General features: G+C 67.1%; 45 protein-coding genes and 2 pseudogenes (1 of these 47 running past the window's edge). 20 read left to right on the plus strand and 27 right to left on the minus strand.

The genetic code is table 11. The features are described from left to right. Positions 1-129: 129 nt before the first annotated feature. Positions 130-396, plus strand: a pseudogene (locus ACO2RV_RS21260) (thermonuclease family protein); the annotation flags it as partial. 4 nt (positions 397-400) lie between these two features. Here the strand turns inward: ACO2RV_RS21260 and ACO2RV_RS21265 are convergent. Further along, the gene (locus ACO2RV_RS21265; RefSeq protein WP_423296240.1) at positions 401-1,039 is read right to left on the minus strand and encodes a recombinase family protein; all 639 of its coding nucleotides are present in this window, start codon (positions 1,037-1,039) and stop codon (positions 401-403) included. Between the two features lie 1,595 nt (positions 1,040-2,634). On the opposite strand from ACO2RV_RS21265, the gene ACO2RV_RS21270 reads away from it, so the two are divergent. Continuing rightward, positions 2,635-3,681 (plus strand): class I SAM-dependent methyltransferase, encoded by a 1,047-nt coding sequence (locus tag ACO2RV_RS21270; RefSeq protein WP_423296241.1) that lies wholly within the window; start codon positions 2,635-2,637, stop codon positions 3,679-3,681. Between the two features lie 67 nt (positions 3,682-3,748). Here ACO2RV_RS21270 and ACO2RV_RS21275 read toward each other — a convergent pair whose 3' ends face one another. The 3 genes from ACO2RV_RS21275 to cobT are packed head-to-tail and all read right to left on the minus strand — an operon-like array spanning position 3,749 to position 6,051. Then, positions 3,749-4,459, minus strand: coding sequence for a uracil-DNA glycosylase family protein (locus ACO2RV_RS21275; protein ID WP_423296242.1), 711 nt, complete (start codon positions 4,457-4,459; stop codon positions 3,749-3,751). A gap of 41 nt (positions 4,460-4,500) precedes the next feature. Next, the gene (locus tag ACO2RV_RS21280; protein ID WP_423296243.1) at positions 4,501-5,010 is read right to left on the minus strand and encodes a thermonuclease family protein; all 510 of its coding nucleotides are present in this window, start codon (positions 5,008-5,010) and stop codon (positions 4,501-4,503) included. Between the two features lie 18 nt (positions 5,011-5,028). Beyond that, entirely contained in the window at positions 5,029-6,051 is a 1,023-nt protein-coding gene (cobT, locus tag ACO2RV_RS21285) for a nicotinate-nucleotide--dimethylbenzimidazole phosphoribosyltransferase (RefSeq protein WP_423296244.1), read from the minus strand. 75 nt (positions 6,052-6,126) lie between these two features. Here cobT and bluB point away from each other — a divergent pair, with 75 nt between their 5' ends. From bluB to ACO2RV_RS21305, 4 genes are read left to right on the plus strand one after another with little or no spacing between them, the layout of a single operon-like run. Continuing rightward, positions 6,127-6,828 carry a 5,6-dimethylbenzimidazole synthase gene (gene bluB / locus ACO2RV_RS21290; protein WP_423296245.1) on the plus strand — a complete coding sequence of 234 codons (702 nt, stop codon included), beginning with the start codon at positions 6,127-6,129 and terminating at the stop codon, positions 6,826-6,828. Positions 6,829-6,846: 18 nt separating this feature from the next. Continuing rightward, on the plus strand, positions 6,847-7,632 hold the full coding sequence (gene cobS / locus ACO2RV_RS21295) for an adenosylcobinamide-GDP ribazoletransferase (RefSeq protein WP_423296246.1): 786 nt from the start codon (positions 6,847-6,849) through the stop codon (positions 7,630-7,632). Positions 7,633-7,646: 14 nt separating this feature from the next. Beyond that, positions 7,647-7,829 carry a DUF1289 domain-containing protein gene (locus ACO2RV_RS21300; RefSeq protein ID WP_423296247.1) on the plus strand — a complete coding sequence of 61 codons (183 nt, stop codon included), beginning with the start codon at positions 7,647-7,649 and terminating at the stop codon, positions 7,827-7,829. Continuing rightward, entirely contained in the window at positions 7,826-8,554 is a 729-nt protein-coding gene (locus ACO2RV_RS21305; protein WP_423296248.1) for a retropepsin-like aspartic protease family protein, read from the plus strand. The genes ACO2RV_RS21300 and ACO2RV_RS21305 overlap by 4 nt, the downstream gene beginning before the upstream one ends. A 54-nt stretch (positions 8,555-8,608) precedes the next feature. On the opposite strand, the gene ACO2RV_RS21310 is transcribed toward ACO2RV_RS21305, so the two are convergent. The 3 genes from ACO2RV_RS21310 to ACO2RV_RS21320 form a co-directional block, all read right to left on the minus strand. Next, complete coding sequence (locus tag ACO2RV_RS21310) at positions 8,609-9,445, minus strand: sulfite exporter TauE/SafE family protein (protein ID WP_423296249.1); 837 nt, start codon at positions 9,443-9,445, stop codon at positions 8,609-8,611. Then, positions 9,445-10,458 carry a tRNA dihydrouridine(20/20a) synthase DusA gene (dusA, locus tag ACO2RV_RS21315; RefSeq protein WP_423296250.1) on the minus strand — a complete coding sequence of 338 codons (1,014 nt, stop codon included), beginning with the start codon at positions 10,456-10,458 and terminating at the stop codon, positions 9,445-9,447. The genes ACO2RV_RS21310 and dusA overlap by 1 nt, the downstream gene beginning before the upstream one ends. 176 nt (positions 10,459-10,634) lie before the next feature. Continuing rightward, the gene (locus ACO2RV_RS21320) at positions 10,635-11,081 is read right to left on the minus strand and encodes a hypothetical protein (protein WP_423296251.1); all 447 of its coding nucleotides are present in this window, start codon (positions 11,079-11,081) and stop codon (positions 10,635-10,637) included. Positions 11,082-11,399: 318 nt separating this feature from the next. On the opposite strand from ACO2RV_RS21320, the gene ACO2RV_RS21325 reads away from it, so the two are divergent. Then, positions 11,400-12,539, plus strand: coding sequence for an FAD-dependent oxidoreductase (locus ACO2RV_RS21325; protein WP_423296252.1), 1,140 nt, complete (start codon positions 11,400-11,402; stop codon positions 12,537-12,539). Between the two features lie 192 nt (positions 12,540-12,731). On the opposite strand, the gene ACO2RV_RS21330 is transcribed toward ACO2RV_RS21325, so the two are convergent. The 4 genes from ACO2RV_RS21330 to mdoH form a co-directional block, all read right to left on the minus strand. Continuing rightward, positions 12,732-14,312 carry a DHA2 family efflux MFS transporter permease subunit gene (locus ACO2RV_RS21330; protein WP_423296253.1) on the minus strand — a complete coding sequence of 527 codons (1,581 nt, stop codon included), beginning with the start codon at positions 14,310-14,312 and terminating at the stop codon, positions 12,732-12,734. Further along, complete coding sequence (locus ACO2RV_RS21335; RefSeq protein WP_423296254.1) at positions 14,309-14,812, minus strand: isoprenylcysteine carboxyl methyltransferase family protein; 504 nt, start codon at positions 14,810-14,812, stop codon at positions 14,309-14,311. The genes ACO2RV_RS21330 and ACO2RV_RS21335 overlap by 4 nt, the downstream gene beginning before the upstream one ends. Positions 14,813-14,825: 13 nt before the next feature. Beyond that, complete coding sequence (locus tag ACO2RV_RS21340) at positions 14,826-15,887, minus strand: type III polyketide synthase (protein ID WP_423296255.1); 1,062 nt, start codon at positions 15,885-15,887, stop codon at positions 14,826-14,828. A gap of 559 nt (positions 15,888-16,446) precedes the next feature. After that, entirely contained in the window at positions 16,447-18,279 is a 1,833-nt protein-coding gene (mdoH, locus tag ACO2RV_RS21345) for a glucans biosynthesis glucosyltransferase MdoH (protein ID WP_423296256.1), read from the minus strand. Positions 18,280-18,428: 149 nt separating this feature from the next. Here mdoH and ACO2RV_RS21350 point away from each other — a divergent pair, with 149 nt between their 5' ends. The 4 genes from ACO2RV_RS21350 to ACO2RV_RS21365 are packed head-to-tail and all read left to right on the plus strand — an operon-like array spanning position 18,429 to position 21,716. Then, entirely contained in the window at positions 18,429-19,415 is a 987-nt protein-coding gene (locus ACO2RV_RS21350) for a zinc-dependent alcohol dehydrogenase (RefSeq protein WP_423296257.1), read from the plus strand. Between the two features lie 9 nt (positions 19,416-19,424). After that, on the plus strand, positions 19,425-19,826 hold the full coding sequence (locus ACO2RV_RS21355) for a 6-pyruvoyl trahydropterin synthase family protein (RefSeq protein WP_423296258.1): 402 nt from the start codon (positions 19,425-19,427) through the stop codon (positions 19,824-19,826). A 10-nt stretch (positions 19,827-19,836) separates the two neighbouring features. Further along, positions 19,837-20,883: a glycosyltransferase family 4 protein gene (locus ACO2RV_RS21360; protein ID WP_423296259.1), complete on the plus strand. Its 1,047-nt coding sequence runs from the start codon at positions 19,837-19,839 to the stop codon at positions 20,881-20,883. Continuing rightward, positions 20,880-21,716: a class I SAM-dependent methyltransferase gene (locus ACO2RV_RS21365; RefSeq protein ID WP_423296260.1), complete on the plus strand. Its 837-nt coding sequence runs from the start codon at positions 20,880-20,882 to the stop codon at positions 21,714-21,716. Before ACO2RV_RS21360 ends, ACO2RV_RS21365 begins: the two co-directional genes overlap by 4 nt. Before the next feature lie 20 nt (positions 21,717-21,736). Here ACO2RV_RS21365 and ACO2RV_RS21370 read toward each other — a convergent pair whose 3' ends face one another. The 3 genes from ACO2RV_RS21370 to ACO2RV_RS21380 all read right to left on the minus strand — a co-directional run bounded on the left by ACO2RV_RS21370 (position 21,737) and on the right by ACO2RV_RS21380 (position 24,142). After that, positions 21,737-22,312, minus strand: a complete 576-nt coding sequence (locus ACO2RV_RS21370; protein ID WP_423296261.1) for a cytochrome b — start codon at positions 22,310-22,312, stop codon at positions 21,737-21,739. Further along, a complete protein-coding gene (locus ACO2RV_RS21375) occupies positions 22,296-23,024 on the minus strand; it encodes a RibD family protein (RefSeq protein WP_423296262.1) in 729 nt (242 codons plus the stop codon). Before ACO2RV_RS21375 ends, ACO2RV_RS21370 begins: the two co-directional genes overlap by 17 nt. A 221-nt stretch (positions 23,025-23,245) precedes the next feature. Then, the gene (locus ACO2RV_RS21380) at positions 23,246-24,142 is read right to left on the minus strand and encodes a LysR family transcriptional regulator (RefSeq protein WP_423296263.1); all 897 of its coding nucleotides are present in this window, start codon (positions 24,140-24,142) and stop codon (positions 23,246-23,248) included. 104 nt (positions 24,143-24,246) lie between these two features. Here ACO2RV_RS21380 and ACO2RV_RS21385 point away from each other — a divergent pair, with 104 nt between their 5' ends. Next, positions 24,247-25,281, plus strand: coding sequence for an aldo/keto reductase (locus ACO2RV_RS21385; RefSeq protein WP_423296264.1), 1,035 nt, complete (start codon positions 24,247-24,249; stop codon positions 25,279-25,281). 52 nt (positions 25,282-25,333) lie between these two features. Here ACO2RV_RS21385 and ACO2RV_RS21390 read toward each other — a convergent pair whose 3' ends face one another. The 5 genes from ACO2RV_RS21390 to ACO2RV_RS21410 all read right to left on the minus strand — a co-directional run bounded on the left by ACO2RV_RS21390 (position 25,334) and on the right by ACO2RV_RS21410 (position 30,498). Beyond that, positions 25,334-27,841, minus strand: coding sequence for a hypothetical protein (locus ACO2RV_RS21390; RefSeq protein WP_423296265.1), 2,508 nt, complete (start codon positions 27,839-27,841; stop codon positions 25,334-25,336). 119 nt (positions 27,842-27,960) lie between these two features. Then, complete coding sequence (locus ACO2RV_RS21395; RefSeq protein WP_423296266.1) at positions 27,961-28,464, minus strand: DoxX family protein; 504 nt, start codon at positions 28,462-28,464, stop codon at positions 27,961-27,963. Next, positions 28,461-29,231 (minus strand): putative DNA-binding domain-containing protein, encoded by a 771-nt coding sequence (locus ACO2RV_RS21400; protein ID WP_423296267.1) that lies wholly within the window; start codon positions 29,229-29,231, stop codon positions 28,461-28,463. The genes ACO2RV_RS21395 and ACO2RV_RS21400 overlap by 4 nt, the downstream gene beginning before the upstream one ends. A 2-nt stretch (positions 29,232-29,233) precedes the next feature. Next, positions 29,234-30,118, minus strand: coding sequence for a DUF692 domain-containing protein (locus tag ACO2RV_RS21405; protein ID WP_423296268.1), 885 nt, complete (start codon positions 30,116-30,118; stop codon positions 29,234-29,236). Between the two features lie 92 nt (positions 30,119-30,210). Continuing rightward, positions 30,211-30,498: a DUF2282 domain-containing protein gene (locus ACO2RV_RS21410; protein WP_423296269.1), complete on the minus strand. Its 288-nt coding sequence runs from the start codon at positions 30,496-30,498 to the stop codon at positions 30,211-30,213. Positions 30,499-30,684: 186 nt separating this feature from the next. Between ACO2RV_RS21410 and ACO2RV_RS21415 the strand changes: the two genes are divergently transcribed. After that, positions 30,685-31,221 carry a sigma-70 family RNA polymerase sigma factor gene (locus ACO2RV_RS21415; RefSeq protein WP_423296270.1) on the plus strand — a complete coding sequence of 179 codons (537 nt, stop codon included), beginning with the start codon at positions 30,685-30,687 and terminating at the stop codon, positions 31,219-31,221. 1 nt (position 31,222) lies between these two features. Then, positions 31,223-31,861, plus strand: coding sequence for an NrsF family protein (locus ACO2RV_RS21420; protein ID WP_423296271.1), 639 nt, complete (start codon positions 31,223-31,225; stop codon positions 31,859-31,861). Positions 31,862-31,883: 22 nt separating this feature from the next. Here the strand turns inward: ACO2RV_RS21420 and ACO2RV_RS21425 are convergent, their stop codons facing one another. Next, positions 31,884-32,321 (minus strand): Lrp/AsnC family transcriptional regulator, encoded by a 438-nt coding sequence (locus ACO2RV_RS21425; protein ID WP_423296272.1) that lies wholly within the window; start codon positions 32,319-32,321, stop codon positions 31,884-31,886. 124 nt (positions 32,322-32,445) lie between these two features. Between ACO2RV_RS21425 and rocF the strand changes: the two genes are divergently transcribed. Then, positions 32,446-33,369: an arginase gene (gene rocF, locus ACO2RV_RS21430; protein WP_423296273.1), complete on the plus strand. Its 924-nt coding sequence runs from the start codon at positions 32,446-32,448 to the stop codon at positions 33,367-33,369. 2 nt (positions 33,370-33,371) lie between these two features. Next, positions 33,372-34,439 (plus strand): ornithine cyclodeaminase, encoded by a 1,068-nt coding sequence (locus tag ACO2RV_RS21435; RefSeq protein WP_423296274.1) that lies wholly within the window; start codon positions 33,372-33,374, stop codon positions 34,437-34,439. A 6-nt stretch (positions 34,440-34,445) separates the two neighbouring features. On the opposite strand, the gene ACO2RV_RS21440 is transcribed toward ACO2RV_RS21435, so the two are convergent. The 6 genes from ACO2RV_RS21440 to ACO2RV_RS21465 form a co-directional block, all read right to left on the minus strand. Further along, positions 34,446-35,849, minus strand: a complete 1,404-nt coding sequence (locus tag ACO2RV_RS21440; RefSeq protein ID WP_423296275.1) for a glycosyltransferase family 4 protein — start codon at positions 35,847-35,849, stop codon at positions 34,446-34,448. Next, positions 35,833-36,906 carry a polysaccharide pyruvyl transferase family protein gene (locus ACO2RV_RS21445; protein ID WP_423296276.1) on the minus strand — a complete coding sequence of 358 codons (1,074 nt, stop codon included), beginning with the start codon at positions 36,904-36,906 and terminating at the stop codon, positions 35,833-35,835. Before ACO2RV_RS21445 ends, ACO2RV_RS21440 begins: the two co-directional genes overlap by 17 nt. 23 nt (positions 36,907-36,929) lie before the next feature. Further along, a complete protein-coding gene (locus ACO2RV_RS21450) occupies positions 36,930-38,378 on the minus strand; it encodes a mannose-1-phosphate guanylyltransferase/mannose-6-phosphate isomerase (protein WP_423296277.1) in 1,449 nt (482 codons plus the stop codon). A 208-nt stretch (positions 38,379-38,586) separates the two neighbouring features. Further along, positions 38,587-39,432: an SDR family NAD(P)-dependent oxidoreductase gene (locus tag ACO2RV_RS21455; RefSeq protein WP_423296278.1), complete on the minus strand. Its 846-nt coding sequence runs from the start codon at positions 39,430-39,432 to the stop codon at positions 38,587-38,589. Beyond that, positions 39,429-40,679, minus strand: a complete 1,251-nt coding sequence (locus ACO2RV_RS21460) for a capsule biosynthesis protein (RefSeq protein WP_423296279.1) — start codon at positions 40,677-40,679, stop codon at positions 39,429-39,431. The genes ACO2RV_RS21455 and ACO2RV_RS21460 overlap by 4 nt, the downstream gene beginning before the upstream one ends. 77 nt (positions 40,680-40,756) lie before the next feature. Next, entirely contained in the window at positions 40,757-42,961 is a 2,205-nt protein-coding gene (locus ACO2RV_RS21465) for a polysaccharide pyruvyl transferase family protein (RefSeq protein ID WP_423296280.1), read from the minus strand. A gap of 845 nt (positions 42,962-43,806) precedes the next feature. On the opposite strand from ACO2RV_RS21465, the gene ACO2RV_RS21470 reads away from it, so the two are divergent. The 4 genes from ACO2RV_RS21470 to ACO2RV_RS21485 all read left to right on the plus strand — a co-directional run bounded on the left by ACO2RV_RS21470 (position 43,807) and on the right by ACO2RV_RS21485 (position 56,394). Next, positions 43,807-46,155 (plus strand): glycosyltransferase, encoded by a 2,349-nt coding sequence (locus tag ACO2RV_RS21470; RefSeq protein WP_423296281.1) that lies wholly within the window; start codon positions 43,807-43,809, stop codon positions 46,153-46,155. A 99-nt stretch (positions 46,156-46,254) separates the two neighbouring features. Beyond that, entirely contained in the window at positions 46,255-53,565 is a 7,311-nt protein-coding gene (locus ACO2RV_RS21475; protein WP_423296282.1) for an SDR family NAD(P)-dependent oxidoreductase, read from the plus strand. Then, entirely contained in the window at positions 53,562-54,953 is a 1,392-nt protein-coding gene (locus ACO2RV_RS21480; protein ID WP_423296283.1) for an aminotransferase class I/II-fold pyridoxal phosphate-dependent enzyme, read from the plus strand. Before ACO2RV_RS21475 ends, ACO2RV_RS21480 begins: the two co-directional genes overlap by 4 nt. 1 nt (position 54,954) lies before the next feature. Continuing rightward, positions 54,955-56,394, plus strand: a complete 1,440-nt coding sequence (locus ACO2RV_RS21485; RefSeq protein WP_423296284.1) for a glycosyltransferase family 4 protein — start codon at positions 54,955-54,957, stop codon at positions 56,392-56,394. Between the two features lie 41 nt (positions 56,395-56,435). Here ACO2RV_RS21485 and ACO2RV_RS21490 read toward each other — a convergent pair. Then, positions 56,436-57,671: pseudogene (locus ACO2RV_RS21490) on the minus strand (LTA synthase family protein) (its annotated part continues 111 nt past the right edge of the window); the annotation flags it as partial.

Here is a 57,671-nt window from a genome sequence, read left to right on the forward strand (position 1 = left end):
CCGACCCGGAGCCGGCGCGGCTGCGCAACACAAGCCAGCTCCGCCGCGCCGCCTCCTCACCGCCTCAGCCCCTCAAGGGGTCAAGATTGGACGCCGATCGGGGGGCAATATTGCGCGCCGTTTGACAGCCCTCGGTGTACTGACGAAAAGACGCTGGGAGAACGAGCAACGATACGGCTCATGGAACTGGTGAATGCCGGCCCATTTAGCATGGTGGCGTGGAAGCGCAGGGATGAGGATCGGTACGGCCGAAAGCTCCGGGTGCTGATGCGGCACGGTCGTTCGCTGGGGAGCGCGCTGGTGTCGGAGGGATTGGCGCGGCCGTGGACGGGCAAGCGAAAGCCATGGTGCGGCTCCATGCCAGCGACGATGAACGGCCGTCAGGAGTCATCCTAGGCGCCTATAGCCCCCAAGCCTCCAACGCCTTCATCTGCTCGGCCGGATGATCCTTGATCCGATAGACCGTCTGGCGGGTGACGCCGGTAAGCTTGGCGATCTCGCTTGCACCAGCACCTTGTGCCAGCAACTCGCGTACATGGTTGAACTGTTCGCGAGCGAAGCCGGGCTTGCGACCTCGGTACTTAGTGGCGCCCCCAATGGTCTTGGCATGCGCAATGCCGGCCCGCTGTGCTTCCTTCGTAGCCTCTGACTGCGCTTGCGCCGTCGCGGCCATGAAAGCGATCAGGGCGTCACGGACAGCCATCTGCACCGGATCGGTCGTGGCGCCGTCAAAGGTCATGCCGTTGATGACGGTCTTCACGACTACTCCACGCCGCATGAACTCGCGGATAGTGTCAGTCACATCGGCATAGTTCCTGCCGAGGCGATCAACCCAACGCACCACGAGAACGTCTCCCCGCCGTAGAATGTCGAACAAGCGTCGACCTTCCGGCCGCTCTCTGAGTGGAACGGAGATACCTGACACACCTTCATCCGCGACAACCCTATCGAGCTTGAAACCTGCGGCTTCAGCCTGAGTTTGCTGATGAGCGAGCGTCTGATCGGCCGTGGAGACACGAGCATAAAGTATGACGGACATGGTCACCTCGTCTGTCCATAAGGATCATGTCCTTTCAATATCGTGTCCGTTGACTGATATCAACCCTAGTAGACACCGCTCTCCGCACCATCCACACTGACCGTTAGAGCATACCCGTACGTACATTTTGCTCATCACACGGCATGACGGCCACCTTGACAAGCCATAACCCTCGGCAGTGAACAGACCAAAACCGTACAGATACTATCCGTATCTATCAGCACTCCCTGATGGAACCGCCTCTATATGCGCTGATATTGGTAGTATAAATCAGTATATATTACCCGGAGATACACAAGAAGGGCTCTGTATCCTACCCCCCCCCTTACCCCCCAGAGCACACCTGTATCCTCGGGACTGTAAGGGAGATTGGCACCTCTTGTCTGTACCTCAGGCTTGCATTACCCGTCGACACACTAAGCGGTTCTTGTAGAGCCTACCCCGTTTTATTCCGCTTATGAAGGATCGCGGCCCTATCGGCACCCCGGCAAGTACGCAACAGCATTGGCCCCGTTCTGCACATGAAGGACTGTGGTCGCCTACTGCTTCGAACCGAACGGCGTAGAAGCCAAGACGGATCGCCGATGCCAGGCCAGCGGCGTTCTAATCACTGCAGGGACCGTCCAGTACGGGGGAGCAGCGGCACTTAACCATGTAAGATACCCGCACGAAAAAATTTGCCGGATTTTCAGTCCGACCTATGGTGCTGCATTCTATGGCAGGGATTCATAGCGCGGCACTGCGCCTCCCGCTCCGATGCGGCTCATTGTCAGGAACATACCTCATCGCGAGGAAGCCGCCTCCCGCCGACCACCTCTCGCCGAGTCTACGGCGCATCCGGCCCATGGCGCGGACATCAAGCCCTAAGAATCGTCGCTGACGGCCATTCGCCCGCTCATTCGAAGGCAGCCTGCCTGCCGAGCAGAAAGCCAGCCTACGGCCATTTATGCCGATCCGGTCGAAAAGGGCCTGAAATCAGGAGATTCCGGCGACGGACGCCAACCTTCTTCCGCACTCTACCTCCGTACGCCCCCTTGCCGTAGCTCCCGAAATCAGGCCTAATCTGCGCTCACGGAAGTGAGACATAATCGTCACCCCTCATCGTAGATAGTGCTTTGTAGTCAATGACTTAGAGGATCGGCGGGCCGCCCTGCATCGCCCACCATCGCTTTCCTGCAATTGGTTGATCATGCAGTCGAGGTCGGGTACTTGTTTGTGCTCGCAACCTGAAGAGATGCCTCGTGATCTCGAAAATCGATACCCGCACCGATTTTCGATGCCCGACATGCGGCGGACCGGCGAAGAAACAGTCGTATTTCAGCGCACTTTATGACAGCCTGATTAGACAAAGATCACATCAGAATATATTTTGCCAGAAGTGCGGCGAGAAATATTATATATATTTCCATGTCCCTATATTAGTAAGCGGAACATGGGTAAAAGAAAGACACGAACTGCCGTCACACGAATTCGCAAAACAAATTGCATCTATTAGATCGGAAACATCTATTTCTATCCTGAGATCATTGAGACGCGCCTTTGCGCTTCAATTTCAATTTTCTCATCCCGTCATGCAATCGGAATCGAGCCAATTCTTGGACCGCCTTCGCTCGAGCGGTTATGCGATTGATGACCCCTACCCGATCGCAAGCCACGACCTGCCGCAGGAACTGTATTCGAATGTCATTGAGCTGATACAGCTTCAGGCAGAGCCGCTTTGCACGCCGCCGCAAGTTGCCGTCGGCGCACTCTCTGCGTTCAATCTGCGTATGTTCAACGCCGGCGAAACCACTCTCACGTCGAAAGGCAACGCGCCCTATCGGCTTGCCTGCAAGATTTCACCGATCAACGGAGAAACAGCCCCCGAAGGAGAGCGGACCGATCTCCTCATTGACCTCCCGCCAGGCCGCGGGATCACACAGCCACTGCGCTTCAGGACGCCGGATCATCCAGGTCGCTACCGCCTTGGCGTTTATGCGCTGATCGAAAATGTCACGTGGCTGAATGAATTGTGTTCCTTCGAAATCGACGTTGTCGAAGAAACAGATACTGAGGCAGGTTTCGCCTGGAATCATACCGACGTCACACGCGATTACGGCTCAGATCACTTGTACGCGCTGGATCTGATACGGGAGTGGGTTGACCTTGATGGCGCTACACAACCGAAAATTCTCGAAGTTGGTGGCAATATGGCGCCGATGGTCGAGAGACTGGGTGTCAGGGCGTACAATCTGGACGTCGATCCCTATGGTTTGATGGCCGGAAGCATTTTCGCCGGCAAGGATCACCATGTCACCAATATCGTTGGCGACGGCATGAACCTGCCGTTCCCGGATGGTTTCTTTGACGCCATCATGATGTTCGCGACGTTTCATCATTTTCCCGATCCGGTCGCCTTGCTGCGCCATCTGAAAACCAAGCTTGCCAAGAACGGGCAGATATTTCTGATGTGTGAACCGGTGGGGCACGCATTTGCGGAAAGCAATTACGAAGCTTATGTCCGAGAACTAGAGCACGGCGCCTACGAACAGGCCTTCCTGCCGTGGGAATACGAAGCCATGATCCGCGAGGCCGGACTGGTTGTTTCGAACAATGTCACGGATGTCGGCTCGGCGAAAATCGCGTTACGCTCGCCCAGCTAGGCCAGTTTCGCCACTCGCCAGATTCAATCGTGCACCCGACCGTTCCTGATTGCCCCGGCGCGACCGGCTATCGAGGAGGAGCACCCTCAATGGCCGGTCGGGTCGGCTCCATAGCGCGATCGCCCACCATCGCCCTCCCCAATATCTGCCTTACCTCCTGCCTCAGGACAGGCAGCAGTTCCGCCTCGAACCAGGGGTGGCGCTTCAGCCAGCCGGTGTTGCGCCAGGAAGGGTGCGGCAGCGGCAGCACGCGCGTCTGCCCGGATGCCGCCCAGATTTCGCGCCAGCGCGCCACTCGCTCGGTGAGCCCGCCGCCGGCGAAGCGCTCAAGTCCTAGCCGCCGCAAGTGGTAGGCCTGCGAGGTCGCCCCCACCGCCACCACGAGATCGAAGGGCGCGCGCGCGGCGAAGAGCCGGTCGTGCCAGAGCCTGGCGCATTCCCGTCGCGGCGGCAGGTCGCCGCCCTTGGCGTCCTGTCCGGGAAAGCAGAAGCCCATGGCGGCAACGGCGATCTTCTCGCCGTCGTAGAAAGTCTCGCGGTCGATCCCGAGCCACGACCTCAGCCGGTCGCCCGAAGCATCGTTGAACGACATGCCGGAGGCATGCACCTTGGTGCCCGGCGCCTGCCCGGCGATGAGGATGCGCGCCCGTGGTCCGACATGCAGCACCGGACGTGGCTCATGCGGCAGCGGCCGGCCGAGCGGGTGCTCCACGCAGGCGCGGCAGGCGCGGATTTCGGTCAGCAGCGCGTCGAGAATGTCGGGGGAAGCGGAGGACATGCGTCTCTAGATAGGTGCTGTCGCGCCGGCGGCAAAGCCGTTCACGAGGGCGGGCGGGGATGCGCCGCACGCCAATCCGCCGGCAGATCGAACGGGCCCGACCAGATGCCGCGTCCGCCAGCACGCGCCGCGCGCTGCTCGCTGCCGTAGCCGAAGCCCGTAGCCACCGCCCAGCCTTCCTCGACCAGCAAGGAACCCACATCGCGTCCACCCGCCTCGCAGACCGAGACGGCGCGGCCGTAGCGGTCCTCGTCCACCGGGCGACAGCTGACCTTGGCGGAGGCGACGATCGCCGCCAGCGCCGCGCGGGCCTTTTCCCCGCACGGCCATATCTTGCCGGGCGCGCCGCAGGATTGGTGCAGTTCCGGCGCGTCGATGCCGTCCAGCCGCACGCGCTCGCCGCCGATCTCCAGGCTGTCGCCGTCGGCAACCCGAACCGCGCCGGTCAGCGCCGGCACAAGACGCTCGGCGACCAGCGCGGCGGCGACGAGCGCCAGCGCCACGATGATCGAGCGGAAGGTGCTCGGTCGCCAGCCAGGGCGCCGGACCAATCGCGGACGGCGCACCGATCAGGCGTCCGAAACGCCAGCTTCGGCAAAGGTCGCCATGCCGGCATGACAGGCGAGCGCCGACTTGACGACGCCGATGGCAAGCGCCGCGCCGGAGCCTTCCCCGAGCCGCATGCCGAGATCGAGCAGCGGGCGCAGGCCAAGGCGCTCCAGCACGGCGCGATGGGCCGGCTCGGCGGACACATGACCCGCGAGGCAATGGTCGAGCGCGGCCGGGTCCATCGCTTTCAGCACTGCGGCAGCGGCAGTGACCACATAGCCATCAAGCACCACCGGCACGCGCTGCAGCCGCGCAGCGAGAATGGCGCCGGCCATCGCCGCCACTTCGCGCCCGCCGAGCTTGCGCAGCACTTCCAGCGGGTCGTCGAGATGGCCCTTGGACCGGGCCACCGCGTCGCGCACCGCCGTGACCTTGCGGATCAGCGTCTCGCCGGTGGAGCCGGTGCCGGGGCCGACCCAGTCCTCCGCTTCGCCGCCATAGAGACCGTGGAAGATGGCGGCGGCGACCGTGGTGTTGCCGATGCCCATCTCGCCGAGGCAGAGCAGGTCGGGCTCGCCGGCCAGCGCTTCCATGCCAAAGGCCATGGTGGCGGCGCACTCTGCCTCGGTCAGCGCGTCTTCTTCGACGATGTCGGGGGTCGGCAGGTCGAGCGCGAGATCGAAGACCCGAAGGCCCGCGCCGAACACGCCGCAGATCTGGTTCACCGCCGCCTTGCCGGCGGTGAAGGTGGCGACCATCTGCTTGGTCACGTCCGGAGGGTAAGGCGAGACGCCCCGTCCGGCCACGCCGTGGGTGGCCGCGAACACCGCGACGGTCGGCCGGTTCACCGCCGGAATCTCCCGCCCCTGCCAGCCGGCGATGTGGATGGCGATCTCCTCCAGCCGGCCGAGCGCGCCCGGCGGTTTCACCAGCTGGTTCTGCCGCTCGGCGGCAGCCATACGGGCCGCTTCGTCCGGCCCGGGCATCTGGGCGACGAGGTTGCGGATGTCGTCGAAGGGCAGTCCGGTGGCGGAGCGCAGCATGGAAGCCTCGTGCATGAGACCCGAGGATCGCGGAAAGTGTCGCATCGGGCGCGGCGGCGGGGTAGACCCTCGCTCATGCGCGCGCAACCCCCAAATCCGGCGAGGCTCGCCACCGTGGCTCCAGAGGTGGCGCCCGACGGCTGTCCGCCGATCTTCGGCGCGGACTTCCTCGGCGATCTCGACACACTGTTCCTCTGGCGGCGCGACGTCCGCCATTTCCGCCGCGACGCGCTGGAGCCGGGCGCGCTCGACGCCCTGCTCTGCCTTGCCGCGCGGGCGCCGAGCGTCGGCCTGAGCCAGCCCTGGCGCTTCGTGCGGGTGAACGAGCCCGCCCGCCGCGCGACGGTGCGATCGATATTCGAGGCCTGCAATGCCGAGGCGCTTTCGCTCCAGCCGAACGAGCGCGCCGGGCTCTATGCACGGCTCAAGCTCGCCGGGCTCGACGATGCCCCCGAACAGCTCGCCATCTTCATCGAGCCCGAGCCGGAGGCGGGCCATGGGCTCGGGCGCGCCACCATGCCGGAGGCGGTCGCCTATTCCGCTGTCATGGCGATCCACACGCTGTGGCTCGCGGCCGCCGCGCGCGGCCTCGGCGTCGGCTGGGTGTCGATCCTCGACCCGAAGGCGGTGAATGCGGCGCTCGATGTGCCGGCGCACTGGCGGCTGGTGGGCTATCTGTGCATAGGCTATCCGAGCGCACCCTCCGACGTGCCCGAGCTGGAACGCGCCGGCTGGGAGCATCGCCGGCCGGTCGCCGACGTCCTCATCGAGCGCTGAACCGCAGCGAGACACGCGATGCCCATCCCCGTGCTTTCCGACGTGCCGGCGGCGCTGCGCTTCCTGTCCCGCCTGCCGGTGCCTGCCTTGCCCTTCGAGCACGACGCCGCCCCACCGGACATCGACCGGCTGGCGCCGGCCTTCCCGCTCGCCGGCGTCGTCATCGCGCTGACGGGGGTCGTCACCTTCATCGTCGGGCAGTTGCTGTTCGGGGACGTCCTCGCCAGCACGCTGACCGTTGCAGTGCTGATCCTGGTGACCGGCGGCTTTCACGAGGATGGCCTCGCCGACACCGCGGACGCTCTCGGCGGCTGGAGCGTGGAGCGGCGACTGGAGATCATGAAGGACAGCCGCATCGGCAGTTTCGGCGTGCTGGCGTTGATCGTCGGCTTCGCGCTACGGGTCGGTGCGGTGCAGACGCTGGCGGCCTATGGGACATGGTCCGTGGCTGGCGCATTGATCGCCGCCGGCGCGCTGTCGCGCCTCGCCGGCCCGGCCATGCTCGCCGCCCTGCCCCCTGCCCGCGCCTCCGGCCTGTCCCATGGCGCCGGCCGTCCCTCGGCGGCCGCTATGCGGCGTGCCGCGACCATCGCCATCGTGATCGCCGCCTTTGCAGTTTTCCCCAGCCTCGGACCGCTTGCCTTGTCGAGTGGAGTTCTCCTTGGACTGGCTTGCTTTTCCGGCCTTGTCCGCCTTGCCAATGTCCAATTCGGCGGGCAGACCGGGGATGTCGCCGGCGCCGCCATACTGGCGGTCGAGATTGCCTTCCTCATCGGTCTGCTTATCTTCGCGCGGCATCCCTAGGCGTACCGATTCCGATGCCGACCATTGTCTCCAGCCCCTGCGTCTCGATCTGCACGCTCGATGCGGCGGGGCGGCGCTGCCTCGGCTGCGACCGCACCCTCGAGGAGATCGCCGCCTGGGGCACCATGAGCGAAGCCGCGCGTCGCGCCGTCATCGCCCGGCTCGCCGCGCGCCGAATTTCGGAGGCCGCGCAATGAACGCCGACCGCCTCATGTGGATCGTGGTCATCGGCCTCGCCGGCGGCGTGGGCCTGCTCGTCTGGGCCTCCCATGCCGGTTCGGTCGCCGGTCTCGATGTCGGCGACCTCGCCTATCTCGTCGGCTACAGCGCCTTCGCGCTGGTGCTTGGCGCCAGCGTCTTCGCCACCTTCACCGGGCGGCTCGGCGAAGCGCTGCGCGCCGCCGCCCTGTGGCTGGTCATCTTCGGCGTGCTGGCGGTAGGTTACACCTACCGTTTCGAACTCCACGCCGTCGCCTATCGCGTGCTGGCCGAGTTGGCGCCCGGCTATGCCGTGCCGCTCGCCCGCGATGGCGGGCCGGCGGTCGAGGTGGCGCGGGCGCGTGACGGCGATTTCAACGTGCGCGTGGAGATCAACGGCAACCGCATCCCGATGCTCGTCGATACCGGGGCCTCCAGCGTCGTGCTGACGCCGGAGGATGCCGTCGCGGCCGGCCTGCCGCTGGAATTCCTGCGCTACGACATTCCCATCGACACCGCGAATGGACGCGGCCGCGCCGCCGCCGTCGTGCTCGACCGGGTGGAAATCGCCGGCAACATCACCGAGCGCAACGTTCCCGCGCTCATCGCCAGCCCCGGCTCGCTCAAGCACAGCCTGCTCGGCATGACCTTCCTCTCGCGCCTCGCCAGCTTCGAGATACGCGGCGAGAAGCTGGTGATGCGGGCGAAGGTCGTCGACGAATAGCCCCGAGCGATCGCAGACGGGCCTTGCGGGCCCCTGCCGCTTGTCTCGAACGCGCTAGCGCCAGATCAGCGCCGCCACGAAGCGCAGGCCGATCACCAGCAGATAGAGGCCGAAGCCGACCTCCAGCTGCCGCTTGGTGAAACCGTGCGCCAGGCGCGCGCCGAGCGGCGCCGCCAGGGTCGCCACCCCGCCGACCAGCACCAGGCCCGGCAGCGAGACGAAGCCGAGCGAGAGTGGCGGCAGTTCCGCCAGATGCGGCAGGCCGCTGACGACATAGCCGAGGGTTCCCGGCACGGCGATCAGCGCGCCGAGCCCGGCGGAGGTCGCGATGGCGGTATGGATCGGCACGCGATAGAGCGTCAGCACCACGGTCGCGATGCCGCCGCCACTGATGCCCACAAGCGGCGCGAAGGCGCCGATGCCGAAGCCGTAGGCCCGCATAGCCGTCGTGCCCGGCAGATGGTCGGCCAGTACCCAGCTGTCCCGGCCGAACAGGAGCTTCGCCGACATCAGCGCGGCAAACAGCACGAAGGCGATCTTCAGCACGACATCCGGGGAGATGGCGGCCAGCGCCGCGCCGGCAATGGCACCGAGCACGATGGGGATCGCCCATTGCCGCAGCACGCCGTCATCCACCTTGGTCCGCGCCTTGTGGGCGAAATAGGAGCGCAGCGCCGTGGGCACGATGATGGCAAGCGCGGTGCCGACCGAGAGGTGCATGCGCTCGGCGTCGCTGACCCCGACCGCGCCGAACACCTCGTAGAGCACCGGCACGATGATCGCGCCGCCACCGATGCCGAACAGGCCGGCGAGGACGCCGGTCGCCAATCCCGCCGCCAGCAGCACCACGGCGAGCCAGGCCAGATAATCCCAGGGAAGTGCTTGCAACATCAGGCCACCAGCGAACGCCGCTCCTCTGCGCGACGCACTTCATCCACGGCGGCGCGCAGCACTTCTATGCCGGCTTCCGGCTTGACGCCATCGATAGCGAGGCGGCGGCGAAAGGCCCGCGCACCGGGACGGCCGGTGAACAGGCCGAGCATGTGGCGGGTGATGTCGTGCAGGCGCCCGCCGCCGGCGACATGCGCTGCAATGTAGGGTTCGAATGCCTCCACCGCCGCGAAACCGTCCGCATACGGGTTGGGCGCCCCGAAGAACAGCGCGTCGACATCGAGCAACAGTTCCGGGTTCTGATAGGCCGCGCGGCCGAGCATGACGCCGTCGACATGCGCGAGCTGCGCCGCGGCATCCTCCAGCGTGTTGAGCCCGCCATTGATGCTGACCGGCACATCGGCAAAATCCTGCGACAGGCGCTGCTTCAGGCGGCGGACGCGGTCATAGTCGAGCGGGGGAATGTCCCGGTTCTCCTTGGGCGAGAGCCCTTGCAGCCACGCCTTGCGGGCATGGACGACGAGCGCATCAGCCCCTGCGGCCAGCACCGCGTCGGCCAGCGCATCGAGGGCTTCTTCCGGGTCTTGATCATCGACGCCGATGCGGCACTTCACCGTGACCGGGATGGCCACCTCGGCCTTCATCGCCGCCACGCAACTGGCGACAAGCGCGGGATCGCGCATCAGGCAGGCGCCGAAATTGCCGCCCTGCACGCGATCCGAGGGACAGCCGACATTGAGGTTGATCTCGTCATAGCCCCAATCGGCGCAGATGCGCGCAGCCCTGGCGAGCGCCTCCGGCTCCGACCCGCCGAGCTGCACCGCCACCGGATGCTCCATCGGGGAGAATCCCAGCAGCCGCTCGCGGTCGCCGAAGATCACCGCATTGGCGGTCACCATCTCGGTATAGAGCAGCGCCTGCGCCGAGAGGGTGCGATGGAACGCCCGGCAATGCCGGTCGGACCAATCCATCATAGGGGCTACGGAAAATCTATGTGACTGATATCTCGGCATTATTTCGTAGCTTCAGGGCGTTGGGTCGCAGCGCGCGCATTCGATTTTACGCCACGATACGCCAGTTTCCGATTTTTCGACGCGGGAGTGCACACGGAGCGCACACGGATGGCTACCCCTCACTAAACTAAAATCCGGCTCCTGGAGAGCCCGGATGCATCGGAAGGGGCCGTACGTCAACGAGACGCGAAGCGCTTCCGCGATCTCGTCACGCTCCATCGCCAGGACATGGCCGAGGTGGGGATCAGGATCGGCCATTCCAAGGACTGTGGAAGCCATTCGGCGGCAGATTCGTATCCGCGTGCCGCTGCTGCGGTCCAAATCATGGTAGAGCGCGTCCAGTTCTTCTTCCGTCGTCCAATCGATGGAGTTGTGATGCGAGGTGCCGGCATGGCATCGGCCTCGTTGCGGCTGAGGCCGATCTCAGCGACCACTTCGACATCGCCGTCGGCAAAGCGGTGGCCGGACTGCCGCGCCACGCGCAGCAATGCGTTCTCGAAGCAGGCCGCATAGCCGCCCGCGAAAAGCGGCTCGGGGTTGGCGGCTCCGCCCATGCCGCCCAGTTCCTTCGGGATGGCGAGCTGGAGGTCGAGGATTCCATCCTCGCCCTGGATCATCGCCATGGATCTCGCCGTTCTGGCAATGTTGATCGCGAGGCCGGCTATTGTTCTTTTTCTGCCGACAGTCGTCGGCTGATCAAGATATCGGCGATGGCAGACTGTCTGCTTCAGGGCAGTAAAGACGCGATAACTGCCATCGCCGATATCTTGACCAACCAAAAACGTCGAGCTACTGACGGGCGTCGCGAAAAACGGCTGTCAAGATGAGTATCGACTCTCGGACACCGCACATAAGCCGACCGTGAGCGAGTACGGTCGTCCAGCGTCTCCAACCATTGGTCAGCGTCTTGAACGCTGATGCAACATGTGGAGCGCAAACGCGTGAGTAAGACTATCGGCATTATCGGCGCTGGCCTTGGCGGCCTGACACTCGCCCGCGTACTGCAATTGAACGGGATTGAGGCGACCATCTTCGAGGCAGAGCCGTCACCTCGGGCAAGACCGCAAGGCGGCCTGCTTGATATCCATGAACACAACGGTCAGCCCGCTCTCAAAGCCGCCGGCCTCTACCAGGAGTTCCTGAAACTCATTCGACCCGCCGAGGATGCCAAGCGGGTCGTCGACAAGGACGGCGCTATCCTTCTCGACATGCCGGGAAATCCCTCGTCCCCGAGGCCGGAGGTCAACAGGGGGGAGCTTCGTGCCATGCTTCTCGGCTCGCTGCCGAAGATGGCGATCCGATGGGGTCGAAAGGCGATGTCCATTGCAGCGGTCGGAAACCGGCGCGAGGTCGTGTTTGCCGACGGCAGCGCATTCACGGCCGATCTCATCGTCGGTGCCGATGGCGCTTGGTCGAGGGTGCGGCCAGTTCTGACTGGCGCACAGCCGCTCTACTCCGGCACGTGCCTCATTGAAATCGCACATCCCGCTGGCGACAGAGATGTTGACGGGCTCGCGGCACTGATCGGCACAGGCACGCTCATGGCTGTCGCGCCGGGCCGGGGCATCATCGCGCATCGTCACGCCGATGGAAGTATCTCCGGTTATGTGGCGCTGAACAGACCAGAGGAATGGATCAGGTCCATCGACTTCAGCGAGGCTCATATCGGCCGGGAAGTCCTTGCAGCGCAATTTGAAGGCTGGGCACGACATCTCGTCGACTTCATTACCCGGAGCGCGCTGGATCGTCCGACGCTCCGCCCCATCTATGCAATGCCTGTCGCGAACGAGTGGTCGCGGATACCAGGGCTGACGCTGGTCGGCGATGCGGCGCACCTGATGTCCCCGTTCGCAGGCGAAGGCGCTAACCTCGCCATGTACGACGGCGCCGAACTTGCTCGGGCGATCATTGGCCATCCAAGCGACATGGAGGCGGCTCTGGGCGCATACGAGCGCGCGCTATTCGAGCGAACGCGCGGGGTTGCGGAAATGTCGGCGCGGAACTTGGAGCTGTTCTTCGGAGAAACCGCGCCGCACAGCGTGGTGAGCCTGTTCAGGAATCTCGTCTCACCTCAAATATAGCTGCCAAACAACCGCAGGGAGCGAGCATTGGCGCCGCCGCGGCTTGACCAAGGTCGGTTGCAGTCATCGCCGATCTTCAAAGTATGTTGGGCTGCGGCATAATTTGAAGTTTCCGTGCCGCTTGGCGGGCGTACCGCTATCGGCAGCAGTATCGCGCCATGGAGGGCGATCGGCGAGGCCGGCGCGGCGCCGTCAGTTGCCTTCGCTCCTGGACGTATCGCGGTGATCGGAGCGAGACGGCGCCAGCAGGACTAAGGCGCAGCCCACGATCATCGCGCAGGCGAGCATAAGCCATGCCTCATTGATGGATTGGACCAATGCGGCCTTTTCGACCAGGGGCCGCACGAACGCCTCGATGGCTGGGTCCAGCGGCATCTTGGCCGCTCCGCTCAACGCATCGGCCGGCAGGCCCACAAGATCGGCTGCGGACCTGTCGCCGGCCAGCAGCCGCTGCTTCAGAGCTTCGGCGTGCACCGGCACGCGCCCGAACATCACCGTATCGATCAGCGCAATGCCGATGGCGCCACCCAGATTGCGCATCAGATTGAACAGGCCGCTGGCGTCGGGTACCGCTTCCGGCGGCAAAGCTCCCAGAGCAAGACGGGTTGGTGGAAGCAGGCAAAGCATGATCGCGCCGCCACGCACGATCTGCGGCCAGAACATGCCGTCGAAATCGGTTTCCCGAGTTGCGAACGCGCTCATGCCGAGGCCCACGCCGAACAGTGCAAATCCGAAAATGGTGAGCAGGCGCGCGCTGCTGCGTCGCTCCAGCGTCACGGCAATGGGCGAAGTGACGAGTTGCGTTACGCCGGTCACCAGCATCACCGTGCCGATGGCCAGAGGCCCATGCCCGCGCACGAAGGCCAGGAATACTGGCATCAGATAGACCGATCCATACAGTCCCATGCCGAGAATGAAGCTGAGCGCGCAGCCAACGGCAAAGCCTCGGTCGCGAAAGGTCCGCAGTTGGACGATGGGAGCGCTGCTGCCCAGCATGCGCCGCACGAACAGGGCGCCGGCGGACAAGCTGGCGGCAAGCAGAGCGAGAACCGGCACCGCCAGCCATCCGCGCTGGGGCGCCTCTTTCAACCCGATCTGCAGACAGGCAAGGCAAACCGCCAGCAGCGCGAGGCCGGCAACATCCAGCATACGCAGCAGCGCGCGGTCACCGGCGTCGCGCGACAGCAGGACCAGCCCGAGCCCGCCGGCGACGACGCCAGGAGCGACGTTGACCAGGAACAGCCAGTGCCACGATGCGGTCTCGGTAATCCATCCGCCGACGATCGGCCCGACCGTCGGCGCCAACACGGCGAGCATGCCGGCAAGGGTGGTGGCAAAGCCTTGAAGCCGGAACGGAAACAGCAGGAACACCGCCGAGAACACCAGCGGGATGAGCATGCCGCCAAAAAAGCCCTGCACCACCCGCGCCGCGACAAGCGATGCAAACCCAGCGCTCGCGGCGCAGCCGAGCGAAGCCAGCGTGAAGGCGCTTACGGCGAGAGTGAACAGCCACCGCATGCCGAGCGCGCGGGTCAACAGTCCGGTCAGCGGAATCGCGACGACTTCGGCAATGAGATAGGCCGTTTGGATCCAGCTCATCAGCTCGGCGGGAATGCCGAGCGCATCGCGGATCGCCGGCAGCGACGTCGCGACCACCTGTATGTCCAGCACGGCCATGAACATGCCGAGGCACATGGCGGCAAAGCCGACCCATATCCGCACCGGCACTCGCTCGGAGGGTGCCGATGCAAGCGAGGCGACCACCGCGCTCATGCCCGCACCCGGTCCGGGCCGATGCCCAGAGCCGCATTCTCGGCGCGGATGCGGACGTAAAGCACGATCGCATTCAGCACGGAAAACACCACGGCATACCAGACCAATCCGAACATCAGCGGCAGCAGGGCGATCTCACCGGCAACGACGACATAGTTCGGATGCGTCAGGAAGCGGTAGGGGCCTCTCCGCACGAGAGGGGCCCGAGGCAGAACGATAATGCGCGTGGTCCAGCGCCGACCCAGAGAGGCGAGGACCCAAATCCGCAGGCCTTGCAGCAGGACATACGCCACAAGCAGCGGAAGGATCACCGGCTGCCTCGGCGCCAGCCACCATAGGCCCGCGAGCCAAAGCGCGTGGAGCATAACCATGTAGCGATAGTGCCCGGGGGCTGCCTCTCGGGCACCTCGAGACAACAGTCGCGCGGTGTTGCGGCTTGACAGCACAAGTTCACCGAGCCGCTGCGCCGTGACAAAACCAAGGATGATGAGGGCTTCCATCGCTCGACCCCGCTCATGCTGCTTGGGCGAGGGATACGCAGGAGGCGGTGAATCCCGGCCCCATCGTCACCAGCGTGGCGCGGTCGGGCAAGCCCTGGGCGATCACCCGGTCAAGAATGAACAGCACGGTCGGCGCGGACATGTTGCCGAAATCGGCCAGTACGCCGCGCTCATGATCAAGCGCCCCTTGATCAAGGCTGAAAGCGCGCTCGATCGCCGCCACGACCTTGGTTCCGCCGGGATGGCAGACGAACCGGCCGATGTCTTCGGTAGCCAGGCCCATGCGCCCCAGTATGCCGGTGACGGCGGGTTTGAGATTGGTCGCGGCGAAGGATGGAACATTGGGCTCCAGAATGACCCCGAAGCCGACCGGATCCATGCTCCAGCCCATGATACCGAGTGTGTCCGGCCAAAGCTGCTCGCCGGCTCCCTCAATGAGCGCAAGCCCCTGCTCCCCGGTGCGCAGCACGCAGGCGGCGGCACCATCGCCAAACAGGGCGGTAGAAATCAGATGGGCCTTGTCGGGACGGTCCAGACGAAAGGCGAGAGAGCTCAATTCGACCGTCACCATCAGCACCGTCGAGCCCGGCCTCGCCTGCGCGAGCCGCGAGGCGATGGCCAGCCCGGTGACACCGCCGGCACAGCCGAGTCCGAACACGGGAACGCGCTCTATGTCGGCGCGAAAGCCCATGCGGGCATGAACCACCGCATCCAGACTTGGCGTCGCTATCCCGCTGGTCGAGACAAAGACCACGGTGTCGACATCGCCAGCGGAACAGCCTGCGGCGGCAAGCGCCTTGTTTGCGACCTCAACGAAGAGGTCCGCACCGACTTCCATGTAGACAGCCGTACGCTCCGGCCAGCCACGGGGTTCGAGGTACCACTCGAGCGGGCGCGCGGCGTGACGCTTGCCGATGCCGGTGCTGGCAAATATCCCGGCCATCGTCTCGGATTTGCGGAAAATGTCAGAGAAGAACCGATGCATGGTCGTAGCGACATCGGGTTGCATCAGCACATGCTCGGGAACCGCAGTGGCGAGGGAGAGGAGGCCGGGCAACCGGCCCTCGCTGGCCACGGGGAGCGGCGGGTCGGCACTGTGGGGATATGGCGAAGAAGGTAGTGACTTTGTCGCTGTGAGCATGATTTCAATCTCGTTACGTGCCCCAGCCCCATTACTTTACTACGTTCGAATATACATATTATAGGTGAATTATATTTTTGATTATCATGAAAAAGCAAACTATACACATTTTTACATGAAATAACAACAAGAATATTACTATTTCTATTTGGATGTAGTGTATCAATTATATTAAATTTTTAAATAGCCCGTTTGGTTACGGCACATATACAAACGTATCATCTGTCGATATAGGGATTTATTACGCTACGTAATAACAGGAATGTCAGATCCGGATCGCGGATATTTTTCTTATACATGCCAGCCTTATCAACAATTCGCCGCAAGAACGTGCATGACGGCGCAGGACCGCGCCACGCACGTTCTGCGCGGGCGCCCGACCGACGCGGCATGAGGGTATCGGCGCGGCGACGGGAGCGGACACCTCAACAAGAAATGGTCGCCCCCCGGCCCGGCGCAGGGACGTCCCGGGCCGTTCAGGTCGTTCGCCAGATCAGACCCGAGTGGAAGCTTTCAAGGCTTTATGCTCGGCCTCGAGCGACATCAGGCATGGCGGGGGCACGACTTCTTCCGGCGTCGCGCAGAGACCCGACCGGATCAGCCAGCGGCCCAGCGCCGGCTCCGCGGTGAAGACGGCGAACGGCACCGCGCCGAGGAGCCCGACCAGCACCGGCAGCGCCCAGATCAGCGCCGACGGCGCAAAGGTGTAAAGGACACCGCCGATCAGCGCTCCGAAGACAAACTGCGGCCACAGCCCGCGCAAGGCGGTGCGCCACGATAGCCGCCCGGCGTCGCGCGCCTGTGCCTCCCACGTCACGGTTCGCCCGAAGGCAAGGCCAACCATGAAGATCGCGATCCGGAACGCGACCACCGGTCCGAGCAGCACCGAGAACAGAAATTCCAGCAGCGCCCCGCCGAGCAGCCTGCCGGTGCCGCCATAACGCTGCCGCTCTCCCGGCCGAAACAGCACGTCGAGCAGGCCGGCGAGTTTGGGCGTGAGGCTCATCAGGAAGGTGAGGACGAACAGCGCCAGTCCGAGTCCGGCAGGAAACGCCTCGTCGGTCCGCTCGACATCGAACACCTTGAGCGCCGCGAGGATCATGAACAGCACCCAGGCGAACGCGCCGACATACATCAGGATCGCCCAGGCGATCTGGAAGCGGCTCATCGGCTTGAGGCCGGGCATGGCGAGCAGGCGCCAATACTGCATGTTGCCCTGGCACCAGCGCAGGTCGCGCCGCGTGAATTCGGTCAGGTGCGGCGGGTTCTCCTCATAGCTGTCGGTCTCCTCCGGCAGCACGCGCACCTCGTATCCGGCGCGGCGCATCAGCACCGCCTCGATCTGGTCGTGCGAGAGCACATGGCCGGCGAGCGGGCCGCGGCCGGGCAGCATCGGCAGGGCGCAATGCGCTTTGAAGGGCGCGATGCGGATCACCGCATTATGCCCCCAATAGGGGCCGCAATCCCCGGCCCACCACGAGGCGCCCATCGTGTAGGAACGCATGCCGTGCCGCATGCCGAACTGGAAGATGCGCGCGAAAGCCGAACGGGACGGCATGCCCACCACCAGGCTCTGCAAGATGCCGAGCCTGGCGTTCGCCTGCATGACCCGCACCATGCGCAGGATGGTGGCCGCGCCGAGGAAGCTGTCGGCATCGAGCACCAGCATCAGTTCGTGGTCATCGCCCCAGCGTTCGAGAAAATCGCGGATATTGCCGGCCTTGAAGCCGGCATTGTCGCTCCGGCGGCGATAGTGGAGCCGCGGCGAGGCGCCGAGTTCCTCACGCCACGCCCGAAAGAGGTCTTCCTCGGTTGCGGCGATGTCCGCGTGGGTCGTATCGGAGAGAATGAACCAGTCGAACCGGCCACCGGCGCCGCCGCGATCGAGCTCCGCACGCATGGAGCGCAGACGGGCAAAGGCACGCTCGGGATCCTCGTTACGCAGCGCCATGATCACCGCGACGCGCGCGTCGATCGGCGCCTCGTCTGACGCCCTTCCGGCAAAGGGATAGACCGATTGCCGGGCGTCGCCGGGGCCATGCAGCAGCCACAGGCCGATCACCGCGTTCCAGAAGCCGAGGATGGTCCAGGGCGTCGAGAGGCAGAAGGCGAGGAGCAGGAGCCCGTCCAGCAGCGTGAAGCCGCCATGGGCGAGGAGCCAGGCGAAGAGCGCGACGAATGCGGCATAAGTCCCCGCATTGAGCGTCAGCACGAGCACCCGTCGGCGGCGAAGCACGCGCGTGGACTGCACGCCGGTCGGCACACGCCCTTCCACGGCATCGGCGGCCGTGAAGACGCCGTCCGCGACCTTCTCATCCAAGCTCATGCCGTCGTCCCACCCAGTCCGCCCATGCACTCGGGACGCCTGTTCCGATTTGTACGCCGGCGAGCCTTATGAGGTTCACCATTTTGTGGACCAAAGGACAGCCTGCTGCTGTTAAGAAGATCGTGAAGCGGCAAAGGACGCGATCAACAATGCCGGAACCGTGTCACAGGCCGACGCGACAGCTCTGGTGCGTGGAGCCGGGACGCTATGAGTTGAGGCATGTCCCGCTCGGCGAACCGCCGGCGGACCTGCTGACCATACGAACGATCATCTCCGGCATCAGCCGCGGCACCGAGCGCCTCGTCCTCCAAGGCGGCATTCCCGCCAGCGAGCATCAAAGAATGCGTGCGCCGCTCCAGAAGGGCGCGTTTCCGTTCCCGGTGCAGTATGGCTATCAGAGCGTCGGCCTCGTGGAGGCCGGGCCCGAGGAATGGATCGGCCGTACCGTCTTCGCGCTGCATCCGCATCAGGACCTCTATGCCCTGCCGGTTGCGGCGGCGATGGCGGTTCCCGACGGCATTCCTCCAGAGCGCGCCACGTTGGCCGCCAATATGGAGACCGCCCTCAACGCCATGTGGGATGCCGGCGCCGGCCCCGGCGATCGCATCACGGTTGTCGGCGGCGGCGTGGTTGGCCTGCTGCTGACGGCACTCGCCACCGCATTGCCGGGCGCGGAGGTGACGCTGGTGGATGTGAGGCCGGAACGCGCGGCGTTTGCCGATGCCTTCGGCGCAGCCTTCGCCCTGCCGGCCGCCATCCGCGACGACGCTGACATCGTCTTCCACACCAGCGCGAGCGAGGCCGGCCTCGCGACGGCACTTGCGGCGGGCGGCTTCGAGGCGCGGATCGTCGAGGTGAGCTGGTATGGCGACCGCGCTCCTTCCGTCCCCCTGGGAGAAGGGTTCCACAGTCGCCGCCTGCAACTGATCGGCTCGCAGGTCGGCTACGTATCACCCTCGCGGAGGGCGCGCTGGCCGCACGCCCGCCGGCTCGCCAAGGCCCTCGCGCTGCTCGACGATGCCCGGCTCGACCGCTTGGTCACGCATGTCGTTCCGTTCGCGCAGGCGCCTTCGCGCCTGCCGCAATTGCTTGCCGACGGGGAGGATGCCCTGGCGATCCTGCTCGATTATAGATGAAGGGATGCCATGTACTGTGTCGAGGTTCGCGATCGCATCATGATCGCCCATTCGCTGCCCGATCCATTCTTCGGCCCGGCCCAGGGCCTGCATGGCGCGACCTTCGTGGTCGACGTCGCCTTCTTCCGCGAGACGCTGACGAGTAAGAACGTCGTCGTCGATATCGGCGCCGCGCTCGACGCGCTCAAGGGGACGCTGAAGCCGCTCGCCTACCAGAACCTCGACACGCTGCCGGATTTCGCCGGCAAGCTCACCACCACCGAGTTCCTGGCGAAGCACATCTTCGACGCCATGGCTGCCGCCGCACGCGGCGGTGCGCTGGGGGATGATGCCGACAGCCTCGCCAAGATCCGGGTGACGCTGCACGAGACCGATCTGGCGTGCGCCAGCTACGAAGGCGTGCTGCGGTGAGGACCATCGCGTGACCGGCTTCGCCTTCGCCATACCGGGCGATATCGACCTTCCCACCGGCGGCTACGGTTATGACCGGCGCGTCATCGCGGAAGGCCGGCGTGCCGGGGTCGAGGTGACGCATGTCGCGCTGCCCGGCGGATTTCCCTTCCCTACCCCGCAGCAGTTGGCCGAAACCGAGGCGCGGCTCAAGGCGGCGCCCGCGGGACAGGTGCTGCTGATCGACGGGCTTGCTTTCGGGGCTTTGCCGGCGGGGCTGCTGCGCGGCCTCGCCCGGCCGCTCGTCGCCCTCGTGCATCATCCGCTGGCGCTGGAGGAGGGCCTCGACGAGATGCAGCGCACGTGCCTCATTGCCAGCGAGCGCGCCGCCCTCGCGCTTGCCTCGGCGGTCATCGCCACCAGCCCCTCGACCGCGCGCCTGCTGGAACGCGACTATGGCGTCGAGGCTGGCCGGCTTGGCGTGGCCCTTCCCGGCACCGACCCGCGCCCCCGCGCCCGCGGCACCGGCACACCCATGCGCCTGCTCAGCATCGGCACGGTCATCCCGCGCAAGGCGCATGGCGTCCTCGTCGAGGCGCTGGCCGCGCTGGCCTCATTCGACTGGACCTGCCGCATCGTCGGGGCCACCGATCGCGACGCCGAGGAGACGCGGCGGCTGCGCCAGGCGATCATGGCGCACGGCCTCGGCGACCGCGTCACGCTGACCGGCGCGCTACAAGGCGAGGCGCTGGAGCACGAATTCGACGCCGCCGACATCTTCGTCTCGGCCTCGCTGTTCGAGGGCTATGGCATGGCGCTCACCGAGGCGCTGGCGCACGGGCTTCCCGTCGTGGCGACCAGCGGCGGCGCCATCCCCGACACGGTGCCCCCGGCGGCATCCGTGCTGGTCGCTCCGAACGACACCGCCGGCCTTGCCGAGGGCCTCGGCTCCCTGCTGCGCGATCCCGGCCGCCGAAAAGCCCTGGCGCAGAATGCCTGGGACTACGCCGTGTCGCTCCCCGACTGGCCCCGGACTGCGGCGACCATCTTGGCCGTGCTGCGGGAGGTCGCGCGGTGAGCGGCTTCGATGCCGGCTGGCTGGCCCTGCGCGAGCCTGTGGACCACGCCTCCCGGCACACCGGGCTGGCCGCACATGTCCGCGACCATTTCGCGGAACACTCCTCCCTCGCCGTGGTCGATCTCGGCTGCGGGACGGGTTCCAATCTGCGCGCGCTGGCGCCCTCGCTGCCGCTCCGCCAACGCTGGCACCTGATCGACGGCGACATCGATCTGCTGGCAGTGGCGCGCCAGTGCCTGGCCGACTGGGCCGACAGCGCGAACGCGACGCCCACCGGCATCGAACTGCGCAAGGACGCGCATCGGATCAACGTCAGCTTCGAATGCGCGGATCTCATGATCCGCGACCTGTACTTCGCCGATATCGGCGCAGAACTCGTGACGGCTGCGGCGCTGTTCGATCTCGTCTCAAAGGACTGGCTGGAGCGACTGGTCGCCGGCGCGGCGCGGCGGCGCATTCCGCTCTATTCGGTGCTGAACTATGACGGCATCGCCCGCTGGCGCCCCAGCGTGCCGCTCGATGCCCGCGTGATCGCGGCATTCAATCGCCACCAGCGCGGAGACAAGGGTTTCGGGCCGGCGCTGGGGCCGATGGCCGGCGCGGCCTTTGCCGAGTCGCTGTCGCAACACGGCTACGCCGTCGATTCAGCCGACAGCCCCTGGGAACTGGCGGAGCAAGACGCCGAACTGATCGCCCGCCTCGCCGATGGCTTCGCCCAAGCGGCCACGGAGATCGAGCCGGAAGGGCGCGACGTCTTTGCCGAGTGGGCTTTGATGCGAACCGAGGCAGCGCAGGTGACGATCGGACATCGGGACATCTTCGCCACGATGTGACCGGTCCCTCGCCGGGCGTTTCAGCCCGGCGGCCACATGCGCCGCATCACGCCGTCATGCTTGACGAAGCGATGGCGAAGCGCTGCCGCGATATGGAGGAGCGCCAGGGCCCCGAGGAGCAGCGCGAGCAGGCCGTGTATGCCGAAAATGCGATTGGCGAGCGGCTCATCGGGGGGAAGGATCGCGGGCAGGTTGAACAGCCCGAAGATGTCCAAAGCGGGATAGGCGGAGATGCCGGCCCAGCCGAGCACCGGCACCACCAGCAGCAGCACATAGAGCGCGTAATGGACGGTGAGCGAGGCGATGCGCTCGAACGGCGTCAGCGTCGCGACCGGTGGCGGCGCGCCGCGCCGAAGCCTTACCAGCACACGCAGCACGACCAGCCACAGCAGGGTGAAACCAAGCAGCTTGTGCAGGCTGTAGAGCGAGCCCGTCGTCGCGTCGAAATTCGTCGCCTGTCCGCGGGCGACCATGTAGAGCCCGAGCGGAAGCTGGCAGATCACGAATGCCGCGACGATCCAGTGCAGCCGCCGCGCGGCAAGGCTGTAGCGGGCGGCCGTGACGGCGTGCACTCCGTCTTCATCCGAGACCGGCATCCCTTCCTCCCTCGGCTGCGCTGCGCAGATCGCAATCATAGAGAATATTGCCGTCGTCGAGGAGATAGGGCCGCGCGGTCGGGCGCAGCGCGTCGCCGAGTTCGTCGATGGGCCTGAGATTGAGCCCCGCCTGTCCCGATCCCAGAATGATGGGAGAGAGGCAGATGTGCAGACGATCGACCATCCCGGCATCGATGAACCGCGAGACCGTCGAGGCGCCACCTTCAACCAGCACGGTCCGATGGCCGCGCGCCGCCAAGGCGGCGATGAGACGGGCCGGCTCGAAAATGTCGGGGTCGTGCTCGGTGCTGATACGCTCGACCGCATTCGGCCATCCTTCCGCATTCTCCGAGAACACGATGCGATCGCAGCCATCCGCCTGTAGCCATTTGGAGTCGCGGGACGATCGACCCGCGCGGTCGATGACGGCCCGCGCCGGACTGCGGCCGGGCACCCGCCGCGTGGTCAATTGGGGATCGTCGGCGAGGACGGTCCCCACCCCGACCACCACCACATCGACGATCGCGCGCAACCGGTGCAGATGGTCCATGCCGGAACAACCGTTGATGTCGCGCGATTTCCCCGTCGGCGTCGCGATGCGCCCATCGAGCGATTGCCCCAGCTGGGCAATGACAAAGGGCGCCCCGCAATGCCGATGGATCGGCTCGTAGAGCGCGGCAAGCGGATCGACCGGTGTTTCGCGACGATTCAAGACGAGCTCCCCTAGGTGGTCATTCGGCAGTCGGCGAATGCGGCGCGTTGGTCAGACGGATCCATCCAGATGCAACATGCGTACTACATACGTGCGAACCCTAGGAATGGTGCAACGAAGCCGCCTCAAATGACGAGTAGCACACGCGCTCCCTCCCCTCTTTCGCGCTGGCCCGGCCGACGTGTTCCGCTACCGTGTGGCAGCCGATCCGACGAACGATTTCAGCGCAGGCGTTCGGCGAGGTAGTCGACGAAGATGCGCACCCGCGCGGGCATGTTGGCGCCGCCCACGAACACGGCATGGATCGTCTCGACATCACCCGGATTGAAGTCTTCCAACAAGGGCACCAGGAGGCCGGCCGCGATATCGTCGACGACGCCGAAATAGCCCACGCGAGTTATGCCGACGCCGTCCACCGCGAGCTGTCCCAGCGTCTCGCCATTATTGGCCTCGATGGTCCCGGTGACGCTCAGCGCATAATCGCGTCCGTCCCGGCGGAACGGCCATACCGGCTCGGCACGGCGGAAATTGAAGTTCAGGCAGTTGTGCCGGAGCAGGTCTTCCGGCAATTGCGGCGTGCCGTGCCGCGCCAGATAGGCGGGCGACGCCACGACGCAGCGCCCGGTCTCGCCGATCCGCCGCGCCGTCAATGCGCTGTCCGCGAGCGGACCGAACCTGATCGCCACATCCGCCTGCCCCGCCGCGACGTCCACCACTGTATCGGTCAGGCTGATATCGACGAGGATATGCGGATAGCGAAGGACGAAGTCGCCCAGCAAAGGCACGATGCAAAGCCGGCCATGCGAAAGGGCCGCGCTCACCCTCAGGCGCCCGCGTGGTGCGCCCTGATCGGCAATGACCCGCTCCGCCTCGTCGAGGTCCGCGAGAATGCGCCGCGCTGCGCCGAGATAGCTCTGCCCTTCCGCCGTCAGGGTGAGCGCGCGCGTGGTGCGGATCAGCAACCGCACGCCCAGACGCGCCTCGACCCGATCGATCGTCCGGCTGACCGCCGACGGCGTCAGGTCCAGCGCGCGACCGGCGGCGGAGAAGCTGCCCGTGCGCGCAATGGCCGAGAAGACCTCGAGCTCTCTGGCGCGATCTGCTCCCTCCATCACCATCTTTGCGCCCGGTTCAAAAATGCTTGGCCTGCGGCAGACCTACTCCTTGAAGAGCGAACCGTCCATCTTTGCGTTGCAATGCGATCACGCTCGTGGAGGCCATCGTGGAATATAGGCAGTTGGGATCGTCTGGTCTGCGGGTTCCCGTTCTCAGTTTTGGCGCTGGAACGTTTGGCGGCACGGGCCCCCTGTTCAGCGCTTGGGGCCAGAGCGACGCCAATGAGGCGCGCCGTCTGGTCGACATCTGCCTGGAAGCGGGCGTCAACCTGTTCGACACCGCCGATGTCTATTCCGACGGCGCCTCGGAACGGGTGCTGGGCGAGGCCATCAAGGGACGGCGCGACGTGGTCCTCATCTCGACCAAGACCGGCTTGCCGACCGGCGACGGTCCGGCCGACTGGGGCGTGTCGCGCAGTCGCCTGATCCGTCAGGTCGAGGCGGCGTTGCGCCGGCTGGGAACCGACTACATCGACCTGCTGCAATTGCACGCCCTCGATGCCTCGACGCCAGCCGAGGAAGTGCTCGCCACGCTGGAAAGCCTCGTGACGGCAGGCAAGGTCCGCTACACCGGCGTCTCCAACTATCCCGGATGGCAGCTGATGAAGTCGCTCGCCGTCGCCGAGCGCGACGGGCGCCCGCGCTACGTCGCTCATCAGGTCTATTACTCGCTGATCGGCCGCGCCTATGAGGCCGACCTGATGCCGCTGGGCGCGGATCAGGGCGTCGGCGCGCTGGTATGGAGTCCGCTCGGCTGGGGCCGGCTGACCGGCAAAATCCGTCGCGGCGCACCGATCCCCGAGGGCAGCCGCCTGCACCAGACCGCCATCTTCGCCCCGCCGGTCGAGGACGAGCATCTCTACCGCGTCGTCGATGCGCTGGACGCCGTTGCCACCGAAACCGGAAAGACGGTCCCGCAGATCGCAATCAACTGGCTGCTGCAACGGCCAACGGTCGCCTCCGTCATCATCGGCGCCCGCAACGAGGAGCAGCTGCGCCAGAACCTCGGCTCGGTCGGCTGGTCTCTGACGCCCGAGCAGATGGCAGCGCTGGATGCCGCCAGCGATGTCCTGCCGCCCTATCCCCACACGCCCTATCGCCAGCAGGAGGGGTTCGCTCGCCTCAACCCCTCACTCGTCTGACGGTCTGGCGGCGGCCGCCACGCCCTGCGCGGCGGACGGGATGCCCGCCCGCTCATGCCGCCTTCGTTCTCGGCAACACGGAGCTGTGGCGCGCGGACATCTGCGCGAGACGCCGCTGCGCCGGAGACTGCGGGGCGGTCGGCGTCCATGTGAGATAGGCCGAATTGTCCGCATCCTCCCAGGCCAGGGCGAAGTTCCCGGCGCTGTAGGAGAAGTTGCCGTCCCCGAACCAGATATTGGCGCAGCCGTTCGGAAACATCATGAAGCGCCACCGGCGCGGCTGCGTCCAGAACGGATCGCCCGCGTCGGGGTGGACGCCGAGTTCGGCGAATTCCAGCAGGTACATGGGCGCGTCCCCCGACGTGCCGACGCCGCTGCCGGCGTCGTTGAACAGGTACCCGTTCCATCCCTCGCCCGGCTTGGAATCGACGTCGGCCACCAGCTTCTCCAGCCGCCAGTAGATCATCGCGGTGCCGGTGATCGTCGTCGTCGCCTGGAACTCCAGAATGCCCGCCTGCGGGCCCGGCCGGACGATGCCGCCAATGGTGACCGCACTGGAGATGATGCCAGCGCCCTCAAGGGCGCCGCCGGGCATCGGGCTGTCGCCGATGGCGGCAATTGAAACCGTGCCCTCCGCCGTCCCATTGTTCAGGCACAGCGTCGCGCCCTGCGCGACATTCACCGGTCCGGCAATGCTACCGGTGACTTCCAGCCTGGCCGCCGAATGAATCTGCACGGTGCCGGAACCCGTCGCCGACGCGCCGGCGGCCACGAGCGTGCCGGCGTTCACGTTCACCTCGCCGGCAAGGCTGCTGCCATTGTCCGCCGACAAGGTGAGACGGCCGGGGCCGAAGGTGCTGAAGCCGCCACCGCCGCTCAAGGTGGCGCTGATCTCCAGGCCATCGGATGCTGCGGCGTAGATGATGGCCCCGGCGGCGCCGAAGGTCAGTGTATCGACGCCGATGCTGCCGGCGTTCATCACGATGCCCGCCACGTCGCCCGCCGCCTGACCGCCGACCAGCAGTTGCGCCCCGCCGCCGGACACCGTACCGCCATTCAGCTCCAGCGCCGCCAGCTGCGGCGCGCTGCCGCTATCGACGCTCTGGTCGTCAACCACCTCATAGACGGTGCTCGCGGTGACGCTGTTGATGCCGAGGTTACTGGAAAGCGTCGGCGACGCCGCCGTGAAGCCGTTAGTGACGTCGTAGGTCAGGAACTTGCCCGAGAGGTCGGTGTCGACGCCGAGGATGGCGGGGGACACAATGCCGTTCGCAACCACCGGCAGGTTGCCGTCCGTGCCTGTGACAAGCACCTTCTGGCTCGCTCCGAGCGCCGCTATCCCGCCGCCGGGAACGAGCGCGAGCGTGCCGTCATTGGTCAGGACGATGTTCGGCAACGCGCCACCGTCGCAACCGCCGATGGTGACGGAATAGTCGTTGGTGCCGTCCATCCGGAACGTGCCGCCGCCGGCATCGACCATGAAGCGTGCGAGATGGCCCGAGGCGATCAGGACGCTGACCGGATCGGATGTGTCCGGTGAGAGCGCCAGCGAACCGCCATTGCGCAACAGCACGGCCCACGAGCCGAACGGCGTGTCGGAGGTCTGCGTGCTCGCCAGCGTGCCGTTGCAGACCTCGTTGCGGCCCATCAGATGGTTGGAATTGGCGAGCAGCAGCGTCCCCTTGCCATATTTCACGAAGCCGCCATGGCCGGCGAGCGGCGCCAGCACCGTCAGGGTCGCCTCGTTGGTGTTGATGCTCTTGGGGCCGGCGATCTGCCAGGTCGCCGGCGCATAGCCAGGGGTCGTGGGAAGCGCGGAGGCCGCAATGGTCCAGCTCGCGGCGAGCCACAGGATGGCGAAATCGTCGCCGCTGCCGAGGATGTCGGTCATGACCTCGCTGTATTGCTGCGGGTCGACGAGGCCCTCCACCGTCCAGCCTGCCGGCACCAGCTGGAGGCCCACGGTCTGCGGGTTGCTCGACGGCTCGTTGGGCACGTTGAGGAACGACATCGGATAGGCGTTGTTGAGCGTGACCGTCCCGCTGGTCAGGTCCACCTTGAGCGGCGCAAGCGTATGGCCGCCGTCATTGCAGAGGGTGCAGCCGCAGCCGGGCTCGTCGTCTGTCGGCTTGTAGAACCAGCCGACCGAGAACACGGTGAGCGATATCCATTGCGGATCCTCGTCATAGTTCGGCGCCAGCTGGGTATCGAGCCACTCAAGATCGGGCACGCCCGTGCCGATATAGGTGTACTGGTCCATGCCGAGACCGCGGGCGGCGAAATAGTCGGCAAGGCCGGTCAGTTGACCGGTTCCCTGAGTGGGCGAGGTGCCGAGCATGCCGGCGATCAGCCGCTCGAACAGAATGCTCTCCCGGTCGTCCGGGCCGGCATAGCTGGCCGGCGCGAGCTGGGTGAAGCCGTTGCTGCCGAGATAATACAGTCCCATCACCACCGAGGTCGGTGCGCAGTAACTCTCGCCGTCGGCCGGGATGGCGCCACCCCAGGGGCCGAAATTGGTCTGAACGATCGACGGCGTGTTGGTGACGGGGTCCTTCCACATGCTCGGCTCCATGGATCCGCGGGAAATCTGTCCCGCTGATCCTATCGGTATTTGCGCTCCCGGTATTGCTTTCGGCTGGCGTCATGTGGGCGAGCGGTCCGGCAGCTCACGCCCCGCTGTCACGCCTGAAATCGGCAGGACCGGATCAACCCGTCCAGCCCGATACGGCCGCCGCCGAACACCATGAGGGCAAGCGCCATCGCCGCCCAGGGCAGGTGGAAATTGGCCCAGCCCTCGGGCACGGTCAGCTGGATGACGGCGGTCATCGCCAGCAGGCCGAGCGCGGCGAAGCGCGTGCCGAGACCGAGCACGAGGAAGATGGGCAGTACGATCTCGCCGATGCCGGCGGCCGTCGCCATGAGGGTCGGAAACGGATAGGCGATCTCGCTGCCGAAGATATGGAGCCGGAACTCCTCCTCGAACAGGAAATGCGCGCCGGCCGAGAGGGTCAGGAAGCCGTCCCATTTGGTCAGGCCCGACTGGAAGAACGGCACCGCCAGCGCAAAACGCAGCGCCAGCAGCGGCAGCGAGGGCGGGACCGACGCCAGCAGGGCGTTTGCGCGCTCGATCAGTGCCAGCAGGCCGTGGCCATTGCGCGCCGCGTGGATGGTGTCGGGGGTCATGGAACATCTCCCTGATGGAGGGCGGCGAACGCGCCCAGCGCGTGCAGGCCGACCAAGGCCGTGCCCACGTCGAAGGCGGGTGCGCAGGCCAGCGCGATCTGCGACGCCTCGCCCAGGGGCGCGCCGCCGAACAGCGCCCGCGCGAAGGCCGCATCCTGCGGCGGCAGGATATTGAGCTCCACCGTCATCACGGGGCGCACCACCAGTACGGCCTCTGCCCGCCACGTTTCGACCGGCACGACCTCATCGCCCTGATGCGCCGCCCAGATCGTCCCTACCGGATGCTCCGAACAGATGAGAGCGGCCGAGGGATGCGGCGGCAGTCGCAGGTGGACCAGGTCGTCCGGGACCCGTGCCGAGAGCGCCGGCAGGTCGAGCAAGGGGGCGTCCGCCGCGTGGTACGCCCGCGTCCAGGCGGCCTCAATCCGCGCGACATCGGCGAGGTAGGCCAGCGCAGCGGCAGGCGCGAATCCGGCGATGAAGTCGGGGAAGCTGTCGCCATAGGCGATGATCAGCGGGGAGGTCGGCTTGTTGTCCTGCGCGAAGGCCCGCGCCATGGCGGTGAAGAACTCCGTGCCGACCAGTTGCTCCGTGACGGGAAAGCGCTGCGCCAGCGCCCGCGTCAGCCCGACGAAGACATTGTTGCGATAGATCGCAAAACGGGAGGCGTCCGCCTCCCCGCGCGCCGTGGTGACGCCGGCCGGCAGCGGCTGCCCGGCATTGAGCAGCGCCTGCGCGAAAGCGTCCTGGCTTGCCGCGAAGTCCATGGTCAGGCCACCCGCGCCGGGCGGTTGCGCCGGGCGGCCTCGGCCGCGATCAGCGCATCGGCCCGCGTCGCCTCGGCAAGCAGCGTCAGGAAGTCCGGCACATCATTGTCCCATTCGATCAACGTGGGCACCGGCCCGGTACGCGCCAGCGTGTGCCGATAGAGTTCCATCACGTCGGTCTTCACCGGCGAGCCATGCGCGTCGATCAACAGGCGATCGCCAGCGCCGTCCACCGTCTCGTCATAGCCCGCGAGGTGGATCTCCCCCACCCGCTCGACAGGGAAGCGGTCGATATAGGCGGTGGCATCCACGCGATGATTGACGCTGGAGACCACGACATTGTTGACGTCGAGCAGCAGGCCGCAGCCGGTGCGCGCGGCAATGGCGTCGAGGAAATCGATCTCGTCGATGCTGCTTTCGCGGAACAGCACATAGGTCGACGGATTCTCCAGCAGCAGGCGCCGCCCGATCGCCTGCTGGGCCTCGTCGACATGGTCGATCACCCGCGCCAGCGTTTCCGGCGTATAGGGCAGCGGAAGCAGGTCGTTGAGGAAGCCGGTATCGTGCGTCGACCAGGCGAGATGCTCGGAAAAGCTCTGCGGCCGGTAGCGCTCCACGAGATCGCGCAGCCGGCGCAGATGCGCCCTGTCGAGCGGACGCGCTGCCCCGATGGAAAGGCCGACGCCGTGCAGCGACAGCGGGTAAAGGCCGGCAACCGCCTCCAGATAGCGATGCGGCGGGCCACCGGCGCCCATATAGTTCTCGGCATGCACCTCGAAGAAGCCGACATCGGGCCGGTGCTCCAGCACATGCTCGTAGTGCTCGGGCTTGAGGCCGAGCCCGGCACGGGGCGGCAAGGCATCGAGCCGATTGGAAGAAGGGGTCATCGTGAAGCTCCCGGAAGGCACGGGACGGGAAAGATGTGAGACGGTCGGTACGCAACGAAGGGGAGGCCGCAAACCGGCCTCCCCTTGTCGGCTCAGCTCTTGATCGGGGTCAGCGAGCCCATGTGCATGCCACCCTTCATGGTCACGCAGGTGCCCTTGGGAACCGCCTTCCAGGCGTTGCCCTGATAGTCCATGGTCGAGGTACCTGCGCACGTCGTGCCGGCACCGGCGGCGCAGTCGTTCTGGCCCTTCAGGGCGACGCCGTAGCATTTCTCGTTGCCCACCATCTTTTCCGGTGCGAGCGGGGCGGCGAAGGCGCTCCCGGCAAGGGCGGTGGCCAGCGAGCCGGCGAGCGCGAGAGCCAGAGTTGAACGGTTCATGGATCGTCTCCTGTGATCTTTGCCGCAGCCGCCATCGGCCGCGCATCGATCCATTCGAGCGAGCGACACCGCGTGTTACGCCGGCCTCCGACACGAAGTCGTGATGAGCCGGCGGGATGGCTTGGACAATATTCCGGGCGCCGCGTAACGAAGGGGTATCCGCCTGCGTAGTTGGGAGAGACACGCTTGAACGGCAGGAGCGAACGCGAACTTGCCGATCTGCTGCGGGCCGCGATCGCCGGCGACGAACGCGCCTATGCGCGGTTTCTCGAAGGCGTCTCGACTCATATTCGTGCCTATCTTCGCCGGAAGATCACGCATGGCGGGGTCGATGCGGAGGATGTCGTGCAGGAGACGCTGCTGGCGATTCATCTGAAGCGCCACACATGGATGCCCGACGCCGCGGTCATGCCCTGGGTCTACGCCATTGCACGCTTCAAGCTGATCGACGCCTTTCGCCGGCGCGGCCGCCGGGTGGAGATCGATGTCGACGACATCGCCGAGAGCTACGCGCAGCCGGAGGCCGAGACGGTGAGCGAGCGCGATATCGGGCGTGCGCTGGAAGGGCTCGCGCCCGGACAGCGTTCCGTCGTGGCGGCGATCTCGGTCGAGGGGCGCTCGGTCGAGGAAACGGCGCGACGGTTCGGCATGAACGAGGCGGCCGTGAGGGTCGCGCTGCACCGGGGTCTGGCCGCGATCGCGCGGCGATTTGGACGGGACTGAGATGAAAACCGACGACCTCATCAGGGCCATGGCCGCGGACACGAACCGCCGTTCGATTCCGCTCGATACGGCATGGCGGATGGCGGGAGTGCTGGCGGTTCTGATCGCCGGCGCTGTATTCCTCGTCACCCTCGGCCCCCGCCCCGATGCGCTCGCCTCGCTGGAGACCGCGCGCTTCGTGTTCAAATTCGTGGTGACGCTAGCGCTGGCGGCAAGCGCCTTCGCCTTGCTGCGTGCGCTGTCGCGTCCCGGCGGCAATGTCCGCTCGCTGACACCCTGGCTGCTCGCGGCCCCGCTCCTGCTGGCAATAGCCGTGAGCCTCGAACTGGTCGCCGTGCCGGCACAGGAATGGACGACGCGGCTGATCGGCACCAATAGCCGGGTCTGCCTGACCTTCATCCCGCTGATCGGCGCCGGCCCTCTGACGGTTTTCCTGTTCGCCTTGCGTCATGGCGCCCCGACCCGTCCCGCCCTGGCGGGAGCGGTGGCAGGGCTGCTGGCCGGCGGACTGGCGGCGGCCTTCTACGCCGCGCATTGCCCGGACGATTCACCGCTCTTCGTCGCGACCTGGTACAGCATCGCCATCCTCGGCCTCGCCGCCATCGGCGCCCTGCTCGCCCCGCGCGTCGCGCGCTGGTAGGCCGCTCCGGGCACCTGCGCGATCAGAGCCGCGCGCGGGTCGTGCGCGGGGTAGCGAGCAGCAGGCTCGTCTCCGAGGCGGTGATGCCCGGAATGAGGCGGATGCGCCGCAGCACGGCATCGAGATCGGTCAGGCTATCGGTGCCGAGCTCAACCACCAGGTCCCATTTGCCGTTGGTGGTGTGGACCGCCGAGATCTGCGGAAACCCGCCCAGAGTGTCGACGATGCGGTCCGCGGCGCGCCCCTCGACCTCGATCAGCATGATGCCGCGCACCGGCATGGCGATGGCGTCGGCGCGCAGGATCACGGTGTAGCCGAGAATGTCGCCAGAGCTTTCCAGCCGCTCCATGCGCCCACGTACCGTGGCCCGCGACAGACCAAGCTCGGCCGCGAGATCGGACACGCTGCGCCGCCCATTGTGGCGCAGCAAGGTGAGCAGCTTGCGGTCCTGATCGTCCATTGTGCCAATCTGTCGATTTTAATCGCCATATTGATAAATCTATCTGCTCGACTTGCCAATTATGGCTGTTCAATCTGCCAGTCACCAACGCTAGCTTCTCGGTATGGACATCGAGGAGACGCGCGTGAAGACCTGCATCTTGCTGGGAGCCCCGGTTCAGGACGGCGCCGGCCGCCTCGGCTGCGACATGGGTCCGAGCGCCTTTCGTGCCGCCGACATCGCCGGCGCGCTGCGCGAACTCGGCTATACGGTGCTCGACCGCGGCAACCTCACCCCCGCCGAAGCCCCCGCGCTCGACCACGCCAATCCGGCGATCAAGCGACTGCCGGAGGTCGTCGGCTGGACGCAGGTTCTGGCCGAAGCGGCTTATGAAGCCAGCGCCGAGGGGCTGCCGATCACGCTGGGCGGCGATCACAGCCTCGCGGCCGGCACGCTGTTCGGCCTCAGCCGCCGCGCCGCCGAGGCGGGACGTCCGCTCTTCGTGCTGTGGCTCGACGCGCATCCGGACTTCCACACGCTCGACACCACGCAGAGCGGCAATCTCCATGGCGTGCCCATGGCCTATGCCACCGGCCGCGCCGGCTTCGAAGGGGTGTTCCCGCCCCTGCCGCATCCGCTCGATCCGCGCCATGTCTGCATGATGGGCATACGCAGCGTCGATCCCGCCGAGCGCACGGCATTGGCGACGAGCGGGGTCACGGTGCACGACATGCGGGCGATCGACGAGCACGGCATCGCCGCGCTGCTCGGTGCCTTCCTGCGGCAGGTGGAGGCCGCCGACGGGCTGCTGCATGTCAGCCTCGACGTCGACTTTCTCGATCCGGACATCGCGCCCGGCGTCGGCACCACCGTGCCCGGCGGCGCGACCTTCCGCGAGGCGCATCTGGTGATGGAAATGCTGCACGACAGCGGGCTGGTCAGCAGCCTCGACCTGGTCGAGCTGAACCCCTTCCTCGACGAGCGCGGCCGTACCGCCCGCCTGATGGTCGATCTGGTCGCCAGCCTGATGGGCCGGCGCGTGCTCGACCGGCCGACCCGGAGCCACTGAGCATGATCGCGACGAAACACAGCGCCGGCGTCCGGCTCAATGTCGTGCCCTTCGTCAGCGTCGACAACATGATGAAGCTGGTGCTTGCCATCGGCATTGAGCGCTTCCTCGTCGAGCTCGCCGGTTTCATCGAGGCCGATTTCCGGCGATGGGAGCATTTCGACAAAACCCCGCGGGTCGCCTCCCATAGCCGCAATGGCGTGATCGAACTGATGCCGACCAGCGATGGGGCGCTCTACGGCTTCAAATATGTCAACGGCCACCCCAGCAACACGCGCGACGGCCGCCAGACCGTCACGGCCTTCGGCGTGCTCGCCGATGTCGCCACCGGCTATCCGCTGCTGCTGACCGAGATGACCATCCTCACCGCCTTACGCACCGCCGCGACCTCGGCGCTGGCCGCGCGCTATCTCGCACCGAAGGGCGCGCACACCATGGCGCTGATCGGCAATGGCGCGCAGGCGGAATTCCAGGCCGTGGCCTTCAAGGCGCTGCTCGGCGTCGACCATGTGAGGCTCTACGACATCGATGGCGCGGCCAGCGAGAAGTGCGCCCGCAACCTCGCCGGTTTCGGCCTCGACATCGAAATCTGCCCATCGAGCCAGCAGGCGGTGAGCGGTGCCTCGATCATCACCACCGTCACCGCCGACAAGCAGTACGCCACCATTCTCACCGACAACATGGTCGGACCGGGCGTGCACATCAACGCGGTGGGCGGCGACTGTCCCGGCAAGACCGAACTACATGCCGACGTGCTGCGCCGCTCGGACATCTTCGTCGAGTACCCGCCGCAGACCCGCATCGAAGGCGAAATCCAGCAACTTCCCGCCGATCATCCCGTCACCGAACTGTGGCAGGTCATCGCCGGCACCCTGCCGGGGCGGCGCGACGACCGGCAGATCACCCTGTTCGATTCCGTCGGCTTCGCCGTCGAGGATTTCTCGGCGCTGCGCTATGTGCGCGAGCGGCTGGCCGGCACCAGCTTCTTCGACGAACTCGACCTGCTCGCCGATCCCGACGAACCGCGCGACCTGTTCGGCATGCTGCTGCGGGCCAAGGCCGCCGCGTGAGCCCCGTCAGTTCGCCGCGGCCCTGGCGGGAAGCAGCCGGTCGTAAAGCGCGGACAGCCGGTCGCGGTAGCGCTCCTCGGAGAACAGCGCCGCCTGCGCCCGTCCACGCATGGAAAGCGCGGAGCGCAGATCGGCATCGGTCGACAATGTCTTGATGGCGTCGGCGATGGCGCGTGGATCATAGGGATCGACCAGCAGCGCCGCGTCCCCGGCCACTTCCGGGATCGAGGCGGTGTTCGCGCTGATCACCGGCGTGCCGAGCGACATCGCCTCCAGTACCGGCAGGCCGAACCCTTCATAGAGCGAGGGGAACACCAGCGCCTTGGCGCCGCGTATCAGGCTCACCAGCAGCGGGAACGGCGCGTAGTCGAAGCGCCGCACACGGTCGCGCACGAAGGTCAGGTTGTCGAGTTGTTCGAGGTAGCGGTTCGAGCCCTCATTGAGGAAGCGCAGTTCCTCGCCCGCCTTCCACGCCGTCTTGCCGAGCAGCACCAGCGGCTCCTCGACCTGCGAGGCGAGATAGCCCTCGATCAGACGGGAGATGTTCTTCTTCGGCTCGATCGCGCCGAAGAACAGGAAATAGCCCTTATAGGTCAGGCCGAAGGCGCCCTCGACCTCCTCGCGCACGAGGTCATCCGGCTTTTCCGCGTACTTCTTCGGTATGGAGACGGCCTGGTAGGTGTTCGTCACCTTGTCCTCGGGATAGCCGAACAGGTCGACGATGTCCCGCTTCGAGGTCTCTGAGACGGTGACGATGTGGTCGGCGCGCTTGAGCACACCCTGGATCATCCGCTTGTAGATCTTCTTGTTGTCCAGCGTGGTGTAGGGCAGGCGCAGCGGCACCAGGTCGTGCAGCGTATAGATGTTGGGCACGCCCGGCAGCCGGATCGGCAGCGGGTAGGTCCAGTGCATCAGGTCCGGCCTCGTCACGCCGCCGACGGTGAGGAAGTGCTTGTAGGCGCGGAAATGCCAGTAGCTGCGGGAGAACAGCTCCGGCGCATTCCAGATGCGGTCGTAATGCGGCATGCGCGACTGGAAGGCGCGGCGGATCACCTTGCCCGACATCGGCACGTCGCGTGCGCGGACGCCCATCGGCGAGGTGCATAGCTGCCCCAGCCGGCGGCTCAGCTCCAGCAGGAAGGACGGCGAGCCGGCGTTCGGATCGAAGAAGGCGATCTCCCGCAGCAGCGGGTCCGCGCTCGGCGCGGCACGGGTGCCGTAGAGGATCTCCGTCCGATAACCCAGCTCGCCGCAGGCAAAGCTCAGATTGCGGGCATAGGTGGCAACGCCCGTGCCGGCCTCCAGCGCGAGGTTGTAGCCGTCGATCATCACGGTTCCACGGCGCGGCGGCCGCGACACCATCGACGATGCCGGCGCGCCCGCGCCGCTCTCGTCACCCCGCAACAGCATGGGCCTCCGCAACCCTGGTCCGCGCCGGCACCGGCGCCCCACCGCCATGCGCATAGGGGATGTCGCGGATGAGCTTGTGGTCGAACACGGTGCCACCCTTCGGCGCGGTGATCGGCGCGACATCGATCGGGAACGCGTCGATCAGCGGATCGATGTCGAACTCGACCGGTTGCCACGCCGTGTCGATCGACCACATCAGATGTTCCCAGTCGGTGCGCTTGTTGCGGCGCTGCACATAGACCGGGATCTTCGGAATGCCGAGGCCGAGATAGAGATCGGTGATGCGCAAGTCGTAGCCGTCATCGGGGTCCATCACGCGGCCGATCAGCCCTTCCGGCGCGCCGCGCGGCGAGAAGTACAGGCAGGGGATGCCGTAGCTCTCGGCGAAGACCATGCCGTGCAGGCTGGTGGAAACCAGCCGCTTGCAGGAGAGGATCTCGTCGAGCTTCTCGCGCATCGATTCCGCGCTGATCGCCGTCAGCGTATTGATGATGCGGACACTGCCCGCGAACTCCGCCGGGATGTGGTAGCGCTCATAAGCCTCGCGCGGCAGGGCGTCGAGCGAACGGCCGTCGAGATCGGAGAGATGGACGATGACGCCGATCTCCCACTTCTTCTCCAGCTTCGGATTGTAGAAGCGCGGCAGCGCCCAGACCGGGTCGCCGAACACCGGCGCACCGACCGCGTTCTCCTCGCCGAGCAGGGCGCGGCTGACGGGACCGCGCGTCGCATGCACCCGGTAGCGCGTCGCCGGATCGGGAAGGAACGGTATACGCTCACCCTCCTGCCCGGTGTTGATGTAGCGGGACGAGCCGGTGCCCCACACCGAGACGTCGCCGCCCTTCAGGTTCTGGGCGATGGTGCCGACCGCCGCCATGCGCACACTGCCGCCGTCATGCGCCTGATGGAAGATCGGTTTGCCGGACAGCAGGGCGACCATGACCGGGCTGAGGGCGTCGCCGAGGTTGAGATAATGCTGGACCCGCGTGGCGGCCGCCCAGGTGAGCGGGACGGCGCCCCTGTCGCGGACGATCTGGCGCAAAGTGGCTTCGGTCACGTCGCTTATCCTTCTGGCTGGGTTCAGGAAACGGCGGCGGGCGCCACGGCCTCGACGCGGTTGTACACATCGTCGAGACGGACGATGTCGTCCTCGCCGAGATAGGAGCCGACCTGAACCTCGATGAGTTCGAGCGGGATGCGGCCGGGATTGGTGAGGCGGTGAACGGCGCCGAGCGGGATGTAGGTCGACTCGTTCTCCTGAACCATGAACACCTTCTCGTTCACCGTGACCTCGGCCGTGCCGTGCACGACGATCCAGTGCTCCGAGCGGTGGTGGTGACGTTGCAGCGACAGGCGCTCGCCGGGATCGACGATGATCTTCTTCACCCGGAAGCGGCCGCCGAGATTGATGGTCTCGTAGCTGCCCCAGGGGCGGTGCATGCGGGGGTGCTCATTGGCCTCGTTGCGCCGCTCCGCCTTGAGCGAGGCGACGAGGTGCTTGACCTCCTCGGAGCGCTCGGACGGCATGATGAGCACCGCATCGCCGGTCGCCACCACCGACAGCCCCTCCACGCCGATCGCCGCCACCAGCGGCCCCTCGGAATGGATGTAGGAATTGGCGGCGTCGATCACCCGCACCGGGCCGCGCTGCACATTGCCGTTCTCGTCCGGCGCGCTGATCTCGCGCATGGCGTTCCAGCTGCCAACATCCGACCAGGGGAAATTGCCCTCGACCACCGCGGCGCGGCTGGTACGCTCCAGCACGGCGTAGTCGATGGACAGGCTGGGCGCGGCATGGAAATCCGCCCCCAGCCGGCAGAATCCGAGATCGCTGGTGGAATTGGCGACCGCGCCGCGCACCGCCTCGACGATCTCGGGCTCGAAGCTCTCCGCCTCCTCCAGCATCACATGCGCAGGGAAGAGGAAATTGCCGGAATTCCAGAGATAGCCGGCCTCGACATAGTCCTGCGCCGTCGTCGCGGTCGGCTTTTCGGCGAACGCCTCCACTTGTGCGGCGGCGCCCCCGTTCAGCACCGCACCGCGGCGGATATAGCCGTAGGAGGTGCGCGGCTCGGTCGGGGTGATGCCGAACGTCACGATATGGCCGAGCCGGGCGGCGGCGAGCGCCTTGCGGCACGCTTCGTGGAACAGGGGGACGTCGCCGATGACGTGGTCGGCGGCGAGGACGAGCAGCGTCGCCTCCTCGCCGTGCAGCTGCTGGGCGAGCAGCGTGGCGGCGAGCAGCGCGGGCGCTGAATCCCGGCGCACCGGTTCGAGCATGACGGTCGGCTCCACGCCGACCTCCCGCGCCTGGCGCTGGGCGAAGAAGCGGAATTCGTCATTGGTGACGATGATCGGCGCGGCGAACAGATCGCCCTGCGCGACGCGCAGTAGCGTGTCCTGATAGAGCGTGCCACCCGACGTCGAGAGCGGCAGGAACTGCTTCGGCAACGAGTCGCGCGAGATCGGCCAGAGGCGGGTGCCGGAGCCGCCCGCGAGAATGACAGGGACGATTTTGGAGTCGGCCATTGGTTGTTCTCCTCACGATCAACGTTGATCCATGGTAATAAAATACGGACCATGCCGGATACTTCGCAGTTGCGAAATGTATACATAGGACAGAATACGTCAATATAAAGTTATGATGTAAGTATTAGTTCAAAATTAATAACATAAAATCAAACTATAAATTATCTATACTTATAGATATGGCAAAAATACGAACCCATCCTCCATACTATACGGAGAGGCCGCACTCCTCGGCCGCCGGGCCGGTGACGGGCTCGGGGCACGTTCTTTGAACGCCGCCGATGTGCACGCCGAAGAACAGGCGCATCACCCCTTCCCGCAGAAACGCGGGCACGCAGCGTCCGAGGCCGATCAGCAGCACCAGCGGCAAGGGAAAGGCGATGCTGCGCGCACCGCGATCCGCCGCGGCGGCAATGGCGGCGGCGGCGCGTGCGGCAGTCCACTGAAAGGGGCGCCAGCCGCTATATTCATGCCCCATTCCGGTGGCGATGAAGCCGGGTATGGCGAGGGTCAGGTGGACACCGCGCGCCGCCAGCACCGGGCGCAACGCCTCGCCGAAGGCGATGAGGGCAGCCTTGGTGGCGCTGTATGTCGGCTGGTCGGGCAGCGGCATGCGGCCGGCGAGCGACGAGACGAGAACGATCCGCCCCGTCCCCCGCGCGCGCATCGAATCGAGCAGCGGCAGCACGGTTGCCACCGCGCCCTCGAAATTGGTGCGGATCTGGGCAAGCACGTCGTGCAGCGGCTCCGCCTCTCCCACGCGGCCGAGACTGGCCTCGACCCCGGCATTTGCAACGACCGTGTCGATCGGCGCGCGGGCATCGACCTCCGCGATGAGGCTGGCGAGGGCGAGACTGTCGCGCACATCGACCATCGCGGTCGCCACATGCGCGCCGCCCGCGCGGCACTCATCGGCCACGGCATCGAGCCGCTCCGCGTTGCGGGCAATCAGCAGCAGCGAGACGCCCGGCCGCGCATAGTGGCGGGCCAGCGCCGCTCCCAGCCCGCTGGAGGCGCCGGTGATGAGGATGTGCCGCGCGGTGATGCCGGTCATGTCGGTTGGGCCGCCATGCGGGCGAGCAGGCTCTCGACGGCCCGCTCGATGGTGGCCGGCGCGAAGAAGCCGCCGGATACCTGCGTGCGCGCCAGCACGAGGCGCCGATAGGCCCGCACGAGCGCCGCATCCGGCGGCGCAGCCTCGCGCCAGAAAGCGTCGAGCGCGCCCTGATGCGCCAGCCCCGGCATGTCATAGGTGGCGCGGCCCAGCACCTTCAGCGGCCGTCCCTGCTGCAGGGCCGGCAGGGCCGTGGTCGAGTTCACCAGCACCACGCCGGCACTCGCCGCCACCAGCGCCTCGATATCGCCGCGCTCGATGAAGACGACGCGCCCGCCGATGCCATGCTCCGCGGCCAGACGCGCCACCATCCCGCGCGTTGCCGGCAGGCTCGTATCGTAGGGATGCCGCTTGACCACGAGGCGCGCGTCGCGCGGTGCCGCCCGTGCGAAGGAGGCCAGCACGTGGCGCACCACCTCCTCCACCGAGCGGAAGCTCGAATGCACCCGCATCTGGTAGTCGCCTTCGAGTTGCAGCGGCAGCAGGAAACAGGGTGCTCCGTCACCGAGCCTGGCCTTGGCGATCCGGTCGCGCCGCGCCGCGCCGGCCATGGTCAACCAGCGTGCGAGCCAGCCGGCATAGTCGCGCGCCGGATGCACCAGCGTGTGGCGCCGATAGCGCGGAAACAGCGGCGCCAGCGCCGTGTGGCCGACGTGCCAGACGACATCCCACAGTGCGCGACGGGCAAAAGGCTCGGCGAGCCGCCCCCTCCCCTCCACCGGCTCGCCAATTTTCGATGCGGCTTCCAGCACGGCCTCCGGCGTGCGCGGCAGGTCGGAATGGTCGTTCACGCCGTGCGCCTCGCAGGTGATCCAGCCGGGCCGCACATAGCCTTCCTCAAGCAGATGCAGCCGCAGGCCGCGCGCGCGGCCCGCCTTCACCGCCGGCGCGTGATAGGGCCGGCAGTCGCCGAACAGCACCAGATCGCTTACCGCTTCCTCGATCATGAGCCGCTCCACATAGGCCGGCCACGCCTCGGGCCTGCCGCGATAGAGGCGCGCGCGGCCGGACCAGAAGACGAGGTCGCCACCGCACAGATGCACTTTCACGATGCGCGCCCCGCGCGCCTTCAGCGCCTGCGCGAGACGTATCCCGAAGGGCGAGGCCGGCCCCTGCAGGAACAGGAAGCAGCGACCGGCGAACGCTTCCGCCGCGACCGTCGCCCCGACGGCAGTGGGACCCTCCATTCGCGGTGCCGGCAATGCCGAACGTGCCGCCGCGAAGCCGGGACCCGGACACCCGGCGGGGTGAGCCGCCGCCCCGGTCAATAGTCGATCCGATCGACGATCTCGGCCGGCAGCGGCCAGTTTGCCTGCTCCGGCGACACCGCCAGCGGCAGCGGGAAGGAACGGATCAAAGGCCGGTCGTCATAGCTCAGCGGCCGCCACTTGCCGTGGACCCAGGACAATACCGCCCCCCAGTCGGTGGGCTGCGAACGGTCGAGGCAGTAGGAAGACAGGGTGGTGCGCCCAACACCCGAATAGAAATCGCGCATGCGATGATCGATCTGGTGCTGCGGGTTGCCGAGATCGAGCATGCGCCCCTCGCCATCGCCATAGGTGGCGAACCACGCGCAGGGGATGCCGTAGGTCTCGGAGATGACGAGACCGTGCAGACTGGTGGAGACGATGGCGCGGCAGGAGACGATCTCCGCCACCTTCGCCTTCATGCCCTCCGGTGTCGGCGCGCAATGGGTATTGATGAGCCGGATGCGGCCCTTGAAATCGTCGGGAATGCCGTAGCGCCGGAGCGTGGGCTTCACGCCCGCCTCCGGCGTGCGGTCCTCCAGCTCGGTGATGTGGAGGATGACGCCGAGGTCGTGCGTCTTCTCCACCTCCTTCATCGGCCAGAAGCGCGGCAGCATCCACACGGGATCGCCGAAGATGTCGGGCACCTCCATGCCGGCGGCACGCAGCGTGCGGGCGCTGTTCGGCCCGCGCAGCGCATGGATGTGAAACTCGGTATCGGCCGGGCGCACATAGCCCCGCACCAGCGGATCGACCGGATTGCGCTCGGCATCAACCCCGGTGCCCCAGAAATGCAGGATGCCGTTGCGCTGGTTGTGGCCGATCGTGCCGACCGCCACCATCCGCTCGATCGGCTGGTCGAATCCGGCGCGCCGCACGGTGACGCCCGCCATGCCCGCCACCACGAGCGCGCTCAGCGTATCGCCGAGATTGGCGTGCGGGCTCTCCCGCGTCGTCGCGGCCCAGGAGAGCGGAATGGAGATCCGCTCGGCATTCATCCGCAACAGCGTGGCGAGACCGGGCGTCATCGCGGTAGGCGGCGCCTTCTCAGGGCTGACGACCTTCGCCATCGTCGACGAGGCCATGCCGGAAACCATGCCGGCACCGCCCGCCGCCTTCGGCTGGGGTTCGGGTTTACGTGCCTCGGGCGGCTTCGCGACGACGGATTCGGCGCTGTCGGTTTCGCGGTCCTGCTGGCGCAGCAGCGCCACGTCATGCTGCAGGACCAGCCCCTTTATGACGGGGTGATCCCAGATGCTCTTGCCGGTGGGCGCCTTGAGTGGCGACGGCGTGAACGGGAACGCCTCGATCAGCCGCTCAGCATCGAATTCGGCCGGCTCCCAGGCACGGTCCACCGCGTCCATCAGCGCCTGCCAGTCGGTGGGCAGGCCGCGATCCTGGAAATAGGCGGGGATATGGCGCCGGCCGAGCCCGAGATAGAGATCGACGATCCGCAGATCCGCCGGCCCGTCCGGGTCCAGCGCCAGCCGGCCGAGCCCGCGCGGCTCGGCGAGCGGGGGGAAATACAGGCAGGGAATGCCATAGGCCTCGGCGATGATCAGACCGTGCATGCTCATCGAAACGATGCGTTCGCAGGCGAGAATCTCGTCGAGCTTGGCCTTCAGGGCCGGCACGCCGAGCGACGTCACCGTGGTGATCAGGTGGACGTCGTCCTTGAGCGCCTCGGGAATGCGGTAGCGCGCGAAGGCCGGCAGGGGCCGCGCCTCATAGGAGCGGTCGGCGAGCTCGGAAAGGTGGAGGATCACGCCGAGCTTCCACTTCTTGCGGATGCGCGGGCGATAGAAGCGCGGCAGCAGCCAGGCCGGGTCGCCATAAAGCCCCGGCCGCGGGCCGCCATTGGCCATCAGCCGCTCGGCCACCGGGCCGCTGGTCGCATGCAGCACGATGGCGCCGTGGCCCGGCGGGGCGAAGGCGACCCGCCGGTCGGCCGGCGCCGAGGGATTCTTCCAGGGCGAGCAGCCCGTCCCCCACACATGCACCTGGCCACCCTCGAAAGTGTGGCCGATCGCGCCGATCGCCGCCATTCGCGTCGACTGGGACTTCGCCGGCACGCGCCGCACCGGCAGGCCGCCGACCATGGCGGTCATGACCGGGCTGAGCGCGTCCTCGAGGTTCAGATAGTCCATCAGAGTGGTCGAGCCAGCCCAACCGAGCCGCACTTCGCCCTCGGTCCGAACGATTGCTTCGAGCGGTGTTTTCATTAGCCCTCACGCGCTTCAAGCACATTCGAAATATCCATGATCACGTATCGGTCCCATGGATCCATCATCGCAATAGAATTGTCCGATTTACTCCCCGTGTCTACTCCGATTGAAATATCCGCCGAAATGGAACCGCACGACACTGAGCGCGTTGTATCGGCCCACCGACGGCAAAACGGCCGCGTTCGCAGGCGTTCGGCGAGCGTCCCCACCAACGGCCCGGTGGCATACCACGGCTGATTGCAACGCACCCAATCCGCTACCGCGACGCAGCAGAATACGTGATCACATTTTCCGATCCTGTCGGGAAGATCGCTGTATCCGATCGGTAAATTGACACCATTACGGTCATCTTCACGTTATCGCCGCATTCTGGTGAGTCTAATTCAGCATGACCATTAGCAATCGCTTCAATGAAACTCGCCGTAGATTCATTCAAAAATGCCTCTATTCGCAATATAGAATGAATTACTAACAAATATGGTTATATAGTACCATTTCTGCCGAAGATTGGTGCAATAATACATAAAACAGCATCTAGACAGGTCGTCATTTTTGATGCTGCAATGCACATGACACGCATCATCTACGGACACTTTGACGGTGTTCGAAGGTTGATTCCTCTCGAAACCGTCGACCAGCGAAACGGGTGGCTCATGAATCTTGAGACCTTCGGGCATCAGGCTGGACGCGATTTCGGACCGGAGGGCCTGGTCTCCCCGGTTCAGAATCTGCGCGAAACGCGGATGGGCAGCGAGGGCGCGAAACCTGAAGAACAACTTCAGAGTGCATGCGACCTAGCTAATTCATGCCAAAATTACTTACGAATTTCGGATAGCGCTGACGTGCTCGGCGGCGTGTTCGTCGAGGACGGGCAGTGCATCGCCTGGGGCTTCCACCGTGGCGACCTGCTGAAGCCGGTCACGCTGCGCCTGGAGGTCGACGGAGCCACCGTTTTCGAGCGCACCACCTCGCCCGAGGCCTACATGCCCGTTCACGTCACCGGATACCGCCTCTCGGCACACCGGCAGATGGTGCTGCGCATCGACGGTGCGAGCGCCGCCGCGGGCGCCTTTGCCGCGCCGTCCTTCTGGACCGACCCGGAAACCCGTGAGGATCTCACCCACTTCATCGTCGGCATCGGGTCCGGCGCCCGCGAGGCACGGCTACGCCATCTGGTGTGGCACGAAATTCCCAACGTGACCCGCCGTCTGGAGAGCTCCGACGAGCCGCCGGCCCGCTGGCGCGCCTCGGTCTATACCCGCTACATGGCCAACCGCCTTGAGCTGAAGGGCAAGCTGTCCGGCGGCCAGTCGGTGGCAAACTGGATCGTCTCGGAGGTATTTGAGGACTGGTACAAGCGCCACGTCTTCTGCCTCACCGACGAGATCCACGCACTCCTGAGCGAGCCCGTGATGAACCGGCGGGTGATGAAGCACGAAATCAGCCTCACTCTGTTCGCCTTCTGGCGCCGGCATTACCCGCATATCGACATCTTCACCGAGGAAGGCCTGCGCCTCGTCCAGTACAAATTCGCCACGGCCCCCTTCATAGCCGATAAGAACAACGTCAAGCTGGTCTCCGAGGGCCTGCGGCGCTCGCTCTCCGCGCCGGCCGACATGTTCCGCAACCGCGATCTGCCGTGGAGCTGGTACTGGCTCTTCCTGCTGGAGGACCAGGGGCTCGGCAACCGGCTGCGCGACGAGAACTTCATCCGCCTCACCAGCTTCAAGGAGGTCGCGCTCGACGTCACCCAGCCCGACCGGCTTTCCTTCACCCCGAATGTCTGGCGAGCCTATTGGGGTGCCGGCGGCACCGCGGACTTTACCCGCTTCGACCTCGCGCTGATCTCGATCCTCGCCGACACGCCCTATCCGGACGTGGCGGTCGTCGAGCGCGGCGCCGAGTTCTGGCGCGAGCGGCTGCATCACGACGTCTATGCCCGCGTCCCCGAGCTCTCCGTCCTGTCGGCGATGGGCCGGGTCGAGGCGGCGCCCGTCGCGCTGCGGGACGAGGTGCCGCGCCGCGATCTCGTCATCATCGGCCATGCCAATGAGAGCGGCCTCGGGCGCAACCTCAACATGTTCGTCGAGGCGCTGTCGTCCTTCTCGCCGCTGGTGTTCAACGCCGATGACGGCGCCTGCGTCAATCCCGACGCCGGCTATAATCCGACGGTCGGCGTACGCGCCCGCGTCGTCCTGCTGTGCGTCAATGCCGACCGCGCGCCGGAGATGATCGCCCGTTTCGCCGGCATCTGCGAGGACGCGCACATCATCGGCTTCTACCTCTGGGAGAGCGACCGTCCGCCGGCGAACCACACGCTGGGCGCACTCGCCGTCGACGAGATCTGGACGCCGAGCAACTACGTTGCCGAGGCCTATCGCAAGATCACGCCGGTGCCGGTCACGGTGGTCGACAAGGGGCTGCACGCCCCCCTCGCCCACGTCTCCTTCCTCGACCGCTTCCGGCGCGAGCCGTCCGAATTCATCTTCCTCACGGCGGCGGAGTTCGGCTCCTCCATCGTGCGCAAGAACCCGCTCGACGTGGTGAAGGCCTTCCAGCGGGCGTTCGAGGACAGCGACCTCAACGTGCGGCTGCTGATCAAGATCCGCGAGGTCAATCCCGGCCACTGGAGCAACATCGATTCCTACTGGGAGGAAATCGAGGAGCGGATCGCCGGCGATGACCGCATCGCGCTGGTCGAGGGCAATCTGACCGCCGAGGAATACTGGACGCTGATGTGGAGTGTCGATGCGATGGTGTCGCTGCATCGCTCCGAAGGCTTCGGCTACTTCATCGCCGACGCCATGTTCGCGGGCAAGGCGGTGGTGGTCTCCGACTATTCCGGCTCGCAGGATTTCTGCGACGCCGACAATGCCTTCCTCGTGCCGGTGCAGCAGACGCCGGCACCGCCGGAATATCTCGCGAGCCGGGGCTATATCGGCCAGTGGGGCATTCCCGATACCGAGGCCGCCGCCCGCGCCATGCACCAGGCGGCGGCAGATGCCGATCTGCGTGCCGCCCGGGCCGGGGCCGGCCAGGCACGCGTCACCAGCAAATACGACTTTGCGCAATGGACCGAGGCGGTTTCCGCACGAATCCAGCAGCGGATCGATCAGTCCCGTCGGAAGACGGAAGCAGCACCGGAAGGGCTGGCCCTGTCGGGGATGGCGGCGTCCGCATCCGGGGATTAGGCGCCATCGGCGTCCCCACCCGGAAAATTGCTGCGCCGTAGAGGCCCGGCCTGTCACGGCCGGGCACCGAGACCCGGTGAATTTCAGATGAGGTGCCGATTGGATAGCATCGTTCACGGCGCGGATGCCGCTCCCTCTTCCATTTTCCGTCGGCCGCAGCATGCGGCGGCGATAATGGGCTGTGCCTGCCGCCTGCCGGGTGCCGCGGACGAAGCCGCCTTCTGGTCCCTGCTGGCGCGCGGCGAATGCGCAGTGAGTGAGATTCCCGCCGATCGCTGGTCGCGGGAGCGCTTCCTGCATCCGGGCCGCGGCGTGCCGGGACGCACCTACACCTTCGCCGCCGGCGTGCTGGACGACATCTTCAGCTTCGACCCCGCCGCCTTCGGGCTTTCCCCGCGCGAGGCGGAGCAGATCGACCCGCAGCAGCGGCTGCTGCTCGAACTGGTGCGCGAGGCGTTCGAGGACGCCAACATCCCGCTGTCGACGCTGAGCGGCCGCGATGTCGGGGTCTTCGTCGGCGCCTCCTCGCTCGACCATTCGCTGCACTTCGTCGCCGATATCGCCGCTGCCGACGCGCATTTCGTGACCGGCAACGCGCTGTCGATCATCGCCAACCGCATCTCGCACGTGTTCGGCTTCACCGGGCCGAGCCTGACCATCGACACCGCCTGCTCCTCCTCGCTCGTCGCCCTCGATCGGGCGGTGAAGGCGATCGAGAGCGGGGAGATCGACACCGCCGTGGTCGCGGGGGTGAACATATTGGCGAGCCCGTTCAACTTCGTCGGCTTTGCTCGCGCCGGCATGCTCTCGCCGACCGGGCGTTGCCGGCCGTTCTCCGGCGAGGCGGACGGCTATGTCCGCGCCGAGGGCGGCGTGGTGACGATCCTCAGCCGCCTGGGCGGCACGAACGGGACGCCGCGCGCCGTGGTGATGGCGAGCGGCACCAATTCCGACGGACGCACCCTCGGCATCGCCATGCCGGAGAGCCGGGCGCAGCAGCGGCTGCTCGAGGAACTCTATGAGCGGCGCGGCATCGATCCGGAACGCCTCGCCTTCGTCGAGGCGCATGGCACCGGCACGCTGGTCGGCGATCCGGCAGAGGCGCGCGCCATCGGCCTCGCCTTGGGAAGCCGGCGCACCTCGCCTCTGCCCATCGGCTCGGTGAAATCGAATATCGGCCATCTCGAACCCGCCTCGGGCCTTGCCGGGCTGCTCAAGGCGCTCAACGCGCTGGAGCGGCGCGAACTGCCGGCCTCGCTGCATCTCGACACGCTGAACCAGCACATCGACTTCGCCGGGCTGAACCTTGCCCCCGCCACCGCGCCGATGCCGCTCGACGCCTCGGCTCGTGTCGCCGGCATTTCCTCCTTCGGCTTCGGCGGAACCAACGCCCATGCGGTGATCCGCCTGCCCGACGCGCATGAGGTGCCAGCCACCGACATGCGTGCCGCCGCGACGGTTCTCATGCTCTCGGCACAGGATCCGCAGGCACTCTCGGCCCTCGCCGAAGCCTATGCCGACCGGCTGGAAAACGAGCCGGCGCCCGGGCGCCTCGCCCACGCCGCCGCTCATGGCCGTGCAAGATTGCCCCATCGCCTGGCGGTTTCTGTGAACGACCCCGCAGCGCCAGCGAAGCTGCGCCGCATGGCGCGCGGTACCGCTGAAGGCGCACTGCTCCGGGGCGCCCCAAGGGGTTCCGACTCCGCGGTCGCCTTCGTCTTCACCGGCAATGGAGGGCAATATGCCGGCATGGGCGCAGCGGCCTGGCAGTCGAGCCCGGCCTTTCGCCGTGGCATCGAGGAGATCGATGCGGTCTTCGAACCGCTCGCCGGCTGGTCGCTGGCGGCGGCGTTCCGGCAACCGCAGAGCGAAGCTACGCTCGCCAACACCGAGATCGCCCAGCCGCTCATCTTCGCGCTCGAAGTGGCGCTCGCCCGCGCGCTGATGGCCGGCGGCCTCGTGCCGGCCGCTGTCGTCGGCCATAGCGTCGGAGAGATCGCCGCCGCCCATATCTGCGGCGCGTTGGACCTGACCGACGCGACCCGGCTCATCTATTGGCGCAGCAAGCTGCAGGGCCGCACGCACGGTTCCGGCGCGATGGCCTTCCTGATGGCCAGCCCGGAAGACGCCAACGCATTCATCGCCGCGGCCGCCCAGCCCGAAGTGGTCATCGGCGCCATCAACGCGCCGAAGGGCGTCACGCTGTCGGGACCGGGGCCCGCCATCGATGCGGTGCTACGCCGGGCCCGCAGACAGGGCGTGGTCGGCAAGCGCCTCGGCATCGATTACGCCTTTCATTCGCCGGCCATGGGGCCTCTGCACGAGCCGATCCTCGAAACGCTGGCCATGCTGGCGCCGCGTGCGCCGACGATCCCGTTCATCTCGGCCGTCACCGGGGAACCCATCGAGGACGCCTCGCTCGACGCCTATTACTGGTGGGACAATATCCGCCAGCCCGTGCAGTTCGACGCGGCGATGCGTTCGGTGGCGCGCGACGCTTCCATCGGCATCTTTCTGGAAATAGGCCCGCAGGCCGTGCTCACCGGCTTTCTCCGGGAGATCCTCGCCGATGAGGGGCGGACGGCGACCGTGCTCGCCTCGTTGCAGGAGAAGGATACGGCCGAGGACGACCCCATCCAGCGCAGCCTGCTCGCCGCCCTGGTTAACGGCGCGGGGGTCGACGAGGAGAAGCTGTTCGGCCACGCGCTCCCGCCCGGCCGCATCGATCTGCCCAAGACCCCCTGGACCCGCCAGCCGATCCACCCGCCGCGCACCTCGGAGGCGATCGACCTGATCGGCACCGGCGCCGGCGAGCACCCGCTACTCGGCACACGGCTGCTGGACGGCGGCCGCGAATGGCGCGGTATGCTCGACATCGACACCCGTCCCTTCCTCGCCGACCACAAGGTGGGTGGCCATGTCGTGCTGCCCGCCACCGCCCTCGCCGAGATGGCACTGGCGGCCGGACGCGACGCGCTTGGCACCAACCGCCTTCGGCTTGAGGATTTCGCCATTCTGGCGGCGCTTCGCCTCTCGCCGGGCGAGAGCATCGAGACGCGAGTGGCGATCGACGCCAGCGGCGGCGTTTCCGTGTCCTCCCGCGCCCGCGGCTCGCAGGAGTGGAACCTGCACGCCCGCGGCCGGGTGCTGGTAGACAGCAACCCGGCGACCCCGCCGGCCGCCCCGCCGCCCGCCGCCGACGGCGAGAGCGTGCTCGACGCCGAGGCGCTCTATGCCGCCGCCGCCCGGCTCGGCCTCGATTACGGGCCCGCCTTCCGCCTGGTCCGTTCGGCCCGGCGCGCCGGCGCGGAAATCCATCTCGACCTCGTCGCGCCCACGGCCCCGCAGGTGGACTATGTCATGGTGCCGGCACTGGCGGACGCCGCCCTGCACGGCCTCGTTCTCGCCGCCGAGGGCCTGCCGTCACAAGCCGGCACGGCCTTTCTGCCGGTCCGCTTCGCCGCGCTCATCATACGGGGCTCGACGCTGCCGGTGCGGGCGACCCTGACCGTCCGCCGGGCCAGCCCGCGTTCGCTGGAGCTCGACGTCGCCCTGTTCGACGCCGCCGAGGCGGAGATCGCGCGCATCGAAGGCGCGGAGCTTCGCGCCGTGGCATTCGCGGCCAGCGACGAGCTCGACCACGATTTCCGCCAGAGCTACGTCCGGCTCGGGCCGGCGCAGACGCAGGCGGGAGCGCGCATCGAAGCCTTCCTCAGTGCGTCCGGCGACGTGCCGACCACCGACGACGCGCTGATGCTCGATGCGCTGGCCTACGCGATCGCCCATCGCGCCGTGGCCGAGATTGCCGGCGAGGCGCTGCTGCCGACCGAACCTCTGGATATCGACGCGCTGGTCGAACAGGGACGGCTCGCCTTGGGGCGGCGCGCGGCCTTCGTGACGCTGCTCGACCTATTGGCCGAGGGCGGGCTTGCCCGTCACACGCTGGGCGAAGGTTGGCGCGTCCTGCCGCAGAGTGACCTGCCCTCACCCGAGCCGCTGCTGCATGAGATCGCGAATCTTGCGCCGGACCGCGCCGCCGAGCTCGCCATCGGCGCGCGCCTTGCCGTCGACCTCGCGGACCATCTGCGCGGCACGCTGACCATCACCCACGCCACCGGCCTCATGGACCAGTGGGAGAGCGCCTCGCCGGCCGCCCGCGGTCTCGCCGAGCACGCCGCCGCGCTGGTGGCGGAAGCGGCGCGTGAGCTCGACGCTCCACTGGCCGTGATCGTGGTGGAGCGGCATGGCGCGCTGCTCGACGCGCTCCGTTCCCTCGTCGAGGCCGGCCTCATCGTCCTCACCGTCCTGCCGTCCGACCCCACAGCCCGCCCAGCTCTTACCGACCGCATCCACCCCTCGGCGGCGAACACCCTCGGCGATGAGGAAAACCTGCCGGCGGCCGACCTCATCCTGCATTTCGACCCGCGCCTGCCGCTGGATCCCGCCAGCGAGGCGACCCGGCGGCTCGGTGCCGCGCTGCGGCGGGGTGGCGCGCTCGTCTCCCTTGGCTTCGCGACGTCCGGCTTTGCCCGGCTGCTGACGATCGATGCGCCCGGCGCCGTGCACGGCACGCAGCGACTGCGCGGGGCGCGTGCGTCGACCGACGTCGCGCTTATCGCCCCGCCGGCGGCCGAGGCGCCGGACGATCAGGTGGTCATGGCGGCTCTCATCGCCCTGCTGAAGGAGGATGCGCGTTCATGCCTGATCTCGGAAGCCAGCTACATATTCGACCCCGATCCGTCATCCCCGGTGGTCGCGTCGACAGGCGGCGTGCTCGTCTGGCGGCTCGCGGGCGGCCAGGGCGACGCCGCACCCGCCGCCTCCCTCGCCAACGTGCTGGACGAGGCGCGCACGCTGCTGGAGGCGCTGCGCGCCGGCACCAGGGCGCCGGCCCTGCGCCTGCTCATAGACGGCGATCCGCTCGGCGAGGCGCCGGCCGCCGCGGCGCTGTGGACCTTCGGCCGCACGGCCATGAACGAATATCCCGATCTCGACGTAAGACTGATCGCGCTCGACCGACCCGTCATCGACGAGGCGACGACGCGCGAGCTTGCCCGCGCCGTCGCCGGGCTGCCCGGCGAACGGGAACTTGTGCTTGACGGCAATGGCCTGAAGGCGGTCCGCCTCGCGCCGGCGAAACCAGTGCGAGCCTCAGACGAAGAGACCGCCGCGCGCCTCGCTATGAGCCTGCCCGGCTCGCTCGACCGCCTCGTCTGGCAGGCCCGGGCCCGCCGCGCTCCCGGCCCTGGCGAGGTCGAAATCGCCATAGCGTCGACGGCACTCAACTTTCGCGACGTCATGTTCGCGCAGGGGCTGATCGGCGACGACATGCTGGCGCACGGCTTTGCCGGCCCGACCCTCGGCTTCGAATGCGCCGGCACCCTCGCGCGGATCGGCGACGACGTCGCCGAACTCCGGGCGGGCGACGCCGTCATCGCCTTCGCGCCCGGCGCCTTCGCTACCCACGTGACCCTGCCCGCCACAGCCGTCCTCCGGGCGCCCGCCGGCATCACCCCCGACGCGGCGGCGACCCTGCCGGTCGCCTTCCTGACCGCCTGGTACGGACTAGTGCACTGCGCCCGGCTGGAGGCCGGCGAGACCGTGCTGATCCACGGCGCTGCTGGCGGCGTGGGAATGGCCGCCATGCAGATCGCCCGCATGCGCGGCGCGCGCATCGTCGCCACCGCCGGCTCGCCGGAGAAGCGCGCGCTCGTCCGCCTGCTTGGTGCCGACACGGTGTACGATTCGCGCTCCACCCAGTTCGCGGAAACGCTGCGCGCGCAGGGCGGCTGCGACGTGGTGCTCAACTCGCTCGCGGGACGGGCGATGGAATTGTCGCTGCGCGCCCTGAAGCCGTTTGGCCGCTTCATCGAACTCGGCAAGCGCGACTTCGTCGCCAATACCAGCATTGGGCTGCGCCCCTTCGCGTGGAACCTCACCTATTTTGGCGTCGATGCCGACCAGTTCATCGCGGCCCGGCCGGCGTTGGTCGCGGAGATGCTCACGGAACTGAAGCGTCTGTTCGAGGCCGGCACGCTCCGGCCCCTGCCCCACCGCGTCTTCGCCGCCCATGAGGCACGCGCCGCGTTCCGGCTGATGCAGGGCTCGGGTCATGTCGGCAAGATCCTCATCCGGCCTCCCACCCACATGGCCGCCACCCCGGAGGTCAAGCCGGCCTTTGCAGCGTCCCCGGACGGTGTGCACCTCGTCGTCGGCGGCTCCGGCGGTTTCGGCCGCGAGACGGCGCGCTGGCTGGCCGAGCGTGGGGCGAAGCACATCGTCGTCGCCTCGCGCCGCGGGACGATCGATCCGCCGCTGGCGGTGGACGGCGCGGAGATCGTCGCCGAGCGCCTCGACGTCCGCGACCCGCGGGCCTGCGCCGAACTCATCGAGCGCCTTGCCGCCCGCCATGGACGCATCGCCGGCCTCGTTCACACCGCCATGGTACTCGACGACGCGCTGATCCGCGATCTCGATCGCGACCGCTTCGAGCAGGTGCTGGCACCGAAGGTCGACGGCGCCCGCAACCTCGACGCGGCGACGGCCGGGCTGGACCTCGACTATTTCGTGCTGTTCTCCTCCGCCACCACGCTGGTCGGCAACCCCGGACAGGCGGCCTATGTCGCGGCCAACGCCTATCTCGAAGGCCTTGCCCGCCGCCGGCACGCTGAGGGGCGACCGACGCTCGCCATCGCCTGGGGCGCGATTTCCGACGCCGGCGTGCTGGCGCGCGATGCCGCGACCTCGGAGAAGCTGAGCCGTCGCCTCGGCCTCGGCATGCTCACGGCGGCGGCGGCACTGGAGCATCTAGGCGCCTGTCTGGCGGATGCCGGCACGCCGCCGGTCGTCGTCCACGCGCCGATCGACTGGCGGGCGGGGCGCGAACTCGCGGTCATGGGCGGGGCGAGCTTCGCCGCGCTGCGCCCCACCTTCGACGACACAGCAGACGCCGGCAGCGACGACGACCTCATCGCCCTCATCCGCGAGCAAAGCGACAGCGAGGCCCGGGCGACCGTGCTGCGCCTGCTCGCCGCCGAGCTCGGCCGCATATTGCGCCTGCCGCCGGACAGCATCGATCCGGCGCGCCCGCTCGGCGACATCGGCATGGATTCGCTGATGGGGCTGGAACTCGACATGGAGATGCAGCGCCGCCACAAGGTCGCGCTGCCCATGCTGGGATTGGGCGCCGGCGCGACGCTGCAGGATGTCGCCGACAAGGTGCTGCGCAAGTTGCGGCCCACCACGGAAGCCGCGGGCGACGCCCCTCCCGCCTCCCCGATCCACATCCCCGAGGAGAGCGCCCGGCTGATCGACCGTCATTTGCGGGTCGAGCCGACGGTGGCCGCGATGGAGACGCTGCAGGCCAAGGCGACGACGGACGGACGGCGCGATGGGAGCCTGCTGCGATGACGATGCACAACAACACTGCCCAGCTCGACGCGGCCGCACGGGCCGCGCTGCTTGCCCGGATGCGCGAGCGGCCGACGGACATCGACGCATCTCCGCGCAGGAGCTACGACACCTCCTTCGAGACGCTGCCCGGCTATGACGAACTGCTGCTGGTCCGCGCGACCGGCGACGCGCTCGGCATTGCCAATCCATTCTTCCGCCCGCACGAGGGCCGCGCCGGCGCGCTGACCCGGATCGACGGGCGGGAAGTGATCAATTTCGCCTCCTATGACTATCTCGGCCTGAACAGCCACCCGCAGGTCCAGCGGGCAGCACAGGAGGCGATCGAACTCTACGGCACCAGCGTTTCGGCGAGCCGGCTGGTGGCCGGCGAGCGCCCGCTCCATCGCGCGCTGGAGGCGCGCCTCGCCAGCCTGCACCGGGCCGAGGACGCCATCGTCTTCGTCTCGGGACATGCGGCCAACGTCACCACCCTCGGCACCATCCTCGGTGCCGAGGATGCGGTGTTCCACGATGCGCTGATCCACAACAGCATCATCGTCGGCGCCGAGCTCGCCCGCGCCGCGCGGCGGAGCTTCCCGCACAACGATCTCGACGCGCTGGAGCGTATGCTGACCACGGAACGGCAGCGCTATCGCCGCGCGCTCATCGTCGTCGAGGGGCTGTACTCGATGGACGGCGACGTGCCCGACCTCGCCCGTCTGGTGGAACTCAAGCAGCGTTTCGGCGGCTGGCTAATGGTCGACGAGGCGCATGGCATCGGCGTGCTCGGCGCCGGCGGACGCGGCGTCGCCGAGCACGCTGGCCTCGATCCGGCCTGCGTCGACATCTGGATGGGGACGCTGTCCAAGTCGCTCGCCTCCTGCGGCGGCTACATCGCCGGTCAGCAAGCCCTGATCGACTACCTCAAGGTCTCCGCGCCGGGCTTCGTCTACAGCGTCGGCCTGCCGCCAGCGGCGGCCGGTGCCGCGCTCGCCGCGCTCGACGCCATGGAGCGCGAGGGCGAACGCGTCGCCGCGCTGCAGGCCAATGCCCGGCATTTTCTGGAGGCCGCGCAAGCCGCCGGCCTCGCCACCGGCACCGCCGAGGGGCACGCCATCGTGCCGATCATGGTCGGCGACTCGCTCATGGCGGTGCTGCTGTCGGAAAGGCTGCTGGCGCGCGGCGTCAACGTGCTGCCGATCATCCATCCGGCGGTGCCGCACCGCTCGGCCCGGCTGCGCTTCTTTCTCACGGCCGCACATACCGCCGAACAGCTCGACGAGACCGTTCGCCTGCTGGTCGAGGAGATCGACGAGAGTTCCCGTTCCCTCGCCGCGCTCGGTTTCGGCGGCGAGGAAGACGGCGAGGAGGCCGGCGCAACGCCAGCCTCCGAGTGGAGGAAGTGACATGAAGGTCGTGCTCGACATTACCCGGCTGCTGCGGCGCTCATCGCAGTCGACGCCCACGGGCATCGATCGCGTCGAGCTCGCCTATGCCCGCCACCTGCTCGGCAGCCGCCATTATCAGGACAGCGCCGCCTTCGTCGCGCGGGTACGCGCCTCGACCTGGTATCTCGACGCCGAAACCGTCGCCGCCTTCGTCCAAACGCTGGCGCAGCGCTGGAAGCAATCCGAGGGGCGGGTCACACGGCGGGAACTGGGGGAGGTCGAGCGCTTCCTCGATCTGGCGCCCGGCACGCTGGCCGATCTGGAACCGGACGTGCCACGCTCGGCGCTGCCGGATGTACTGCCCCCGCTCAAGCGCCTGTTCTCGCCCGTCAACCTGCTGCCGCGACTGCTGCGGCGACGCAATTCGCATGGCGCGGTCTATCTCAACGTCTCGCATGAGGGGCTCAATTCCATCGCCGGCGTGCGTTCCATGGTGCGCGGCCACGGGCTCAAGCCGATGTACCTCGTGCACGACCTCATCCCTCTCACCCACCCGGAATATGTCCGGCCGGGCGACGCGGAGAAGCACGAGACGCGCATGCGCACCGTGCTGGCCTCGGCCGAGGCGATCATCTGCAATTCGCAGCACACGCTGAACCAGCTCACCGCCTTCGCCGCGCGCGCCGACATGGCGGTGCCGCCCAGCGTGGTCGGCCCGCTCGGCGTGGAGGACGAGTTCGGCACGCAGGAGCCGGCGATGCCGGAGGTGCACCCGTTCTTCCTCACCGTCGGCACCATCGAGCCGCGCAAGAACCACCTCGTGCTGCTGCATGCCTGGCGGGTGCTGGTGGAGAAGCTCGGTCCCAAGGCACCCAAGCTGATCATCGTCGGCCGCCGCGGCTGGGAGAACGAGAACGTCATCGACATCATCGAGCGCTGCCGCAAGCTCGGCGATCATGTGCTGGAGTGCAACCGCCTGCCGGACGCGCATCTGCGCCGCCTGATGAAGCAGGCGCGCGGCGTGCTGTTCCCCTCCTTCGCCGAGGGGTACGGCCTGCCGCTGTTCGAGGCGATGGCGCTGCGCGTGCCGGTGATCTGCTCCGACCTGCAGGCCTTTCGCGACATAGCCGGCTCGGCGCCCTGCTATCTCGATCCGATCGACGGGCTCGGCTGGGCACGGGCCATCGAGGACTATGCCCGCCCCGGCTCCGAAGCGCGCGCGACCCAGCTCCGGCAGCTGGGGGAAATCCGCATGCCGCGCTGGTCCGATCACTTCTCCATTGTCGATCGGATCATCGATGTCGTCGCCAACTCGCCGGGCATTCCCGCCCCCTCGTCATCGTGGCGGCCGGCGGTGAGTTTCGAACGCAGCAAGGCATTGATTTCAGCCGGCGAGCGCGTCGACGCGGGGCGTTCGCTCGCCTTTGCCGCCGCCCATCCGCATTCGAGCACGAGGTAGTCCGTGGCCCGGTCGTCCGCCAATCCCTCATGCCCGGGAAGGATCGGAGCATGATCGCCATAGAACACCAGCAGCGCGCGGTCGGTGAGCGCGTCGAGCGCCGCCGTCACCTTGCCGAGCATGGCGTCGGCATTGGCGACATGGCGGGCATATTGCTCGACCGGGTCGTCGATGCCGGGCAGCCGGCCGGCTCCGTAGGGGTCGTGCGCCTCCATGGTGACCGCCATCAGGAACAGCGCCTCGCCGGCCGCGCCGGCGGTCTCGATCTCCTGCACGATGCGGCTGCCGACGGCGGCGTCACCGACATAGGGGCCGACGCGGTCGGTCGGAGCGAAGGCGCGCTCGTCGAGGAAGCGGGCAAAGCCGAGACGGGGAATGGCCCTGTCGCGCCGGAAGAAGCGCGCGTCGTGCGGATGCAGGAACAGCGTGTGCCAGCCGGCCCCGCCCAGCCAATGCGCCAGCGAGGCCCCCTCAAACTTCTCCGGCCGCAGATAGGGGTCGAACCGGTCCATGCGCTGATGCGCGAAGGCAATGCCGGTCAGCATTTCCGCCTCGGAGCGGTGCGTGTAGGCGCCGAAGCAGGAGACGTTGAGCCGTCCATGCGCCAGTGCCCGCCGGCGCAGGCGATCGATGTTCGGCAGGTCGAGCGCGATGCCGTTGCGCCTGAGATCAGCGAAGGATTCCGACTGCAGGATGATGACGGCCCGATAGCGGCCCTCCTTCACCAGTCGGGCCGGCGTCTCGCTCACCTCACGCGACCCGTCCCGGCGCCAGAGGGCGAAGCCCGCGAGCAGCGAGACCGCGAGCCCCTGCGCGCCGACGAAACGGGTGGCCGACAGGTCGATCAGCTGGTGCGCGAGCACGGGCAGCAGGGTGGCGATCCGGCCCGCCAGCACGGAGAATCCAGCAGCGATGACGAGAGCCACCGCAAACACACCGGCTTGCGTCGCGGCATCCAGCCTGCGCGGCTCGACGACGCTCCAGCCGAGGATCGCGCCGGCAATGGCCAGAACGACGAGGCCGAGGGCGAGCGTGGTGCCACGGCCGACATAGAACAGCGCCGGGTGGCGGAGCAGCGTCGCCAGGAAGCCGAGGTCGCTGAACACCAGCGGCTCGCGCAGATAGGCATATTTGACGCGCGAGATGACCACGAAAACGCCGAAGGTCACCACCGACGCCACCATGGCGAAGAGGGGTCGCGCCGACACGCCGAGCCACGCCAGCCAGAGCCAGCCGGCAATCGCCGCTCCCATCAGGCGCGCCTCGCCCGGCACCGG

Source organism: Ancylobacter sp. VNQ12, assembly GCF_049445835.1.
GTDB lineage: Bacteria > Pseudomonadota > Alphaproteobacteria > Rhizobiales > Xanthobacteraceae > Ancylobacter.

What these genes read in the sequence shown, in the direction of transcription:
- ACO2RV_RS21265 (WP_423296240.1), bottom strand. Translation starts at nt 1,039, where the DNA reads ATGTCCGTCATACTTTATGCTCGTGTCTCCACGGCCGATCAGACGCTC.
- ACO2RV_RS21275 (WP_423296242.1), bottom strand. Translation starts at nt 4,459, where the DNA reads ATGTCCTCCGCTTCCCCCGACATTCTCGACGCGCTGCTGACCGAAATC.
- cobT (WP_423296244.1), bottom strand. Translation starts at nt 6,051, where the DNA reads ATGCTGCGCTCCGCCACCGGACTGCCCTTCGACGACATCCGCAACCTC.
- bluB (WP_423296245.1), top strand. Translation starts at nt 6,127, where the DNA reads ATGCGCGCGCAACCCCCAAATCCGGCGAGGCTCGCCACCGTGGCTCCA.
- cobS (WP_423296246.1), top strand. Translation starts at nt 6,847, where the DNA reads ATGCCCATCCCCGTGCTTTCCGACGTGCCGGCGGCGCTGCGCTTCCTG.
- ACO2RV_RS21300 (WP_423296247.1), top strand. Translation starts at nt 7,647, where the DNA reads ATGCCGACCATTGTCTCCAGCCCCTGCGTCTCGATCTGCACGCTCGAT.
- ACO2RV_RS21305 (WP_423296248.1), top strand. Translation starts at nt 7,826, where the DNA reads ATGAACGCCGACCGCCTCATGTGGATCGTGGTCATCGGCCTCGCCGGC.
- ACO2RV_RS21310 (WP_423296249.1), bottom strand. Translation starts at nt 9,445, where the DNA reads ATGTTGCAAGCACTTCCCTGGGATTATCTGGCCTGGCTCGCCGTGGTG.
- dusA (WP_423296250.1), bottom strand. Translation starts at nt 10,458, where the DNA reads ATGCCGAGATATCAGTCACATAGATTTTCCGTAGCCCCTATGATGGAT.
- ACO2RV_RS21320 (WP_423296251.1), bottom strand. Translation starts at nt 11,081, where the DNA reads ATGGCGATGATCCAGGGCGAGGATGGAATCCTCGACCTCCAGCTCGCC.
- ACO2RV_RS21330 (WP_423296253.1), bottom strand. Translation starts at nt 14,312, where the DNA reads ATGAGCGCGGTGGTCGCCTCGCTTGCATCGGCACCCTCCGAGCGAGTG.
- ACO2RV_RS21335 (WP_423296254.1), bottom strand. Translation starts at nt 14,812, where the DNA reads ATGGAAGCCCTCATCATCCTTGGTTTTGTCACGGCGCAGCGGCTCGGT.
- mdoH (WP_423296256.1), bottom strand. Translation starts at nt 18,279, where the DNA reads ATGAGCTTGGATGAGAAGGTCGCGGACGGCGTCTTCACGGCCGCCGAT.
- ACO2RV_RS21350 (WP_423296257.1), top strand. Translation starts at nt 18,429, where the DNA reads ATGCCGGAACCGTGTCACAGGCCGACGCGACAGCTCTGGTGCGTGGAG.
- ACO2RV_RS21355 (WP_423296258.1), top strand. Translation starts at nt 19,425, where the DNA reads ATGTACTGTGTCGAGGTTCGCGATCGCATCATGATCGCCCATTCGCTG.
- ACO2RV_RS21370 (WP_423296261.1), bottom strand. Translation starts at nt 22,312, where the DNA reads ATGCCGGTCTCGGATGAAGACGGAGTGCACGCCGTCACGGCCGCCCGC.
- ACO2RV_RS21380 (WP_423296263.1), bottom strand. Translation starts at nt 24,142, where the DNA reads ATGGTGATGGAGGGAGCAGATCGCGCCAGAGAGCTCGAGGTCTTCTCG.
- ACO2RV_RS21390 (WP_423296265.1), bottom strand. Translation starts at nt 27,841, where the DNA reads ATGTGGAAGGACCCCGTCACCAACACGCCGTCGATCGTTCAGACCAAT.
- ACO2RV_RS21395 (WP_423296266.1), bottom strand. Translation starts at nt 28,464, where the DNA reads ATGACCCCCGACACCATCCACGCGGCGCGCAATGGCCACGGCCTGCTG.
- ACO2RV_RS21400 (WP_423296267.1), bottom strand. Translation starts at nt 29,231, where the DNA reads ATGGACTTCGCGGCAAGCCAGGACGCTTTCGCGCAGGCGCTGCTCAAT.
- ACO2RV_RS21405 (WP_423296268.1), bottom strand. Translation starts at nt 30,118, where the DNA reads ATGACCCCTTCTTCCAATCGGCTCGATGCCTTGCCGCCCCGTGCCGGG.
- ACO2RV_RS21410 (WP_423296269.1), bottom strand. Translation starts at nt 30,498, where the DNA reads ATGAACCGTTCAACTCTGGCTCTCGCGCTCGCCGGCTCGCTGGCCACC.
- ACO2RV_RS21420 (WP_423296271.1), top strand. Translation starts at nt 31,223, where the DNA reads ATGAAAACCGACGACCTCATCAGGGCCATGGCCGCGGACACGAACCGC.
- ACO2RV_RS21425 (WP_423296272.1), bottom strand. Translation starts at nt 32,321, where the DNA reads ATGGACGATCAGGACCGCAAGCTGCTCACCTTGCTGCGCCACAATGGG.
- ACO2RV_RS21435 (WP_423296274.1), top strand. Translation starts at nt 33,372, where the DNA reads ATGATCGCGACGAAACACAGCGCCGGCGTCCGGCTCAATGTCGTGCCC.
- ACO2RV_RS21440 (WP_423296275.1), bottom strand. Translation starts at nt 35,849, where the DNA reads ATGCTGTTGCGGGGTGACGAGAGCGGCGCGGGCGCGCCGGCATCGTCG.
- ACO2RV_RS21450 (WP_423296277.1), bottom strand. Translation starts at nt 38,378, where the DNA reads ATGGCCGACTCCAAAATCGTCCCTGTCATTCTCGCGGGCGGCTCCGGC.
- ACO2RV_RS21455 (WP_423296278.1), bottom strand. Translation starts at nt 39,432, where the DNA reads ATGACCGGCATCACCGCGCGGCACATCCTCATCACCGGCGCCTCCAGC.
- ACO2RV_RS21460 (WP_423296279.1), bottom strand. Translation starts at nt 40,679, where the DNA reads ATGGAGGGTCCCACTGCCGTCGGGGCGACGGTCGCGGCGGAAGCGTTC.
- ACO2RV_RS21465 (WP_423296280.1), bottom strand. Translation starts at nt 42,961, where the DNA reads ATGAAAACACCGCTCGAAGCAATCGTTCGGACCGAGGGCGAAGTGCGG.
- ACO2RV_RS21480 (WP_423296283.1), top strand. Translation starts at nt 53,562, where the DNA reads ATGACGATGCACAACAACACTGCCCAGCTCGACGCGGCCGCACGGGCC.
- ACO2RV_RS21485 (WP_423296284.1), top strand. Translation starts at nt 54,955, where the DNA reads ATGAAGGTCGTGCTCGACATTACCCGGCTGCTGCGGCGCTCATCGCAG.